Source organism: Acetobacter persici, from assembly GCF_018256955.1.
GTDB classification, from domain to species: domain Bacteria; phylum Pseudomonadota; class Alphaproteobacteria; order Acetobacterales; family Acetobacteraceae; genus Acetobacter; species Acetobacter persici.
The window spans coordinates 57,672-112,560 of the sequence record NZ_JAERKU010000001.1 but is presented as its reverse complement, the minus strand read 5'-3'; the positions used below and the strand labels follow the sequence as shown (position 1 = coordinate 112,560).

Genomic DNA, 54,889 nt, shown 5'->3' with positions numbered 1-54,889 from the left:
AAGGCGGTTTGTTTTCTGTGGCACTTTCCCTAAGGTCACCCTCGCCAGCCGTTAGCTGGCACCGTTCTCCCGTGGAGCCCGGACTTTCCTCCCTCCTGCACATAATGCAGAACAGCGACCGTCCGACCGTCTGGCGGCGCCACCCTGCGTCGGGCGGCACAGCAGGTCAAGGGGCAAGTGTGACGGAATCGTATCGGCCTGCACTGAGAATAGGATATGCTCGGCGCCATGACAGTTTCCGCAGAGCCTGAGAGTGCTCAGGCTGTTCCCGCCCGCCCCAACGTCTCCTCCCGCCTTCTGCTGGGCTGGATCCGCTGGCAGGCCGCCCGGCGCAGGGCAAAGGCACTCCGGCATCCTCTGCCTGTTCCAGACATTATGCCGGAAATTCTGCCAGAGAGTGGGTCGGAGGCTGTGGCGGCCAGTAAGGCAGAGCGTTCCCCGGACAATCTGAGGGGTGCAGCGGCGGAGCAGGCCAGTTTTCTGGTCGCGCTGCGCAAGGCGATGGATACGCCCTCCTTCCCGATACGCCTGTCGTCTCTGGGGCTCAGGAAAGTTTTCTCTCTTTCCGTGCCCGGTGCGGCTGGCCCCATGCGGGCCCGGCTTTATCTGCCTTACGGGCGGGTGCGGGGCGCTGTGCTGTATCTGCACGGGGGCGGGTTTGTGCATTGCGGGCTCAATTCGCATCACGGCATCTGTTGCCGTCTGGCGCGGGTTTCCGGGGCGGCGGTGCTTTTGCCGGATTACCGACTGGCCCCGGAGCATCCTTATCCTGCCGCCGTGGAGGATAGTCAGGCTGCTCTGCGCTGGCTTGCGGCTGTCTCAGTCCGTTTCTGGGGCGGGAAAGTGGCTGTGGCGGGCGATAGCGCGGGCGGGAATCTGTCGGCTGTGCTGGCGCAGGAGGGGGCGGCGGGGCGCGGTCCGGTTCCGGCGTTGCAGGTCCTGTACTATCCGTCGCTCTATGGCGCGCAGGTTTTTCCATCGCATGAGTTGTACGCGGAGGGCTATTTTCTCTCCCGTGCCTCCATGCAGTGGTACGGGGACCAGTATATTGCGCGGGAGGAAGACTGGACGGCGCGCCGGTTTGTGCCGGGCCTTGCCCCCGATCTGTCAGGTCTGCCGCCTGCCGTCATTATCACGGCGGAATGTGACCCGATGCGGGATGAAGGCGCGGCCTACGCAAAGGCGCTTCGGGCCGCAGGTGTGCCGGTGCGGTATCGCTGCTATCGCGGTGCGCTGCACGGATTTCTGAATTTTTACGCGCTCATGCCCAATGGCAAGGCCGCACTCCGTCTGGGCGGGCGGGCCTTGCGCAAAGCATTTGCAGCCTGAAGTGCTGCGGGAGCGTCAGGACGCAGATTAAAGACAGGCGAGGGAAAGCTGCTGTCTGCTTTGGCCAGACTCACAGAAGCGTTCTGGCCAGCCTTCAGGGTATGGGGTGAAAAGCGTTGGGCGACCCCTGATCTGACATGATGATGCGGTTCATCCGGTCAATCCGCAGGGTGAACAGCTTCGGCAGGTCACCTTTGGGGCCGGGGCAGGAGCCGGATGTTTTCTGCATCACATCAATACGGGAGGCTGTTGGCGGGTCATTCCCGTTCACAATAAACAGCAGGCAGTCCGGTTTGATGGGCGTCATGCCATTATGCGTCACCATCACGCGCAGGTGGCGCACCAGAGCCGTATCATCAAACCAGCTTTCCGGCCGGAAGGTGTAGCGGTCCGTCAGCGTGTCCAGCGTGCCGGTTTTGGCCAGCACAATGACCAGCACGGAAATAGGCACCACCAGCGCCAGACGACGCAGAACATGCTGGCGCAGCGTGCGTTTGCGGAACGGCCCGCGGAGCGGAGGAGTGGGTTTGGGAGCGTTTGCAGTCATGTCAGCATATCCTCATGCCACAAGGCACCATCGCGCGCCAGAAGGGCACGGGTTGAGGCGGGCCCCCAGCTCCCGGCGGGGTAGGGTTCCAGAGGGGAGAGGGCATGACGCCATGAGTCCAGAATGGGTTCAATCCAGCGCCATGAGGCTTCTACCTCATCCCGGCGGATGAACAGAGCCGGGTTACCTCGCACGGCGTCCAGCAGCAGGCGCTCGTAAGAATCATGATACTCGATGGTAAACTGGTTCTCATACGCCATATCAAGAGCGGCATTGCGCACCCGAAAGCCGCCTGCGCCGGGGTCTTTACTGGCCAGAACCAGTGAGAGCCCCTCATTCGGCGCGATGCGGATAACCAGCCGGCCGGGGGAAGGCGTATTAGTAAAAATGGGCCACATCTGCGGGCGGAATTGCAGCACAATTTCCGTCGTCTTGGCGGCCAGACGTTTGCCGGTGCGCAGGTAGAAGGGCGTATTCCCCCAGCGCGAAGAACGGATTTTTGTGCGGATCGCGACAAAGGTTTCCGTATTGCTGGCGCGGTCCTGTGCCAGATCCTCGGCGTAACCTGGCACGTCCTGCCCATCAATACGGCCAGCGGTATACTGCCCACGAATGACGTTGTGCCGCACCATATCCGGCGTCATGGGCCGCAGGGCGTTGAGCACCTTCAGTTTTTCGTTCCGCAGATCATCCGCCTGAAGGGAGGCCGGAGCGTCCATCGCGACCATGCACAGCACCTGCAACAGGTGGTTCTGCACCATATCCCGCAGTGCGCCGGATTCGTCATAATAGGGGCCACGCTTGCCCACGCCGACGGTCTCAGCGGCAGTAATCTGCACATGCGCAATCGCATCGGAGGACCAGAGTTTTTCAAGCGCCGGGTTGGCAAACCGCAGGGCCAGAATGTTCTGGACGCCCTCTTTCCCCAGATAATGGTCAATCCGGTAGATCGACTCTTCGGGGAAGAACCGGCCCACGCCGTCATTGATTTCCGTAGCGGTTTCCAGATTAACCCCGATGGGTTTTTCCAGCACGACGCGGGTGATGGGGGTAATCAGGCTATGCCCGGCAAGCGCTGCACAGAGCGGCGCATACAGGGCCGGGCTGGTTGCCAGATAAAAGACTCGCGTGCGCTGCGGGTCGGACAGGATGCCTTCCAGTCCGCTCCAGTCGCTGCCCTCCTGAGTGGCGTCCAGCGCGACATACTGTATCAGCCCCAGAAAGCTGTTCAGTGTTTCCGCGTCCCGTGCGGCGGCGGGAGCAAATTCCTTTAAGGCAGTCCGCACCTGTTCACGGTACTGGTCAGGGGAGTGGGCGGAGCGCGCAATGCAGATGATGCGGGCATCATCCTGAAATTCCTGCGCATGAAACCGCTGTAAAAACGCAGGCAGCAGCTTGCGCATTGTCAGATCGCCGGTGGCGCCGAAGATAATAAAATCGAAAGGATCAATCCGGTTGATGTGCGCCATAGCCATAGTACTTTCGCAGGAGTGTGGGTGCCCTCGAAAAGCCCCAAACAAAGACTTTCTTCCCCGTGAGTGTGCAGCCAAGAACGGGGTAGTCGGGAAAGCGTTGTGGCAGAGGGTTTGTCCATAAGGCTTCTGACTGTCAAGGTAATTGACCGCGCGGGCGGCTCGCGATAAGCCCGCGCCTTTGGTGTTCGGGCGTGGCGGGCGGAAGGCCTGCCGCACTCAGGCCCTGAACACGGACTGGAAACGGGGGAACTGGAGCATGGATACCGAAGGATTTTCCGGTGGTGACGATGCAGCCGTGGGTGGCATTGCCGCTGACCGGCTGAGAAGCATCATCGAACGGGTCGAGCGTCTGGAAGAAGAGCGCAAGGCCCTTGCCGGCGATATCAAGGATATCTTCACGGAAGCCAAGTCCGCCGGGTTTGATGTTAAAGTCATCCGGCAGATCATCCGTCTGCGCAAGCAGGAGCCGAGTGAAGTGGAAGAGCAGGAAACCCTGCTGGATATCTATCGTCGCGCGCTGGGAATGTAATCCTGGAAATTTAATCAACCCCATGCCGGGCAGTAAGCTCCTTTTTTTTGCGGAGCAGGCTGGCGCGGTGTGGGTTCCTGCCGTGTGGGGTCTGTAAAAATGATGTCTGTGGTTTTTCCAGACTGGATGCCGCTCTGGGCGCAGCTTTTGGTGATAGCGCTTGTTATCGTCTTCGGGCTCGCGTTTCTGATGATGCCGTTTGCCGTCTTTGGCGTAAAAGGCCGTCTGATGGAGCTGGAGCTGCAAACGCGGGAAATGCAGGCCGAACTGCGGGCTATGGCCATGCGTCTGGCCGCAGGGCAGGGGGCAGCGCAAGGGACGTGGCAGGGGAATGGGGCCCGGCCCGCGCAGGAGACAGCGCAGAACCGCCCGCCCATGTCGGCAGGGGTGCCAGAAGGGGTGCAGGTGGAGGAAATCTACCCGCCCGAGCCTGTCAGGCCCTCTCCCATTCTTTCAGCACCGGTGCTGACGCCGCTGCGGACCCCAAAAGTTTCTGATGCGTATGAGCCGCGCCGCGATGCGCCGCCTGCGCCCAATCTGGAGCCGGAACCGCGTGAGGTGTCCGGACGGCGCGTCATGCCCTGGCATGAATCGCAGAAAGACGCCTCCGGCAGGCAGGAGCCTCTGGCCGACGCCATGCGCCGCTACCGCGCACCAGATGCCGACCAGCCACCGTACCGTCCGGATTTTCTGCGTCCGGCGGAACAGGCTGCTGAGCCACGGGTCAACCGCTCTTATGATGAAACAAACGGGCGTTCTGAGCCTGTGCTCAACTTTCCCTCCCGCAGACCTGCGGACTTCTGAGGCGCGGAGGAGAGCACGCTCCTCCCCTGAGACGCGCGTCTTTTAGACGACGACCAGATCATCCCGGTGGATAATCTCGTCGCGCCCCTGCCATCCCAGAATTTCCGCGAGTTCTGATGAACGATGCCCGGCAATGAGGCGGGCATCATCGGCATCGTAAGCGGACAGGCCCCGTGCCAGAACACGGCCGCCATTATCCGTTACAACCACCAGATCCCCCTGCGTGAAGTCCCCTTTGACGCCCAGCACACCGGCTGGCAGCAGGGAGCCACCATGACGCAGGGCATCTGCCGCGCCGTTATCAATCATAATTTCACCCGCGGGGGTCAGGCTTCCGGCAATCCATTGTTTGCGGGCTGTCTGCGCGCAGGTCTGCGGCAGGAACCATGAGCAGCGCGCGCCGTCCAGCAGGGCGCGCAGCGGGTGATTCTGTTTGCCAAGGGCAATGGCCATAGCGCAGCCGGAGCGGGTGGCAATTCCGGCGGCCAGAAGTTTGGTGCGCATCCCGCCGGACGAATAGCCCGGAGGCGGTTCACCCCCCATGGCCTCAATCTCCGGCGTCATGGCTTCAATCACCGGCAGGTGTCTGGCATCCGGATTTGTGCGGGGGTCGGCTGTATATAAGCCGTCAATATCGGACAGCAGAACAAGCTGATCAGCCCCCGTCATCTGGGCGACGCGGGCCGCCAGACGGTCATTGTCCCCAAACCGGATTTCCGTTGTGGCAATGGTGTCGTTCTCATTGATCACCGGCACGCAGCCCAGCCCCAGCAGCGTATCCAGCGTGGCGCGGGCGTTCAGATACCGCTTGCGGTCTTCTGTATCATCCGGGGTCAGCAGAAGCTGCGCGGCTGTCAGACTCTGTGTGGAGAGCGCCTGGCTCCATGCCTGCGCCAGACTGATCTGCCCGACAGCCGCCGCGGCCTGCTTTTCCGGCAGGCGGAGCGCGCCATGGGTCAGCCCCAGCGTGTGGCGGGCCAGCGCAATCGCACCGGAGGAGACGACGGTCACATCCGTGCCATGACGCCGGAGTAGCGCGATATCTTCCGCAACACTGGCCAGCCATGCCTGCCGTGGGGCGGCTCTTTCCGGATCGACCACCAGCGCGCTGCCTATCTTGATGACAAGCCTGCGGGCTGAAGAAAGGGAGGGGCTGGCGGGGCGTCCGGTCATGGAAATCGTCCAGTAGTCTGTCACGGGCTCCCGGGGGAGCGTACAGGGTTATGCGGGGTCTTCTTCATCCTTACGGATGGCCGTAACCTGCGTCTGAATGGCGCGAAGCAGTTCCGGAACACCCTGCCGTGTTGCGGCGGAGATCAGCATGACCGGCGCGCCACTGGCTTTTTCCAGTGCGCGTTTGCGGGCAGAAGCCTCTCGCGGGGTCATGGCATCATTTTTGTTCAGGGCGATAATTTCCGGCTTGTCCGCCAGACCGCCACCATAGGCCGCCAGTTCGTGACGGATGGTGCGCCAGGTCTCCACAACGTCGCCCGCGGCCCCGTCAATCAGGTGCAGCAGAACGGCGCAGCGTTCCACATGGCCCAGAAAGCGGTCTCCCAGCCCTGTGCCCTCATGCGCGCCTTCAATCAGGCCCGGAATATCCGCCACCACAAATTCTTCTGTCATGGACAGGCGCACAACGCCCAGCTGGGGGTGCAGGGTGGTGAAGGGATAATCCGCAATTTTTGGCCGCGCTGCGGATACAACAGACAGGAAGGTGGATTTCCCGGCATTGGGCAGGCCGACCAGCCCGACATCGGCAATCAGCTTCAGGCGCAGCCAGACCCAGCGTTCTTCACCCGGCCAGCCTTTGTCAGACCGGCGCGGCGCGCGGTTGGTGCTGCTTTTGAAGTTTGCGTTCCCAAAGCCGCCATCACCACCCCGGCAGAGGGTGATGCTTTTGCCAGCTTCATCCAGATCAGCCAGCAGGGTTTCTTTATCGTCGTCAAAAATCTGCGTGCCGATGGGCACTTTGATCACCACGTTCTGTGCCGCAGCCCCCGTACGGTCAGAGCCAGCCCCGTTACCACCTTTGCGGGCGCGGAAATGCTGGGTGTACCGGAAGTCGATCAGCGTATTCAGGTTGGGAACGGCTTCAAACACAATATCGCCGCCACGACCGCCATTGCCGCCATCCGGGCCGCCGAATTCAATATATTTTTCCCGGCGGAACGCGGTGACACCATCTCCGCCATCGCCTGAGCGGACGTAGATTTTGGCCTGATCAAGAAACTTCATGGGATACTTTCAACGCCTGAACATGAAAAGGGGCCGATCCGTGAGGACCGGCCCCTTGCCATTCCGGCCACGGGAAAAACGCGTGGTGGAGCGTGCTGAAAACTTATTCAGCAGCTGCCGGCAGCGCATCCACGGAAACGTGGACGCGGCCTTCGGCGCGACGCTCAAAGCGAACGCTGCCGTCAACCAGAGCGAAGATGGTGTGGTCACGACCAACACCAACGTTAGCGCCCGGCTTCATCTTCGTGCCGCGCTGGCGGATGATGATGTTGCCAGCGATAACCTGTTCGCCACCGAATTTTTTAACGCCAAGACGGCGTCCGGCGCTGTCGCGCCCGTTGCGGGATGAACCGCCTGCTTTTTTTTGTGCCATGACCTAAGTCCTCCTTGGTCTAACCAGCCGAACCCTTAAGGGGCTCAGGCGGCGTTAATCTCTTGAATGCGCAGAACGGTAACCGGCTGGCGGTGGCCATTCTTGCGGCGGCTGTTCTGCCGGCGGCGCTTCTTGAAGATGATGACCTTCTTGAGGCGGTCCTGAGCGATGACGGTTGCCGTCACCTTTGCGCCAGCAACTGTGGGGGCGCCAATGGTCACGGAGCCTTCGCCACCTACGGCAAGAACTTCATCAAAGGTGATGGTGGCACCAGCTTCGGTTTCCAGCTTTTCAACCTTGAGCACCATGTTGGGCTCAACCCGATACTGCTTGCCGCCGGTGCGGATAACTGCGAACATAAAACCTGTCTCTCTTTCCGATCTCTTGACCATCCGCGGCACAGGCGCAGGCGAAGGGTCTGGTCGCTTTTTGTTCCTTGGCCGCACTGGCGGCATGGCTCCATCTTTGTGGAGTGGTGCGGCTTTTTACGGGGAGAGTCCCGTGCTCGTCAACAAGAACTTACACGTGTCTCGGATCTCTGCTTGCACGCCTGAAAATCCCTGCTTATAAGCCGGGCCAACGGAGAGGTGCCGGAGCGGTCGAACGGGGCGGTCTCGAAAACCGTTGAGCTAGCAATAGTTCCGAGGGTTCGAATCCCTCCCTCTCCGCCATCACACGATAAATTCCCAAATAAAAACAATGCATTAGATGATGTATGGGAAATTTTACCCCTCTTATTCCCCCTCTTAAAACGATCGCTAGGCTTTCAGGAGGCAGGGTGAGAGGGGAAGGGTTAGATGTATAATCTGTATATTGATATAGAAAAAACGAATAAATGCGGTCGCCTATCCAATTGCCTTCTTAGGTAGGGACACTCTTATTCATAAACACATAAAAAAGGGGCCTTCCTTGTGAGAAGACCCCATACATATTTGGCTGTGGTTTCTGTTCAGTCTCCCACGACCTTTCGGCCCGTCAGCCTGAACCAGTGCAGGATGCCTGCATCCAGAACCGCCATAGTCTTATGCTCTATTTCTGTGGGGCTGTTCTTCTGGCTTGCCCATGCTTCTGTTCCGGCCTCAAGCGCTGCGGTCAGGCCCCTCTGGAAGATTTCGTCCGTGCTGCCTTTTGCATGGTGGTAATCCGCCACTATCACACCCAGACGCTCAGGCGATAACTCAGAGGCTCCGGGGCCGCGCTGCTCGTCGGCATAGAGTTCTGTCAGTTTGTTGCAAGCGGCTTCTGTGGCAGCGCGCAGGTTCTTCTTAACAACATGCGGCTGCATTGCTGCTTGCTCTTCCATCCTCGCGAACAGGAGCGCCAGTTTCCCGGTCACACCTTCAATGGCAACACCAAAGGGCAAGCCAGCATCATGTGCGAGTATGGCGGCCATGCGGCCCATCCCCGGCACGTTCACCCAGCCTTGCCCGTCTTTCTCCATACGGTCGCCCTCATCAAGGGAGGCATAGGCACGATCTGCCGCGACTTCCGCGCTGGCTTCCAGAACGCGACCATCCTTTACTGGCCAGTCATAGATGGCAGAGAGGCGCTGACAGAACTGGCGGGCGTGAAGATCATTCATTTCACAGGCCAGTGGACAATTCGTGCCGTCCTTGAAAACCACGGAGGGGAGGAAGGCGGCTTTACTGTCCTTGTCCAGAACCGGGCGCATCCACAGACAGCGGACGGCCTGCGGGTCCAGCGTCGCGGGGTCAGCGATGATGCCAGGAACGGCAGAGGCGGTTGTGTAGGAAATGTTCATGCTGTGGCGTCCAGACTGTTCTGAGTGAGGAGAGCTTGGGGTGTAATGGTGACGATGCCCTCCGGCGCCGGGTGGCATATGGAGCAGGTCCAGCCCTCTGACGTGTCACCGGCCTTTCGCCACCAGTGCGTGAAGCCGCAAAGGGAGCAGGGACCATCTGCATGAAGGCGATGGTCTGCCTTCACGGGGCTGGCTGTGATGATGAAGCGGGGCGGAGGGTCTTCCCGGTCTTGAGGGAAAGGAGCCATGAAGCGACGGCGTTGGTCATTCCATTCCCAGCCCTGTTCTTTCAGCCAGCGCGAGTCCGGCCCTCCGAAGAGGTAGAGCTTTCCCGTGTCCGGATCCCGTCGGATTCCTGATTGCTCGAGTTCACCGGAAGGGCTGTCTTTGGGGGCATCAGGTACGCTCATGGTAGCGTCGGCACTGATTGAGGGGGCCTGTTCTGTCAGGTGCTGCACGATTTCCGCACGCGCAGCTTTCAGGCAATCCAGAAGCTCAGGGGTGATTGCTGCTTTGTCGCCCCGTATGACCGGCCTGCCATCTGCAAGCACAATCTCACAGCCAAGCCATTCCACCTCTTTAATCAGTGCTGCGGCGTCTGTGTGCGGCGCGGGAGAGGTTCCATGTGGGGCTGAAGAACTGTCATGGGGTGTTGGCAATCCGTCAGCCCAGTCCATCAAGCCGGATAGTGCTTTGCTCACCATGCCGAAGCCCTCCGGATGTTGTAAAAAACGGTCGTGCCGGTCGCGACGGTCGCGACACGTGCGAAAAAGACTGGTTTCCCGCCATTTTCCTGCATGTTGTTCTGGCACGACCTACCAAAAACGCAGTCGTGCCAGTCGCGACAGGACGGAGCTTCCCGGGTTTGGGTGGAGCGCATCATGCTGCCTCTCCCTCCATGATAGAGCCGGACACCACATACACACGCAGGCGTCCTTCTCCCGGAATCCTCTGAGTGCGCGTCATGTTCTTGCCATTGCCGGGCAAAAGATAATTGGCATCACGCAACACCTTGGCCGCGCGGCTGGGGTCGATGCCCTTGCAGACTTCCTTCCGCCACATCTCAGGGAGGACCAGATATTCCCACTGGCTGCCATCAGGCGTGTCTGTCAGTCTCCGGAAGCCAACACGGGAGACGGTGCGGCTGTGGAAGTTTTCAACCTCACCATCTGGACCGCCTAAAAGAGCAAAGCGGCTTTCCCCATGCTGCTCTATGAAGGCCCGGACCTGCTCTATTGCCTCACGGTCTTCTGCTGCATCGGTCCCGCCGCGCTCTTCCAGCCATGACTGGAAACAGGCTTTTGCTGCCCGCGTGGCCTCGCCCCGGCCCCATGGCAAAACGTCATAGGCCACAGCCAGCTCCCCCGCGGCGGAAACCAGCCCGAAGCGCCGCACGACAGAGCGCACCTGCCCATCCGCTGGGCCAGCAGGCAGACAGTCAGCCTCGAACCTGTCCACAAGCCCCTTGATGCTGTCAGTCAGGCCGGGCTCATCGTCATCCCGCTCTTTGACCAGTGCGGCCAGATAGGCACGGCTGGCTGTCCCGTAGCAGGTGCGGGCTGCCCGGCGGATATGGTCGGCCAGTTCGCCAGCGGAAGGCAGACCGTGCAGAGTTTCGAACAGCCCCATGTCGGCCCCTGCGTCGGCCTGTATGCTGACCAGCCGCACTTCCTGCCCCGCCATGGCCCGGCGCCCGATTTCTCCCATTTTGGTCGCAAGCGTTACTTCGCCTGTGGAAAGGAAGAGGGAGCGCCACGTCTTGCGTGCGCGGGCCTCCCCATTACGACCCGCCCTTTGCTTGCCGGTGTTGTTTGCCAGCATATAGGTGATGCCACCGACTTCACGGCTGTCTGCCTGTCCCATTTCATCCAGTATGAGCAGGGTGTCGGAAGTCTCGCACGCAATACCCTCCGTGCCATTGCTGGTGCCTCGCCATGAGCGAACCATGCCGTCCCGGTCCCCTTTACCCCAGACGGAACCGGCAGCATAAAGCGCGGTCGATTTTCCCGACTGGCTTTTGCCGATGATGTGAAACCCGCCGGATTGCTCCCCCAGAATATCCAGAAGCGGGCCACAGAATGCGATGGAGAGTGCAAATAACAGACGACTGTTCCCGCTGGCGTAAACTGCGATTTGCTTTTGCCATTCCTCCAGCGTCCCGGCCGTGGCGTATTCCGAGCCTGATGCGGCGCGGGTTGTCTGGAATGCAACAGCCCTCCGTCCAGCGCCGAGCGTAATGCCATTGGGCAGGACAAAAACGGGCCCTTGTTCCGTTTTGTGCCAGCCCGAACTGGTCACGCACCGTAAGCGCGCTTTTGTATAAACAGAGGCAATGAACTGCCGGAGGTGGCGGGTTGCTGAAATGTTGCAGTTGAGGCCAGCATCTTCCAGCTCTCCCGCAATGTCTTTCCCTTCACCGTGAACCATTTTTTTGGGGATGGCCCATTGATGATAGAGCTTGTCACGATCAAGCCAGTTAATCAGCAACCCCCATCCCATGCCGCCTTCATCTCGGGTCTCGGCAATCACCTCGAACGGGGCTGAGACCCAGACTGGCGAAGGAGGAAGTTCGCCAGAGGGTTCAGGCGTGAAATAGAGCCCGCGGGAAGTCATGCTGTAACCGGGGGGCATCTTCACGTTTGATTCTGCCTGTGGAGCCTGATCTACCAGCGGACGCAGGATTTCCAGAGAGGGCGTCTCACCGCCCTGCGTCATGTCCATTGGCAGATCGTCAGCCAGATCCCATCCTTCCGGCAGACCATCGGGCACTTTCACCATATGGACAGACTGGGCTCCCGCATTGCGGAGGGCATCAATCGCGGCCTGGGCGTATTTCTCCCCCGGCGCATCGTTGTCAGGCCAGATCGTGACGCGGCGGCCAGCAAGAGGCGACCAGTCGGCAGAACTGACGGACGTGCTGCCTCCGCTGGTGAGCACTGCCAGATCAGGAAACAGGTCACGGGCCGCATCAGCGGTTTTCTCACCTTCCACCAGAAGAACGGGAGCGTCAGGGATGGCGGCCAGTCGGCCAAGTCCATATAGGGGAAGAGGCTTGGCGGGCTGCTTCCAGTGCCAGCCGGTGACGTCACGCCGTTTCCCATTCCCGTCAGTCCAGATGCGGTGCCCGTAGGTGAGGGGCAGCACGACTTTGTTGCCGATCTCATCTTCCTTGCGGAAGCGCGCATAAAGTGGCCGCCCCTCTGCGTCACGGTAAACCCATAAGGCGGTTGCGCTGCGGGGCATTTCTGGTTCGGTGGCCGCTGGGGTCATTGGCTCCCAGACCTCACCCGACATGTTGCTCTGAGAGCTCAGGGCAAGAGCAGCTTTTTTCTCAGCATCTGTCAGGGGGCTGAAAAGCCCGGCCTCATTCACGCAGGCCATAGCCGGAATGTTCGGGGGTGTGCTCATTCAGCACCCCCTTTCAGGCCCAGCATCTTCGCCAGCTCACAGGCCGCCTCGTATTGGGTAACACCAGCCAGATAGGCGGCAAGGGAAATGACATCCCCTCCGCGCGCCTCAGCCTCTGCGAAATCAGCCCAACGGCCAGTGTTCAGATTGACGCTGAAAGAGCCGGGCTTGCGGTCGCCCCGCTTCGGGTTGCGGGCCACCCATTCGTGCCCTTGCTTTTTGCCGTCAGGCAGCCACCGCCCCAGAAGGGCGGGGAGTGCCCCGAGGGCGGCGCGGTTCACTGCCGGGAAGTCTATTGCACCGGCGCGGTCGGAGTCCGGGTGTAAGCGACTTGGATATGCCATGCGTGCTTGTCCTGCATCAGGAACCAGCCGCCTTTCTGTTGCGCGATGCTTTGTGAATCCTGTATAAGAAGACTGCGCTTCTTCATTATGCAGAACAAAAGCAGCCACCCCCAGAAAGGCGGGTGGCTGTTTTATTTTGTAATGACCTCAGCGTCCGGCAGGGATTCAATCCACGCCATGCCCGCTCGAAAATCTATGACAGTTTTCCGCCCTATTTTCTTGGCCTTCAAGGTGCCTTCACCAAGTTTGCGATAGGTGTCAGTGCGGGACATGCCGGTGCGCTGAGACCACGCCTCAACAGAAACGTAATGCGGAACGTCTTGCGGAGTGGGTGCTGTGCTCATCAGTCCCTTCTCCTTTACGCTGCGGAGGGGGAGCGGCGGCGGCCAGCGGGGAGCCGGGCAGCAATGAGCGGGAGATCCGAGCGGCGCACGTAATAGTGTCGCCCCTTCCGTTCAGCAGGAATCCGACCTGTGGAGGCATACCCATATCCTGTTGAGGGAGCGTACATCCCTGCATTGGCATCTTTCCGCAGCCGGGCGCGATTAAGCTCAGCAAGAGCGTCTGTAAGTGTGAGTAAGTCTTGGTTTTTTGAAGTCATGTTGCGTCCATTCAGCCAGTTAAAAGGGCTGAACGGAGAGGTGGCTAGAACTAAGAAATGCCGCATGAAGCGAATTTCCGATTTGTCCTATTCCAGAGGTACATGTAAGGAAAAGTCACAAGCCGGTTCCAAAAGGCTTTGTGTCCTTGCTTACACGCACGGTTAACCCCCGTTCCGTTCAGCAATGGCGCTACCACTTCTGAAAAGCCGCTTCGGGTGTTACCAGCACCCTGAGCGGTTTTTCTTTTGGTGGCCCCGATTCATGAGAGGGGAATCAGAGCGCCGTATTCAAAATGTTCTCTCTCCCTCTCTAATGGCAGTCTCTAATCGCTCTGCCAAGTTCTGCGTTAGCTCTAAATCCACTTAAATCGCGCTGTGTGGCGTTCGGCTGCGTAGTCGCTGTATACGCACCGCATTAACCGCTCGGTTAACTCCACGGTGAACTGAGGCCATTTTAGAGGCATATATGTCCCAAGCTATTCCCTTGTGCGGATTCACACCTAGGCACCGAACAAAAGAGAGAGCGGCAGGAAACTGCGGACGAGCAGCAACAGGTTGCCAATTTTGGTGTAAAAATCCGCCAAAATGGTGATAGTCTTTTGATATCAAAAGCAATATCACTTTCGGGCTCTGGATGGCCTGAGAGGAACGAGCTTCCCAGGGTATTTCTGACATTATCACAAAATGTTACAGAGCGGGATATTAGCAGCGCCATTTGGCGCGTTGCTGACATCCGCGTACTGCTTTCTGCACGGCCTCTAGTCATAATAAAGCCTCGTCAATCAGCGCGCAGCGCCGGTCAATTTCAGTGGCAAGCCAGTTCAGAGCGTTCCCTGTCCCGCCCGCTGGTAGCTTCTGGGCGGAGGGCGCAAGTTCCAGATCACGCCCGATGGCGGCAAGACACTCGCTAATGGCGCCCAGTTCCCAGCTTGCGTTCTGAACCCTGTCCAGCCGGTCAGGTGTGGCCAGAGGGGTTTTGCGGCGCCTTACCGCGGAAGTCCGCTTAACCATGCCGCCCTCCGCTCATTGCCAGCACGTCACGCGCCAGACTGGCTTCCATGCTGTTCGGGTCTTCTGTGTTCAGCAGGACCAGCCGGGCCTTGCAGCTCAGATCCTGAATGCCTCGCGCCTTGGTTTTGCTGACTTTGCGCCAAGCCCGCATATACCTCCGGCTGTGTGGCAGCCCGGCGTCGAAGGTCGGTTTCTTCCAGCAGCAGCGGTCGGAACTTAGGGCGGCGATTGTCGCGGCCTGAATAGGGGTGGTCATGCCGACTGCTCCTTTTGCATCCAGCCGGGCACATCATCTGAGTCCGAAAGCGTGGCCAGAAGATCCAGCTTGTCCTGCAGGCGGTGGGCCAGCCACAGCAGAGCTTCTGGTTCGGTGATATCGCGGCCGTCGCCAACGCCGCTTTCGGCCACGGCCACAACCAGCCCTGATAGCTTTCTGGCATCATTCAGAATGACGCTTGGCGTTCTCAGGTTCATGACGGTTTCATGTTCAAAACCGGTAAGGGGCATGATGTCTTTCATGACTGCACCTCCCGAAGTTCATCACGAACCCGGCCAATGGATTTGACCAGCCATGACAGGCCATCGCCCCAGCCTGCACAGTCATTGTGCGTGGGGGCCGGGTCATGCCCTTCATCCATGTGCTCGTAAATTTCGCCCATCAGCATCATCAGGGCGTTCTGGATGCCGTCCAAGGTTACGGCTTGGTTTGCGCAGAAGCCTGCGGGGATCTTGCTCATTGTGCATCTCCCTTGAAGGCTGTGGCGTTGCTCTCTGCCTCGGCGGCAATCATCCCAAGGTATGAGGACAGGAAAAGAACCCCTCCGGCTACGATGTCCGCATTTCCGCTCCGGCCTGTGCCCCCTTCATCAGCGGCAAAGTGAGCAAGCGCATCGGCCACGGCGGTTGCGCGGCGGATGTATTTTGCATTCCATTCCAGAGAGTAGGCGGCTTCGAGGGTTGTCGGGGCGCTCATCGCACGGCCTCCAGCGCCAATGCTGCGTCACCGGATGCAACCGGGTCAGGTGTTGCCAGCCATAATATCGCCAGCGCGATGAAGATAGGCGCAAGGAGCGCAGGGAGGCTTGTACAGGCGATACGGAATGCCCATGTGTAGATGGGCGTGCTATAGGCACGGTTAGCCATGGCCGAATTCGTCCTTCGGTTTGTGGTTAGGCCGGGTGTGGGAAGGTAGTAGCTCCCCATCCGGCTGCTTAATCTCTTGCGAGATGCCCTCACTGATGACATTATGGGTTTATGAATGCAAGAGAAAAAGTCATTAAAAATGACATTATTCCTGCCCAGATTAGAGCAGGCCGTGCACTGGTAGGTTTAACGCAAGATGATTTGGCATCTGCCAGCGGCCTCCCAAAACGCACTATTGCGCGCATCGAGCTGGCGGAAGTTAATCCTCGCCAGTCCACCATAGACGCTATCCGCACGGCTCTTGAGAACGCTGGCGTTGAGTTTATTGCTGAGAACGGCGGCGGGGCTGGGGTCAGGCTGAGGAAAGGTCAGTAGGGGATCATTCTTACTGACTCCCCAAGACCGTCCCGGTACTGGCATCCTCCTCATTATGGAGGATTCGCATGAGCGACAAAGATAAAAAACCAACACCAAAGCCAGCCAGTCAGCCAAGTCGACTGGAAAATGTCATGAGCAAAAAGCCTTCCGCGATGGCTTTCGACAGCGGGCCAGCGGGTTTACGTACTCCTGCCACACCCAATCAGCCAAGCCCCAAACGCAAATAAAGCCGCTGCGGCTGGGGTTGCGCACCCAACAATCCACGCCAGCCGCATGGTTTTTTGGTCTTTGGCTATGACTGCGTCATTTTCTGTGTCCACATCCTCTGCGAGATCAGAAAAAGCTCGGTAGAACCCCAATTCCGTTTTCTCGTCTCCCTCCTGCATGATGCCATCAAATCACGCGGGCGGCTGCAAAAGGATCTGGGTTTTGGTGGAATACAGAACCTTTGCGCACAGCACGGATGTTGCGAAAAAACCAAAGGCGGCCACAGACGGCGCGCCCTTGCATTTCCCCTGCATGGCGGCGGCAATGGAGGCCGTAGTCAGCGTAATCGCCCACTCTAGAAGTGAGGTCGCTCGAGCTTTCGTCCTGTTTAATGCTTCCTCTTTCGCTTTGTGCGCTGCCTCAGCCTGTCTGGCGCGTTCTTTGGCATAAAACAGATCAAAGTCTTGCCCCTCCGACATGCACTATCTCCCTCATTTTGCGGTGATGGTAGTACACCTGACTGGGCGGCACCATAAGTAGTTTCCCGAGGCGCCTAGTACGGTTATGCTCATCCTTAAGTATAGGCGGGAGTTGGTTAAAGAAGGAAACATTATGATCAATCCGCGTTACGCTTGGCCAAACATGAACTGCCTGGGTGAGCCGTTAACCCCAACCCAAACTGGACCTCACGCTCTGGTTGACAAGAATGGCAAACGGGCATGGGCATGGTGGATATATCATTCGTCTAGAGCCAGCATCTGGATACTTGCCGGATATCAAGGACTGCAAACAGGCCCATCCGGCCTTGTGCGCGAAGGATTTAGTTATCTTGGCCCGGCTATAATGCCATGTTCAAGACGAGCCGCACGGTAAAAACACAGAGGGAAAACAACGTAGGCATCTGAATTATTGTCTGCTAGTGTAACTTCGGGCTTATCAAATCGAAAGAAGTATAGATATGGAAGCTGCCGCTACAGTTTACTCACGAATACTGTCTCCAGACGCAGCTTCGCCGACTGATTCTTATATAGCTGATTTACAGAAAGCCATGTTAGATGCGACTCCAGATTGCATCAAAGTTCTTTCTGTTGAGGGCAATTTGCTAACAATGAATCGGGCAGGTTGCCTGGCACTTAATGTTCCGCAGGATTCCGGATTTGGGATGCCATGGCTGTCTCTGCTTCCGGCTGAGGTCCATGCCGATGGAAGATATGCGCTCTCCAAGGCTGCGCTAGGTGAGACCGTTCGTTTTCTAGGCAATAGTGTCTCTGCCGGTGGACCAGTGTATTGGGATAATTTGCTAACTCCTCTGATTGATAGTCAGGGGAGAGTATTATCAATACTTTGTGTGTCACGAGATGTGACAGAAAAGGTGCAACTCGAAAAAGGGCTTGGAGAAGCTCTTAATCGTGAAAAACTTATAGCCCTAGAAATGCATCATCGTATCAAAAATATTTTTGCAGTCATTTCCGGACTCATACTCATTTCGGAAAAAGAAGCAAACTCTGAACCAAGTGCAAATCAAGTCGTACAAATATTACGTGCAAAAATAAAAGCTTTAAGTCGTGCTTCTGATGTGGTTTTCACAAAAAAGAACAACTCGACAGAGACTGAAGGCTTAACCGATCTCGTAGATGTTTCCAGAGCCGTTTTGTGGCCATATGGCGAGAGGTGTCTTGTTCACGGAGAGCAAATATTGGTTGCTCAGGACAGAGTGTCTGTCTTTGCTCTGCTCCTACATGAACTCGCTACAAATTCAGTAAAATATGGAGCTTTAAGCAAAGATAGTGGCAACGTGACCATTTCTTGGGCGCTTAATAACCATACTGTTCTGTTTAGTTGGCTTGAGAAAGGAGGTCCAAAAATTTCAACAGAGCCAGAGTGTCGTGGATTTGGAACAGAGATGGTCAATAGAACGGTGCAATCTCTGAAAGGAAGAATTGATAGGATGTGGGATGAAGAGGGGCTGACCGTTAATATACGTTTCCCGCATCTCAAAGAGTAATAGCATCTCTCTTTATTGAACGTTATTGGTCTTTCATGAGGAAAGCAGTTGCGATTATGTCAACTACTTTCGCAATTGCCATACACATTAAAAACCCTATGGCTGTCATGCCCATAACATTCATCATCACGCGGTCCTTCCCATAATCCCAAGGCTGAAGCGCTTTGCTGAAGGAGTGGTTCCCATGGCATAGCAGACAGTTCCTGATGGCGGGGGTAGTCTGGGCAGCCAACTCCGCAGATTGATCTCGCTCCACGGTGGCGGGAGTTTAGGTGCGTCACAAAGAGCGATTAGCGGGCATTCCGACGTCGTAGTCATCGCCCATTACTAGCTCAAATGCTCTAATGCTGCTCTCTCATCCGCTTTCTTATGTTCGCCACGGTTGTCGGAGAAACCCCCGTCATTTTGGCGATATCCCGGAGGGAGAGGACTTCACCCTCCGACGTGTTCAGTATCCGCACCACCTCCGCCCGGCGCTTTGTAGCGGTGTCCAAATTGGACGGAAGGGTGGTGCGGTTTTCAGGGGCACCTAGGCTCTCGGTAGAGGTGGCGGGAGATCCCCGGTCAGGGGGAATATCCCCAGAGACAGGATCTGGCCTTTGGGAGTTTTCCGCCACATGCAGCCGTTCCAGATCCCGCAGGATGGCGTCACTGTCATTGTAAGTGCCCTGACTGGCTTCCTGAAAGCGGAGACGGATAATCACGTCCGAGATATTGCGGGCCTCAATCTCTTTGTCGATCAGATCGCCCAAGGCCCAGCGCCGGAAGTCGGCGCCTTGGCTGAGGTAATTATGCTGGCCGTTGCTGTCCGCTATGTTCCGGTCATCATACAGCTTCTCCCAGTACTCGTATTCCGCGATGGCATCGGGAATGGTGTCAGGCCATGGCTTGACCGAGGCGAGGGCCGCACGAACGCGCACGCTCGGGCTGAAGTGTTCTCCATCCCATGTGTCACACTTGCCGGGGCCGCCTGCCTTGCGGAAAGGCTCGATCACCGCATCATAGGCCTGCTCTTCGGCGGTGGACGCGAACACAGCCTCTTCTGAGCCATACCGGGCCAGCACTTCATCCATCTTGGCGCGGTTGGCCATGCGCCATGCCGCACGTTTCTTCTCCTCAGCGCGGGCATATGCGCGCTGGTGTGCCGGATTGCTCATGTCATAGAAGGTGAAGCCACCTGCGGAGGGCTGGGGCTCGTCGTCCAGATACCCCTCCGTGAGCAGCAGGTCAGGCACATCTGCCAGCGTGTAGCCGTGCGGCTTTACCAGCGCCTCAGCCCGGTTGCGTGCCGCGGCCTGCTCTCCAGCGTCGCCCCGCTCAGCCAGCGCCCATATTTTCGCCAGACGGTCGAGATTGAGTTTGTTCTTATGCTGTCCGGCCATCTGTCCTGCTCTGCTGTTCATTATGAACAGTACCGACGGCAGGTATTAGGTACAAGGCGATTGTCCAATTTGGACAGCGCACTTTATCGCAGGGAAGTGCGGGCAATATCCCTATTGCGGTTTCGTCTTCTGGCTTATGGCCTATCGTATCAGGCGACCATTGCCCGGCGCACGGCATCAGGCTCACGCCAGAGAACCCGCAAGAGCGTCCTAACGGCAGGATCCAGACCAACCCGGCCCTGTTCCCAGTTCCGCCATGTCGCGACCGGCACGCCAGCCAAGGCGGCAATCTCTTTCTGGGTCAGCTTCAAATGGCGGCGCACTGTTGCCGGTGTCGGGTAAGGCAGCCCGGGCAATTCGTTATCCGTGCCGTCTTCCTTGGCGTGCCGGTCGATATCTTCATCCGTGGTGGCGTTCACTCGCTTCCAGTCGATGCTGGAAGGCCGCGCTTTGATTTCAGCCAGGGTCATTCTTGCCATTTTAACCACTCCTTCCGGTGCATCTTACGGGCTGAGATAATGCGCAGGCTGTCACCTCTGGGCGTATAAACAATCATGAAGGGCACGCCTTCAATCAGGCCAGCAGCCCTTATACGCGGCTCTCCATAGTCTTTGCGGTCATCTGGTCGCTCAATGACTGGGCCAGCAAAGATCATTAGGACATCCGCAAAATTGAAGCCGCGCTCCTCAAAGCAGGCATCGCTTTTCGCATCATCCCACTCGAACGATTTTGGCCCGTCTGTCATGGTCACTATATACGCTAACAGCGCATAAAAAGCAATGGGAAACGCCCTCTAGTGCGTCAAGACGTGATAATATCCATTATCGCATGTTATCATGTTGTCGTCCTCATATAAAAAACGCTTACAGAATTTAATAGAAAATAAAAAATAACTATGTAATGGTATGTATAAGAAAATTTCAATAAATTGTTTATAGGAAAAACATCATCAATAAGATTGAGAATGTATCTAAAGTAGCATTTTTTCTTGCTAGCGTCATACTAATGGCGCTAGCAACTTTGTTAATAATTTCAGGTGCGGTCGGATTAATATCTGCATTCATAATCTCCTTTAAGGATGGTAGAGGGGAAATCGTGCGAGCGGTAAGTTATGTGGTGATTGCCGTCGCCGTATTTGACGTTGCAAAGTATTTTATTGAAGAAGAAGTCTTGCGATCTAAAGGGAAGCAATCCCTGTCAGAAGCTCGTGGCAGCCTGACCAAATTCATGACAACAATAATTATCGCTGTCTTCATAGAAGGGTTGGTGGGAGTTTTTGAGCAAAGTGGTAAGGAACCGGAAGACATTCTGTTCCCGGCTGCTTTGCTGGTTGTAGCAACGTTTATGGTATTGGCGTTGGGTATGTATCAAAAACTCAGTGTAAATGCTGAGGGAGAAAAAAAAGAGAAAGACTTGGGCGGATAAGCCCAAGTAGCTTACCTCTCTCCATTTTACTTAGACCTCTCACTATCCATCATCAAACATAAAATATGGGTAAAACTGCACGCCTACCGGCTTTCCGGTATTCCCATCACTCGAGCGCGGAGGGCTTCAAACCGTTCGATCTGGGCAAGGCTTGGCTTGCGGGGAATGCGTCTCTTGTGGGGTGAGCGGGGATTCCTGCTCACCTCCGTAACGGAGGCATCTGCACCTTTATGAGACAGGCTCAGACATTTGGGCACGTCCCGGCCATGTTTGCCAGTCATAGCGGGCGCACCTCAATAATCGTCGCACTCTCCGGCCCGTAACGGCGCGACAGCCAAGCATCCACGATCTGGGCATCATCCTTCCACGCGATACCGTTCAGAGCATCAGCAGCAGTTTTCATCTGGTTGTCTATGTCCGGCCGGCTGGTTGGCAGGATCCGGCCTGCCAGTGCATCCGCCGTTTTCTTCCTGCTCCATGAGGGCGGAGGGGCAATGCTGATCGTCAGGGAAAGATGCAGCGGCCCGGTCAGGCACGGCTTGCCGATCTGCTCCATAGCGTGGCGCTGAATATGCTTCTCGGCCTGCACCGTCTTTGCATCCGTGAAAGTCCGGCCATTACCAAACGCGGGCGACCCTTGGCCCTGAGCAGGCCGGGGATGGTGATGCGGTAAACAAGGGAGGTATGGGCAGGAGTTTCCATGTCTGAAAGTATAGTACGGGCGGGGCCATCGGTACAACGCAAAGCGGCCAATCCCTTACTCAGGAACCTGATAAAACCTGAAATTCAATGCGGGGAAATGTTGAAGAATGTTGAAACGGAATGACTGAAAAAAACTGAAATCACCACATTATTTCATACGTGCAAAAACGGTCGTTTTCTGCGGTTTTAATCGCGGAGAAACGTAGAGATATGGTATAATTTCCTTAATGATTTCGGAAATACCAGAGGAATAATTCAGTCATGGGCGGTTCTGGCTCAGGCCGGACCTATGAAGGGCGGCCCCGCGTAGGTGCAGCGAAGCAGATCAAGGCCAGCGCTCTGGCGAAGATGGGGGCGCTGACAGAGGGATGGTCGGCTAGTCTTAAATGGCCGGGAAGTGGCTGCGATGACATGGAATGCACTTTCTCAGACGACACGCTGCGGCTTTCATGGAATGTGGAAGCCGAACAAGAGAGCCCGCGCGTTATCATGTCTATTCGTGTTTCATGGTCAGCCTGCAACTATGGAGGCAGGCGGCCTTGGCTGATCTGCCCATATTGTGCAAGGCGGATTTCGGCCCTGCACCTGTCCAGCAATTCCAGACAGCTTGCGTGCCGGCATTGCTTCAACATGACCTATGAAAGCAGAAACGTGGACGCCATAGGCCGGTCATGGATGAGGCAGGAGAAGCTCTTGCAGCGGATTGGTGGGAGTTGCGGAGGTGGTATTTTCTCACGTGATCCGTCCCGACCAAAAGGGATGCACCATGCAACGTATCATCGCATCCATAAGGCCGCCTTCGATGAAATGTGGCGGCGCGAAGATGCTCTTGAGGGTCTCTGCATGGCCCGTTTTGGGTGTCGATGGGGCTGGCTTTTCTGACCAGTACGCGCACGCGCGCGAGGGACAGCTCCTATGCAATTCTGCACAGGCCCGGAGAGAGGATATGCCTGCTTGAATTAAACGGCGGGAAACTGCGGCTCATATGAAAAAATAATCAAAGCCGTCGTTTGATTTAATCGTGCTGGGGGCCGCAGAAAACAGCCATCGTTTGAAAAACAATCAAACGCATAGAAAGCAAACCATTGGGGCGCAAGAGACCTTGAGAACAAGGGGCCTGAAGGCGGCGAGTGACACAATACGCGCGCACGCGCGAGACAGTCGTCCAGCAGTCTGGAAATTCTCCGACTGACCTAAGTTGCACAATACGCGCGCGCACGCGCGAGGGTGGAGCCTTTTCACTGCTCTTACAGTGGCGAAGCAGTGTGATCGGGTTTGCTGATAACAGCGGCTCTGAGCAAAGCGGTCCTCTTGAAAAAACATGAAATCGAAAGCGTTAGTCCTTGAGTGAATGTTGAGGTTGCTCAGGCTGCCATCCGCGCTGGATACAGTGAGAAAACGGCAGGGCAAGCAGCCTTCAACCTATTTAAAAAAGTTGAAATCCAAAACGCGATTTCAGTGTCGTTCAGTCAGACGGCTGGGGGTGTATTTTCTGAGTGGCACGACTGGCACGACCGGCGTTTTAATAGGTCGTGCCATGTGTGTGCTCTGAAAAATGGCAGCTTTCAGCCGAATTTAGAGGGTGGCACGACCGGCACGACCGGCACGACCGAAAAAAGATAGGGCCGGGTGGAGTTTTTCCTCATCCCCGGCAGTGTGCTGCCCAAGTCTCCATGAGAGGACGGCGCTGCTCCAGCAGATCACTCCTCCGGTAAGCAGCCTCAACCTTGTTCTCTATGGCATGGGCAAGAGCCATTTCCGCCACGTCACGCGGGCAGGCATTGGTGTCAGATGTCCAGTCCCGGAAGGTGGAACGCAGGCCATGAACCGTTACGTCCTTGGTTTTGGCGGCAAGGTGGAGGGCTTTGCTCAGGGCTACATCCGACAAGGGCTTGCCTCTCTTATGCCCGGGAAAGACAAAACCCCCGGCTGCGGAGTCTTGGAGGGGCAGCATTTCCTGAAGGACGGCCAGAGCATCAGCCGACAATGGCACGCGATGCTCCCGGCCAGCTTTCATCTTGTGGTCAGGGATGGTCCAGATTTGGGCTGCCATATCAATTTCAGACCAGACGGCGTTTCTTACTTCTCCAGACCGGCCAGCCGTCAGGCAGCAGAACCGCACGGCCTTGGCGGCAATACCTTCTGATGACCGGAGAGCTGACATGACAGGCGCTATATCCTTCCACCCCACAGCTTTGTGGTGCTGAACCTTCATCAGTTTGGACGGAGGGGGCAGGGTCGCTGAAAGGTGCCCTCGCCAACGGGCCGGGTTCTCGCCGTCACGCCAGCCCTGAGCGCGGGCATAGTCAAGAATGCGCTCAATACGACCACGGATGCGTCCTGCTGTTTCGGTTTTCTCTGTCCATATTGGACGGAGGGCGGCCAGCACATCCTGAGTGTCGATGTCGCGAACGGCTTTCCTGCCAAACACGGGAAAAACATGATGATTGAGAGTGCCTGTCCATGCTGCTGGGCCTTTCGGGCCTTTCCAGCCGGGAGCCTGCTCTTGGATGTAATGGGCGGCCACCTCTTCGAAAGTGACGCCGACCTCCAGTTTCCGGGCAGCCTTCTCCTTCTCCCTTTCGATTATTGGATCCAGCCCGCTTTTTATCTGGCGGCGGGACTCGGAAGCCTGTGAACGAGCGTCAGACAGAGAAAGATCCGCAGCACTCCCAAGGCTCATCTGCCGCCGTTTACCTGTCACAGGAGATTTAAAGCGTAACTCCCACAAACGAGAGCCCCCCGATACCGCAAGCCAAAGCCCCCCTCCGTCGCATAGGTCTCCGCTCTTATGGCGAGACACCTGCAAGGCGGTTAACTGGTTGGGTGGGAGTCGGCTCATGGTGTTTACCCCTCTTGTTACCCCCCTTAAAACATGGGCTTTGGAGGTACGTCCAGAAACAACCGTGGACGGAAGAGTGGGTAAAAGCCTAGAATATAGAAGGATTTTGGAACGCTGTGGAACGTGCTGGGACGATAATTAGGCGGACTCCCTCTCCGCCATGCCCCAACTAATACTAATAAAGCCTAGTTGCAGGTCTGGATCACGGACTTGATGCCGTCACGTGCTTCCGGGTTTTCACCGGAGAAGCCGGGGCAACTGCTGTGATAGAAATTTTTGCATCCGGACAGCGCAAAAGCGAGCAGAATGATTAGGGTTGCTTTCTTTCCTGCGGTCATCAGTATCTGCCCTGGCTTGCTGGTCTGTTCAATGGGATCGTCGTTCTTCGCAAGTCTTTCCCACGCTTTGGAAGGTCGGGTCAATCATTGTTGCCCGCAGCGGGGCTGCGCATCTGCCATTCAAAAGAACAGCAGGAAATCTCAGGATTATTTATAAAATAATGGAATATATCGCGATCTGGCTCAGGCTGTCGCAGGGATAAAATTATCTGCCGGTTACTGTGCGGGGAGATGGCTGGAGGAATTTCTCTAAATAGTAAGAGAGTTTTCGTTTCCTATAAACGATATGCGGCACAATGGCGGATGTGTGGCTTACAACCGGTGTGGCACTTTCCCGCATGGTCAGGCCTGAAAACTGGTCTCCAATCATCCACGCGCCGATGGAGGCTGTTACGCCGTTAATCCGGTGGTCCGCAAAGTCCTGATAGATTTTAGGATAGGCGTTGTAGGTGCCTGCCTCGGCATAGAGGGTTTTTGTGCCCCGCATCATCCGGACATTTTCACCGCCACGAGCATGAATGGGTTTTTCCACGTATGCCGCCGAACTGTGACGGGTGACGTCCTCTGGGCTGTACCCCGCCGCCAGCAGGTTGGGGTGGCCGGGGTGGCGTTCCCACAGGGCCGGAAGCAGCGCTTTGTTGGAGAGCAGGGCCGTCCATGGCGGGTTGAGAAACGTGCAGTGGCAGGTGTGCAGGTGCCGAGCGCCCGGATCACGAAACATGAGTTCCCACGGATACATCCGCAACATGGTGCGGATAATGCGGCCCTGATAAAGGAGTTCTCCGCCGGTGCTGACTTCCAGATCTTTCAGGTCACAGACCACAGCGGTCAGCCCGGCCTGCTGTGCCCACTGGCTGTAATAAAGGGCGTGCGTCGCGTCCTCAAGATTATCCGGGTAGGGCACGATATGGATGGTGGGGCTGATACGCCCCGCCTGCCGCAAGGTGGTGAGGTAAGCCACCAGACGTTCTGCCTCAAGCGGCGCGTGGTCATGCGGCTTGCCACAGTGCTGGTGCCAGAGCGTCTGCATGCGCGTGCTTTCTGGTACGGTGGCCGGGGTGTCCGCATTATATTCAATCAGTCTGGGCTGGCCGCCACACCATGCCAGATCAAACCGGCCGATCAGAAACGGGTCCTGTCTGCGCCATGATTTGCGCACAACGTCCTGCATGCTGCGCGGAATATGGAACGTGTCCAGCCCGTCCGGCTGCCGGAGAATATCCTCCACCAGACTGAGGCACATCTGATGCAGGGTTTGAGCCGTATGGCGAATCAGGGTGAGGGCAGAGTGATCAAGCTCATAACGCACGCTCTCCCGCCACGCTTCGGAGCCATCCTCATTGCGGTAATAGCCATACCCGATCTGGTCAGCCTGCGTTTTCCAGTCCTGTCTGGCAGTGGCAGGCACACGGCGAATGTGCGGCATGGACCAGCCTTACTCGCCGCCTCCGCCCGCGTGGCCTGCGGCCCCTTCACCAAAGCCTGCATGGCCTGCGGACTCGGCTTCGGCCTCACCACTCTCATGGCCGGATGCGCGTCTGTTCATCCAGTTGGACGAGGTATAAGCCGTTGTGCCTGAAGAATGGCCGTGAGAAGAACAGGTGTCCGGGCGTTTATCGGAAGACGACTCGCAGGGGTCAGGCTGTGCCGGGTCTGAAGACGCAGAGTGCGTGTGGCGGCTGAGAAGACCGAAGAGACCCAGAATGACCAGAAGTGCTCCGGCAGCAATGCCGAGCAGAGAACCCTTTTTCATTTTTGCTTTCACAACATTTCGAGTGCGGATGAATTTATAGCATGATCCGTGCTCAGAGCGTGTGATAAAAATACGTGCAAATAAGCCATAAAAAATCCGGGGCTGCGCATGGCAGCCCCGGACGGTTTACAGCCGTAAAACAGTCTGTATCAGGCGGCGGAAAAGCGTGAGGCAACCTCTGCAACGCGCTTGCCATACAGGATGGCAGTATCCAGATCGCCCTGCGGGATTTCATCCGTGCTGGCGTCAGCCGGGCTCTGCACCAGCAGGCCGACAGAGCCGCCGAGGTTGTTGATATCCGTGCGTTTGGCAGCCTTGGTGTTTGCGGGCGGCAGGCCAAGGCTGACCCAGATGCCACCATGCTGGGAGGCCAGCGTGTTCAGCCATTCCAGCGTGACGGCTTTATCACCGTTCAGGCTGGCGCTGTTGGTAAAGCCTCCGAAAATCTTGTTTTCCCATCCACGGGTAAACCAGACTTTTGAGGTTGCATCGGCAAATTTCTTAAACTGCCAGCTTGCATTGCCCATGTAGGTGGGTGCGCCGAAAATAATGGCTTTGGCGGTGTTCAGCTTGTCCCATGCGTCTTCGGGGAGGTTGCCGTTTTCATCAATGGCAATCAGCGTTGCATTCGCACCCTGCGCCACATGTTCAGCAACTTTTCGGGTGTGACCATAGCCGGAATGGTAGACAACAAAAACGTCAGACATGCTTCTTGACCCTTTATCAGGAGGGGCCGCGCTGGCGGCCTGTTTGTCACTGGTCAAACCACCATGCCATCAGAGTCAGGGTGCGATAAGAACTGTTCTGGAGATGTCATCTCCAACTGAGGGAGTGAGATGGCATCTGGTCAGGCGGAAAACGCGGGAATGTTCTGTTGCCGCCATGCGCGGGGTGAGAGGCCGCTCCATTTCCGGAAAGCCCGGCTGAAGGCGCTGGTTTCCGTATAGGCCAGCGTACGGGCAATGGCGCTGATGTCATACGCTGGCATGGCCAGATAGCGCAGCGCTTCCGCATACCGGGTTTCTTCCAGCAGAACGGAATAGGACAGATTACGCTGTGCGAGTCTGCGTTGCAGGGTCCAGTGCGGCAGATTCATCCGTGTGGCGATGTCCGGGAGTTCACTATGGCCTCCTTCAAGAGCGGCGCGGATATGCCGCACAACCTGTTCTTTAAGGGGCAGGTCCGGGGCCGCCAGATCGGGCCTGCTGCGGGCAAGGGAGATCAGGGAGGAGCGGATCACGTCCAGCATGCCGCTGTTTGCGTCCGGCATCGCGCGGTCCATGCCCGTTTTACGGAAGACCAGCGCATTGGTCGGGCACTGGAAGCGGATATCTGCCTGAAAAGCCTGCCGGTGCTCTGCCGCCTGTTCGGGCTGAGGATGTTCAAACTGCACCTCTTCCGGCACCCAGTCCGGGCCCAGCGCATGGCGCAGAATGTTGCAGAACATGCCCATGGTCAGTTCCGCATCATGGCGGCGGGTCAGAATGGACGGGTCCCGGATGGCATATTCCAGCCGGAGCAGGTCTCCGTGCTGCACAAAACGGGTTTCCGTCCGGGCCTGATGATACATGAAGTGCGCGGCGAGATTTTGCAGCGCATCAGAGACAGTAGGGGAGAGCAGGGCAACATAGCCGATCAGCCCCAGATGGCGTGGATCAAACTGCTGGCCGAACCACAGGCCGATATTGCCATCCTGTGTCTCGGCCGCTGCTTCATGAAACAGACGACAATACGCCCCGAGGTCCAAGGCATCGGTCGGCAGGGAAAACTGGCGGGTAGACAGGCCCGCGCGCCCGGCAATGCGGTCTATATCCCCGCCACGGTCCTGCATGAAGCGTTCCACGCCACATGCGGCCGCAGCGAGAACGCTGGCGTTTTCTCCTGTGCCGGAAGGGTGGGGCATCATATCCTCAACAAAACTGAGTGCGGTGTTTATCATTCTGAACGTTGTAAAGTGTCAAAAGTTTGTTGGAATCGGTCAAGTCAGTACGCGCGCAGCTCAGCTATCATTTCAGTATCGAACGAAAATAAAACCAGTTGGGCAGGACGCCGGATCTTGTAAAAAAGGCCGGGCAGAGTGCCGAACGGGATCGGGAGGCACGCCAATATGGGGTTTCAGTATAGTCTTGGCGGTGAACACTATGTGTTTGACGATCTGAAGACACTCATGGCGATCGCCTCTCCCGCGCGGTCAGGCGATGAGCTGGCCGGGCTCGCCGCAACATCAGACAGGCAGCGTATCGCGGCCCGGCACGCGCTGGCGGATGTGCCGCTTGATCTTTTTGTCCGCGCAGACCTGATCCCTTATGAGGCTGATGATGTCACCCGCCTGATTATGGATACGCACGACAAGGCGGCCTTTGCCCCGTTTGCGTCCATGACGGTAGGAGACCTGCGCAACTGGCTGTTGTCTGATGACGCGACGCCCGCGGCATTGCGCGCCGCGGCACCCGGCTTTACGCCAGAAATGGCGGCAGCGGTCAGCAAGATTATGCGCAATCAGGATCTGATGAGTGCGGCGCGCAAAATGCGTGTGGTTACGCGCTTCCGTAATACAATCGGGCTGGAAGGCTGTCTGGCGTCGCGCCTGCAACCGAACCACCCTACGGATGATCTCAAGGGGATTGCCGCCTCCACGCTGGATGGTCTGCTCTATGGCATGGGAGATGCCGTCATTGGTATCAACCCCGCGACCGACAGCGTCGCGAACGGTCTGGCCCTGCTGGACATGCTGGATCATGCCCGCCGCCGCTATGATATTCCCACGCAGACCTGCGTGCTGACACATGTGACCAACACGCTTGAGATCATGAACAAGGGCGGTGCCGTGGATCTGGTGTTTCAGTCCATTGCAGGGACGCAGAAAGCTAATGAAGGCTTTGGCGTCACGCTGGCGATTTTAAAAGAGGCGCATGAGGCTGCTCTCTCGCTCAAACGCGGCACGGTGGGCGACAACGTGATGTATTTTGAGACCGGGCAGGGGGCGGCCCTTTCTGCAGAGGCGCATCACGGGCTGGACCAGCAGACGGTGGAAACACGCGCTTACGCCGTGGCCCGTGCGTTCCGCCCCCTGCTGGTGAATACAGTCGTTGGCTTTATTGGCCCGGAATATCTGTATGATGGCAAACAGATTATCCGCGCCGGGCTGGAAGACCATTTCTGCGCCAAGCTGCTGGGTGTGCCGATGGGGTGTGATGCCTGTTACACCAACCATGCCGAGGCGGATCAGGATGATATGGACAATCTGATGGTGCTGCTGGGGGCTGCGGGGATTACCTTCCTGATTGGCGTGCCCGGTGCGGATGATATCATGCTGAATTACCAGAGCCTGTCTTTTCACGATATTCTGACCCTGCGCAGTATGCTCAATCTGCGGCCTGCGCCCGAATTTGCGGCATGGCTGGACCAGATGGGCCTGTTTGAGCCACAGTCCGGCCGCATGCTGGAACTTGCCCCGCACCAGACGCGCCTTGTGCAGCTTGTGGGCTGACATCATGACAAAAAAACCTGTTTTTCCTTCTGAGAACACAGAGAGCAGACCGGATGTCTGGCAGGATCTGCGCGCTCTCACGCGGGCGCGGATTGGTCTGGGCCGAAGCGGGAATGCGCAACGCACTTCTGATGTTTTGACGTTTCAGGCCGCCCATGCGCAGGCGCGGGATGCTGTGCATACACCGCTGGATGTGCAGGCCATGCTGGCGCAGATGAACGGCATGCCCTGCCTGTGTGTCCGCAGCCGTGCGGATGACCGTCCGACATATCTGCGCAGGCCCGATCTGGGCCGAAGACTGGCGCCGGAAAGTCTGTCCTTTTTGCAAAAAAGCGAATGGGACGTTGTATTTGTTGCCGCAGATGGTCTCTCCTCCGTTGCCACACAGAAGGGTGCTATTCCGTTGTTCCGGGCGATGCTGCCACGGCTGAAAGACTGGCGGATTGCGCCGCTGGTCATTGCCACGCAGGGGCGTGTGGCTCTGGGGGATGAAATTGCCTCGGCCCTTGGCGCCCGCATGGTTGTGATGATGATCGGTGAGCGCCCCGGCCTGAGTGTGGCGGACAGCATGGGCGTTTATCTGACATATGCGCCCTATGTGGGGTGCCCGGATTCCGCCCGGAACTGCCTCTCCAACATTCACCCGCACGGGCTGCCGACCTCGGGAGCCGCCGACAAACTGGCATGGCTGATGAAGGAAGCCATGCGGATGCAGTTGACAGGTGTTGGCCTGAAAGATGCCGCACCGGACAGAACCTCTTCTGACACACTTCCTGAAAGCTCCCTTCCTGCCATAGTAAAGGACCAGCACGTATGAGCCAGAACCCCACCCATCTGCATAAAACACTGGGGGCGTTCCACCTGTGGGGCATTGCCGTCGGGCTGGTGATTTCTGGCGAATATTTTGGCTGGAGTTACGGGTGGGCCACTGCGGGCACGCTCGGTTTTCTGGTCGCTACTGTTTTTGTGGCGGTGATTTATACGGCTTTTATCTTCAGTTTTACGGAGCTGACCTGCGCCATTCCGCAGGCTGGAGGCCCGTTTACCTATAGCTCACGCGCTCTGGGCCGCTGGGGCGGGCTGATTGTAGGGCTGGCGACACTGGTGGAATTCATTTTTGCACCTCCCGCCATTGCTCTGGCTATCGGGGCTTATCTGAACGTGCAGTTTCCCGGACTTTCACCCAAGGTGGCGGCCTGTGGCGCGTATCTGGTGTTCATGACGCTGAACATTGTTGGCGTGCATATTGCGGCAACCTTTGAACTTTTTATTACCATAGCAGCCATTATTGAACTGCTTGTGTTTATGGGCGTCGTGGCTCCGGCGTTCTCATGGCAGAATTTTACCCAGAACGGTTGGGGTGTTGCGCCCCATTTTGGCTGGGAAGCTATGGGAGGCATTTTTGCTGCAATCCCGTTTGCAATCTGGTTCTTTCTGGCCATTGAAGGCGTGGCTATGGCGGCTGAGGAAGCAAAAGACCCCAGACGCGCTATTCCGGTGGCCTATATTGCCGGGGTGCTGACCCTCGTTTCTCTGGCTTTTGGCGTCATGCTGTTTGCCGGGGGTGTGGGGGACTGGCGGACTCTGGCTAACCTGAATGACCCTCTGCCGCAGGCCATGAAGCAGGTGGTGGGCAGCCATAGCGGCTGGCTGCACATGCTGGTCTGGCTGGGGCTGTTCGGGCTGGTGGCGTCCCTGCATGGCATTATCATGGGGTATGCAAGGCAGATTTTTGCGCTGGCCCGTGCGGGCTTCCTGCCGAAGGTGCTGGGGCGGCTGCACCCCCGGTTTCAGACACCGTATATGGCAACCATTGCCGGAGGGGTCATCGGCATCGCGGCCATTTTCTCGGATGATGTCATTTCCATCAACGGGCAGTCGCTCACCGCGACGCTGGTCACGATGTCGGTCTTTGGGGCGCTGACCATGTATGTGCTGAGTATGATCAGCCTGTTCCGCCTGCGCCGTACGGAGCCTGACCTGCACCGCTCGTATCGTGCGCCGTTTTACCCTGTTTTGCCCGCTGTTGCGCTGGTTGGGGCGCTGATCGCACTGGTGGCCGTCATTGCCTGCAATGGCACAATTTTCTGCCTTTATCTGGGCTTTATGGTCGTGCTGTCTGTTCTGTTCATGGCTCTGTCCAGAAAACAGCCGGTTTAAGAATGTGATCAGATCATGTTTTGTGAGCCGGGTATTTTCAGGAGCGAACGCAGGCAGATGGTAACGCACATCACACTCAGACGGGTTTCTCTGGTGTCTTTGCTGCTGATGGGCTGTGCAGTGCTGTCTCCGCTCTCCCATGCAGACTCAACCGGGCATCCGGCACGGGTGCGGGCCTCCGTGCCCAAAAAGCGGGTGCAGCCGGGCAGCGTGCAAAAGCCGGTCTCCCAGCCGCTGGCCGCGCAAAAACCCGCCGTGCCGCCGCCCGCGGCCTTGCCAGAAATTGCACCCGCTGCGGCCGTGCAGGAGGATATGCCCAAACTGCATGTGGGGAATCTGTTCCGCCCAAAGCCCGGCCATAAGCTGACATACTGGGATGGGCTGGAAGGGCATCTGAGTCTCGAGGCCGGGATTGCAGGCAACCCGTGGACGCGCTCTGGCAGAAACTTTGGCCAGTTCTATACGGACCGCGCCAATACCGTCTCGCTCAATCAGATTATGGGGTCTCTCTCCCATCCCGTCACCAGTGTGGGGGGCGGGTATGGCATAGGCTTTGTGCTGGAAGCCATGTACGGCTCGGATGCCCGTTTTGACCCGACCATTGGCATGGGGTCCGGCTCACTGAACAGCCTGTATCAGTGGGCGCCCACGCAGGCGCATCTGGATGTGCATCTGCCCTGGCTGTTCCGGCACGGGATTGATGTGCAGATGGGGCAGATGTACGGGCTGATGGGGGTGGAAGGCACTCCGGCGCAGGCGCGTCCGTTTTACACGTTCAATTATGCCTCGGACTATATTGTGCCGTTTGAAACCGTCGGCATTGTCGCCACCATGCATCTGGCAAAACATGCGGACTGGATTGTGGGGATTGATGCCGGAAATTCCACAACATTCGGGCGGTCGGGCAACAATAATAAACCCAAAGGCTATTTTGGTTTTACGTTTAACCATCTTCTGGACGGCAGACTGGATGTGCATGCCATCGGGCATTTTGGCCCGCAGGGGAACAACAGCCGCGCTGTGACCTCACCAGATGGCTGGACAAGTGCCGGGGCCGGACCGCAAGCCAACCGGAAGATGCAGTATAACGGCAACCTGATGGCGGCCTATCATGTGAACAAGGCCGTGACCGTCACGGTCGATGGGGTCTATCTGCACGATGATCTGTCTCATGATGATGCCTATGGCGTGTCCACCTATCTGGCGTGGGCCATTCATCCCTGGCTGACGCTCAATGCCCGGGGTGAAATTTTCCGGGACAATACGGGCGCGATCATCGCGCAATATGCCAGCTTTACGTCCTACACACGCTCCCTCAGCAACCAGCCTTATCCTTATTATGTGGCACCCCCCACGACTTATGGGGCGCTGACGGTCGGGGTTTCCTACCAGCCGCAATTTATCAATAAGCGCCTAGGTCTTGGCTCTCTGACCATCCGGCCGGAAATCCGTCTGGATAAATCGCTGAATGGCACGCATCCGTTTAATCAGGCAGGCACGGTCTCTCATCCGGTCGTCAATAATGGCACTAACAACATGCTGTGGTTCAGTTGTGATGCCACATGGGCTTTTTAAAAACTGGATGATACGCCAGACCTCACGCAGACTTTTGGTCTGCTCTGTGTGCATTGTCTCTTGCAAGCCGGGCGTATTCACCCCATCATAATAAACGCGGTTGTCTTGTGTGCAGCCGTGACGTTCTCAGGGCAGGGTGAAATTCCCTACCGGCGGTAAGTAACGGTTTTCCGTTATAAGCCCGCGAGCGCCTGCTTCGGCAGGGTCAGCAGATCCGGTGTAATTCCGGAGCCGACGGTTACAGTCCGGATGAGAGAGAACGGTGCAGACCTTTGGGTCTCCGCGTCTGGTGCGGAGGCGCAAGGGGTGACCTCTGCTATCTGCCCTGAGTCCGTCTGGTACGATGTTTTGGGCAGATAGGTGCAGGGTGTGACGCAAAACCCTTCAGACATGATGCCGGACTGTGTGGCACGGGCCTTTGAGGCTGCGATTGCAGACGCATGGCGGTTTGTGGGCCAGACGGCGCCCAACCCGGCGGTGGGCTGCACGCTGCTGGATGAGGCCGGGGGCGTGTTGATGGTGGCGGCCCACCACCGGGCGGGGCAACTCCATGCGGAACGTCTGGCGCTGGAACAGGCAAAGCAGGCCGGGGTGTTTGACCGGGTGCATACAGCGGTTGTCACGCTTGAACCCTGTAACCACACAGGCCGCACGCGCCCCTGCACGGAAGCGCTGCTGGAGTCTCCGGTTAAAACGGTCTGGATTGGCTGCCCGGACCCTAACCCCCATGTGGCCGGGGGCGGCGCTGCTGCGCTCACAAAAGCAGGCGTTACTGTGCGCTGGCTGGCGGAAAGCCCTAACGGGGCAGACCTTGCCGCCCGATGCCGTGCGCTGCCGGCTCCATTTGCCATGCGCATGACGCAGGGGCGGCCGTGGATCACGGTGAAACAGGCGCTGGATCAGCAGGGCAGCATGGTGCCACCCGCCGGACAGACAACCTTCACCACGCCAGAGTCTCTCCGGTTTGCCCATGCCCTGCGGCGTGCGACCGATCTGGTCATTACCGGCACCGGAACAGTGGTGGCTGATAACCCCTCTTTCACGGTGCGGCATGTGCCCGACCATGCGGAGCGCCGCAGAACACTGGTTGTGTGCGGCCAGCAGGCCCATGTGCCCGCATCGTGGCTGGAGCAGGCCCGCATGCGCTTTGATGTGCTGTTCTGCCCTGATCTTCAGGGTCTGCCTGCTCTGCTGGCGGAAACCCCGGCTCTGTGGGCCATGGTGGAAGCTGGTCCCACGCTGCTGGCCGCTCTGCGGGCACAGACTATGTGGGATGACTGGCTGACCATTCGTCAGGACGCGCAGGGCGCGGACCATTTTTCCGTTTCAACCCGTCATGCAACAACGCCGCTTGCTCTGTTTCCGGAGTGGGCACGGTGCGCTGAGGAGTAACCATGTTTTCCGGAATTATTGAATCACTCGGCCCTGTGCTCAAAGTCGAACCCGGCGCAAAATCCGTCATGCTGGACGTGGAAACCGGTATGCGGGACGTGGCTGAGGGGGAGAGCATTGCCGTGAACGGCGTGTGTCTGACGGCAACAGCACCGTCTGAAACCGGGCGGGTGCAGTTTTTTGTCAGCAGCGAGACGCTGGACCGCACCACGCTGGGCGCACTCCGGGCCGGAAGTTTTGTGAATCTGGAACGGGCTGTAACCCCCGCCACCCGGCTGTCCGGCCATATTGTGCAGGGGCATGTGGATGGAACAGCCCGTTTTATTGAAAGCACACCCTCTGGCGATGCGCATCGGGTGGTGTTTGAAGTCCCCGCCAGCCTGCGGCGCTATATGGTGGAAAAAGGTTCCATCACGCTGGATGGCATCAGCCTGACCCTGAATGAACTTAGTGATGTGAAAGATGATGCGTTCCGCATCGCTCTCATGATCATCCCGCACACATGGACCCACACCAACCTCGGCAAAATTGCGCCGGGTGATGCTGTGAATGTGGAAGTGGATGTCATTGCCAAATATGTGGAGGTTCTATGTCAGAACCGGTGAAAAAAATGCCGTTAGTGGCGGCTCAGCCGTCTGACGCCCTGCGCCGCGCGGTGGAGGCTCTGCGCGCGGGCCGCATGGTGATTATGGTGGATGATGAGGACCGTGAGAACGAGGGTGACCTTGTGATGGCGGCGGAATTCATGACGCCAGAAGCTATGAATTTCATGATCACCCACGCGCGTGGGCTGGTGTGCCTGCCGCTGACCCCCGCACAGGTGGAAAAGCTGCAACTGCCCATGATGGTGCGGGATAATACCGCGCGGCATGGCACGGCCTTCACCGTGTCCATCGAAGCGCGGGAGGGGGTGACAACCGGCATTTCCGCAGCCGACCGTGCGCATACCATTCAGGTGGCGGCATCTGAGACGGCTCAGCCGATGGATCTGGCAACTCCCGGCCATATTTTCCCGCTGCGGGCCGCCCCCGGAGGGGTGCTGGAGCGGATTGGCCATACGGAAGGTTCTCTTGATCTGCTGCGTCTGGCTGGCCTGCGGCCTGCGGCGGTTATCTGTGAAATTCTGAATGAAGACGGCACCATGGCCCGCCGTCCGGCGCTGGAAGTTTATGGGCAGCAGCATGACATGCCCATTATCTCCATTGCGGAACTGGTCACATGGATCAGCGCCCACGGCCTGACGCCCCTTGCGACAGTTACGGAAAACGCAGGCGTTGTGGCGGAAGCTCCGGAAGCTGACGGCGTGGCAGAAGAAGCCATGGCCGACCTCGCAACGGCTTCTCTCCCCAGCGCTTATGGCGGGGAAGATCTGGCGATCCATGCGTTTCGGGATTCCCGTGGCGTGGAGCATGTCGCTCTTGTGAAAGGGAACCCGGCGGCACAGGGGGCTGTGCCTCTGGTGCGCATGCACTCTGAATGTGTGACGGGTGACGCGCTAGGCTCTTTGCGGTGTGACTGCGGGACGCAGTTACATGCGGCCATCAGGGCCATCGGCAAAGCGGAGAGTGGCGTGCTGGTGTATGTCCGCGGGCATGAGGGCCGGGGCATTGGCCTTGTTAACAAGATCCGGGCGTATGAATTGCAGGATGCCGGGCTGGACACAGTAGACGCCAACCACCGGCTTGGATTTGCCACGGATGCGCGGGACTGGGCGGCAGCAGCCGGAATCCTGCGTGATCTGGGCGTGGGTGAGCTTGATCTGCTCACAAACAATCCAGACAAGGTGCGCGCGCTGGAAGCCCGTGGGTTTCAGGTCCGCAAGAGAATCGCTCTGGAAACCCCGGTCAATCCGCACAACCGCGCTTACCTGCATGCCAAGCGGCAACGCATGGGGCACAGCCTGAGTCACTTTTCTGTGAGCGATGCGCCTGCTGACGCCACGGTCTGATTTTACACAGTTTTCTGTAAGGATAAGTTTATGAGCACAAGGAACCCCGTCTCCCTCCCGGACCTCACCCTCACGCCCATGCCGCGTCTGGCGCTGATTGTCAGCCGCTTTAATGAGGACGTGACCGGCGGCCTGCGGGATGGCGCTCTGGCATGGCTGGGGGAGCACGGCATTACGGTGGCCGAGGGCGATGTTTTTGCAGCGCCGGGTGCGTTTGAAATGCCCCTGCTGGCCCAGACCCTGGCAAAGAGCGGCAAGTTTGAGGGCGTGATCTGCCTCGGCTGCGTGATCAAAGGGGATACGGCTCATTTTGAGTTTATCAGCCTCGGCACCACGGTCGGGCTGATGCAGGCCTCTCTGGCAACAGAAACGCCCATCGCCTTTGGTGTGCTCACAACCTACACGGACGAGCAGGCTAACGTGCGTTCTCGCGATGATGTGCACAATAAAGGGCGGGAAGCCGCTGCAGCCTGTGTGGAGTCTCTTGCGTTGCTACGTCAGATCAGGGTCTGATGCAGAAGGGCGCCATCATGGAGTCAGCAGCCTTGTAACGCGGGGGAAGAATGAAGCGGGTTACCGTCATCGCAGGTCTTCTGGGGCTGGGGCTGACTGTCTGGATGCTGATGCAGTTCGGCGCGCGCTCCATTCTCTCTCTTATCATGACAGGCGGCTGGGGCATTCTGGCCGCCACTCTGTTTCATACGGTTCAGGTTGCGCTCTCGGCTCAGGCATGGCGTACCATTGCGGGCAATACTCTTGCGCCCGCTCTGTCCTGGCGGGACTATTTTCTGCTGCGCTGCGTGCGGGAAGGGATCAACAACCTGCTTCCCGTAGCGCAGGTAGGGGGCGAGGTCTGGTCCAGCCGCCTGCTGGCGCGGCGCGGCTTGGGGACCAGAAACGCCGCCGCCGCGACAATCTGTGATCTTACGCTTGAACTGCTCAGTCAGGTCCTGTTCACCTTCATGGGGCTGGGCCTGTTGCTGTTTCTGGTCAAACGCTCCCCCATTACGGATGAATTGCTGGAAAGCGCTCTGATTGCGCTGGCAATCGGCCTCGCACTGTTTATCAGCCAGTGGCTGGGAGCCGTTGCGTTTGTCGAGGTGCTGCTGGTCAAAATCGCCGGACATCTGGGCTGGAGCGGCGTGGATGGCATCCGTGGGCTGCATCAGGCCGTGCTGGGGCTGTACAAGGTCAAGCGGAATGCCGTTATGGCTCTGTGGCTCCAGTTTCTGGCGTGGGCGCTGGGGGCTGTGGAAGTCTGCCTTATTCTGCATTTTATGGGGTATGACTGCTCGCTCTCGGTCGGGTTTGTCATTGAGGGCGTAGGCGAGGCCGCCAAATCCGTCGGGTTTGCCGTGCCGGGGGCTTTAGGGGTTTCAGAAGGTGGCTATCTGCTGATCGGCAGTCTGTTTGGCATCAGCCCGGCGCTGGCCATTGCCCTTTCTCTTATTAAACGTGTGCGGGAAATTGCATGGGGGCTGCCGTCTCTGCTGGTCTGGCAATGGCTGGAACACCGGTGGGATGCGCAGCATCAGGCAGGGTGCAAAAATCCGCTTTCCCGCCCCGGTCTGTAAGCCCGTCAGGCGTGATCTTACATATCCTCCCTTGCGTCAGGCCGGTGGGTTGGTCCAAACGAATGCAGCTTTGGGCCTTGTGCCGTGAACTTTTCAGGATCTGATTGTCAGTCATGCTCTCTGCCCCCATAGGTCGTTTCATTACATTCTGTGCGCGTCATGCCTATGCGGTGGTGGCCTTGTTCCTGCTCCTGTCCTGCGGGGCGGTGTATGCGGGCATGACATGCCTTGGTGTCACAACGGACACCAGCAAGATGTTGTCCGACCGTCTGGAGTGGAAGCAGCGCTCGGATGAAATGGGCCGCCTGTTCCCGCAGAAGGAAAACCTGCTGGTGGCGGTGATTGAAGCCGATCTGCCGGAGGAAGGGCGTGAGACCGCGCGTGTGCTGGCGGAAAAGCTGGCAGCGGACCACACACATTTTGACTTTGCGGAACGGCCGGACGCCAATCCGTATCTTGTCCGCAATGGTCTGATGTTTCTGGAGCCTCAGCCGCTCTCTCAGGTGCTGAATGATACCATTACAGCGCAGCCGTTCCTCTCAGCACTGGCGCAGGACCCCTCAGCCCGCGGGCTGTTTGGCGCGATGTCTCTTATTTCTGAAGGCATTAAGCAGGGGCAGGCGGACGGGCTGAAAAGCTTTCAGACGCCACTGGCGGGGTTTGCCGCCAATCTGGAAAAGGCCGCCGCAGGCCAGCCGCAGCCTTTGTCCTGGCAGCAGCTTCTGGGCGGCCAGTTGTCTGATCTGGCGGGGCGGTATCAGTTCGTGATTACCAAGCCGAAGCTGGATTACGGCTCTTTCCAGCCGGGTGGTGCCGCGTCTGATGCGATGGTTCAGGCTATCAAAACCCTCGAATTTGTTAAAAGCGGGCAGGTCAAGGTCCACATGACCGGGCAGGTCAAGCTGGATGATGAGGAATTTGCGACGGTGGCCGAAGGAATGGTCACGGGTCTGCTCGGCTCTCTGGCGCTGGTAACACTGTGGCTGACGCTGGCCGTGCGCTCCTGGCGCGTGGTGCTGCCCATTGTGGTGACACTGGTTGTGGGCCTGCTGCTGACAACGGGATTCGCGGCCGTTGCGGTCGGCACGCTTAATCTGATTTCTGTCGCCTTCGCCATTCTGTTTGTGGGGATCGCGGTAGATTTTGCCATTCAGTTCTCGGTGCGTTTCCGCGCCCAGCATGCGGATTCCGGGGATGCTGGCATTCTGGAAGCCCTGCGGGAGACAGGGGAGGAAACGGGGCACCAGATTCTGGTGGCGGCTCTGGCAACATCCGCAGGCTTTCTGGCGTTTACGCCCACCGCCTTTCTGGGGGTGGCGCAGCTTGGGCTGATTGCCGGGATCGGTATGCTGGTGGCGTTTGTGTCCACCACCACTCTGCTCCCCGCTTTGCTGAAAATCTTTCACCCGAAACTCGACTGCCCCGATATGGGCTACGGCTTTATGAAGCCGGTTGATGTCAAAATCCGCCATCATCGTCATGTGCTGCTTGGCGTGTTCGGGCTTGTGGCTGTGGCAGGTATTGCGCTGGTGCCCAAACTTCAGTTTGACGGTGATCCGCTACACACCAAAAATCCGAATTCTGAAGGGATGCGCGCCCTGCATCTGCTGATGAGCAACCCGCAGTCCTCCCCATACAGTGCGGAACTGCTGGTGAAGTCTCTGGATGATGCGCAGAAGCAGGCGGAACGCCTTTCCAGCGTGCCGCAGGTGCATGATGTTCTGTGGCTCGGCTCTTTTGTGCCGACAAAGCAGGATGAAAAACTGGCGCTGATTCAGGATGCCGCGTCCATCCTGCTGCCCACTCTGATTGTCCCCAACCCCAAACCCGCGCCAAGTGCGGATGAACTGCGCGCGTCTGCCGCCGCGACGGCCACGGCACTTGGCGGCGTGCTGGACAAGCTTTCCGCACAGGACCCGCTGCGGCGGATTCAGGCCGCACTTGTTAAGCTGTCCACCGCGCCGGATGCGCAGGTTCTGGCTGCCAATAATGCTCTGGTGCGTTTCCTGCCGCTCCAGCTTGATCAGCTCCGCACCATGTTGCAGGCAACGCCGGTCACGCTGAAGGACGTTCCGCCCTCCATTGCAAATGACTATCTGCTGCCCGACGGCCGCGCTCTGGTTGAGGTGCATCCGACAGGCGTGATGTCCAGCAGCGGGGCCCTGCGGAAATTTGTCACGGCGCTGCAAAAGGTAGAGCCGGAAATTGCCGGAACGGCGGTAGATATTGTGGAAAGTGCCCGCTCTATCGTGCGCGCGTTTGAACAGGCAGCCGCAGCGGCCATTATCATGATTGCGCTTATCCTCTTCCTTGCCCTGCGGCGGGTGAAGGATATGCTGTTGGTTCTGGCCCCGCTCATGCTCTCCGCACTGATGACGGTCATTCTGGTCGTGGTGCTGCCGGAAACCCTGAACTTCGCCAACATTATCGCGCTGCCGCTGCTGCTGGGGGTTGGCGTATCCTTCAACATCTATTTTGTTATGAACTGGCGGGATGGGGTGAAATCCCCTCTGGCCTCCCCCACGGCACGGGCGGTCCTGTTTTCCGCCCTGACAACCGGCACAGCCTTTGGTTCTCTGGCGCTCTCACATCATCCCGGCACGGCCAGCATGGGGCGGCTGTTGCTGCTCTCACTGGGCTGCACGTTGCTGGTCACGCTGGTATTTGTTCCGGCACTTTTACCCAAACGCCCCATTGATGAAGCCTGAAACCGTTAAGGGCCTCTCATAAGAGTACTGCTTTAAAAGCACTGAAAAAGCCGTCTTCCGTCAGGGAGGCGGCTTTTTGGTGTACGGCCTGCGCAATAGAAGAGGAGGGTCGCCATCGGCAGACGGCCCGGCTACCCCTTCTGACCAGAGCAAAACCCCGGAGAGTCGCGGCTGGCAAGCCGATTGACCGGACTCCGTGCTCCGCAGTGCCAGGAAAAAAATTTAGTGCGGAAGCCGGAGAAGACCGGGGGTTACAGACCGATATGACACGCCGTTCACAACAAAATATGGCGTTTTTAGGGAAATGTTAACGAAAAAAGAACGTTACTGGAGGCCATAACCTCATTCCACATGCTCTCATCCGTCTGAGGTTAGGGGAAAGGGATTTCGTCATGAGTCTTACTTATTCGCCTCCAGCAGGAGCCACCGTTTTAAGCGGGGGTAACTGGATTGCTGTTAAGGACACTGACGGCAAGACATACTATGAATCCGCCACGGGCGTTGACAGCGCTGCGCAGGCCATTGCCGGGGCGACAAAATATACTGGCCCGGTTATCATCTCGGCGGGCACGCTGACGGTGGCCTCCGGGGCAGTCGCATCGGGCGCTTATGTCTCCGGCGGCACGAATAACGTCTATGTTGTGTCTGGCGGAACCCTTGAATCGTCCGTAAACGTCAACGGCTGGACGTATGTCCGCAGCGGTGGTGTCTCGTCTGACAATACGCTTGTGTCCGATGCCGGGTACGTTGCCGCAGGCGGCTCTTCTGTGTCGGACACATTTGTTGCGGGCACAGCCGCAGAGGGCGGCGGGGATGTCTATACAGTCTTTAAGGGTGGCTACATCGGGGGGAGCGCCGTTGTCGGTTCCGGCACAACGCTGAATGTCAATTCCGGGGCGACGGTACAGCCCATCACGGTTGAGAATGGCGGCACGCTGCATCTCGATAGCCCGACTTCAACCGTTGGAAACGGCGTGCCAGCAACCGGCCCCGGCGATACGACCATTTCTCCCGCCTATCCGGTTGCGCCCTCGGACGCCACGGTTCTGAAAGGCGGAAACTGGATTGCCGTGAAGGACCCTGACGGCAAGACGTATTATGAGTCCGCCACGGGCATTGACGGCACCGCGCAGGCTATTGCCGGGACGACAAAATATACCGGTCCGGTCATTATCTCGGCTGGCACGCTGACGGTCGCATCTGGTGCGACGGCATCTGGCGCCTTTGTCTCCGGTGGGTCGAACAATATCTATGTTGTCTCTGGCGGCACTCTTGAATCGTCCGTAAACATCAACGGCTGGACATATATCCGCAGTGGCGGCGTCTCTTCAGATAATACACTTGTCTCCGATGCCGGAAATGTGGCGGCCGGAGGGTCCTCCGTGTCAGATACGTTTCTGGCGGGGACTGCGGCAGACGGCGGGAACGATACGTATATCATCTATAGCGGCGGGTCTGTTGATGGGCATACAACGGTCGGCTCAGGGACGAATTTTTACGTCGTAAGCGGTGCGACAGTTTCAACACCTGTTGCATATTACACGGCTTATCCTCAATCGAGCTATCTGTCCGCCACGGTGCTGAGCGGAGGAAGCTGGATTGCTGTAAAGGGTGAAGACGGCAAGACATATTATCAGTCCGCAAGTGGTGCTGACGCCACGGCAACGCCGATTTCCGGCGCAACGCACTATAGCGGACCTGTTATTATTTCAGCAGGAACACTGACAGTCGCCTCCGGCGCTGTGGCGTCTGGTGCCTATATCTCAGGCGGTACGAATAACGTCTACATCACGTCCGGCGGCACGCTTGAATCGTCCGTAAACGTCAATGGCTGGACGTATGTGCGGAGTGGGGGCGTCTCTTCTGACAATACGCTTGTCTCTGATGCCGGGAATATTGCATCAGGTGGCTCTTCCGTCTCTGATACGTTCCTGTACGGCAGCAACGGTGATGGCGCCGGGGATGTCTATACGGTTAATAAAGGTGGCTCTGTTACAAGCAGTTATGTCGGGTCCGGCACAACGCTTCAGGTTCTTTCCGGCGGTTCATCAAGTTTTCCCACTGTTGCCGCAGGCGGAAATTATTATGTGACGCAGGCATCATCGGTCGTCTGCTTCCTGCCCGGCAGCATGATCCGTACTGAAAATGGGGATGTCTCTGTCGAAGAGATTCAGATTGGCGATCAGGTTGTCGTGTTTAACTGGGAAAACAACACACAGACCGTTCAGCCTGTTGTCTGGGTTGGAAAAGCCCATACAACAGTTTGCCCGGATATGCCGGATGATGAAGCAGGCTGGCCGGTCCGTGTTCTGAAAAATGCCATTGCTGATGGTGTGCCTTACAAAGACATGCTCATTACGGCGGAACACTGCCTCTTCCTGCACAACAAGTTTGTGCCGGCCCGGATGTTAGTCAACGGCGAGAGCATTTTTTACGATAAAACCATCCGGTCTTATGACTACTATCATGTTGAAACAGACAGACACGCCGTTATTTCTGCCGATGGCGTGCTCACAGAAAGTTATCTGGATACAGGAAACCGGGCATCCTTTCAGCAGGAAGGCAAGCTTGTTGCTCTGCGTGGACCATCCGGCACATGGGTGGACGCGGCTGCGGCACCCCTGTGTGTTGAGCGGTCTTTTGTAGAACCCCTTTACCGTGCTCTGGAAAGCCGGAAAGGACATGTAGCCGGGCGTTCTGAAGCGGTGAGTGAGGCCCGCACCACGGATCATCCTGATCTGCATCTGATGACGGATACAGGATCTGTCCTTTATCCTGTCCGGCAGAACGGGCAGAATTATAACTTCATACTGCCGCCTGATACGCGCTTTGTGCGTATTCTCTCCCGCGCCAGTCGCCCTGCCGATGTCATTGGTCCTTTTGTGGATGATCGGCGATATATGGGCGTTGCCGTGGCCGATGTGCATCTGCTGTGCGATGGACAGTCATACGAGATTACAACCCATCTTCAGGGCAAAAAGCTTAAAGGCTGGTATGAGGCAGAGGGGGAGGCCTGTGCCTGGACAAACGGCAATGCCGTCCTGCCACTGGGGGATCACCCCGCGCGTGGCAAAATCAGCATGCTGTCTCTGACACTACGCGCTGCTGGTCCCTATTTGCTCAGTGATCAGACATCGGACTATGAGCAGGCGCGTTCTGCCTGATAACCGCTGATATCTTCCTCTTATTCACACAGAATAAGAGGGAGATCCGCAGGTGTAAGACGATCCTGTTTGTTGGGAGGACACTGCCATGCGGCATGTTTCCCAACATCAGGCTTTTTAGAGCGTAGAAAAAGATCGATATCCCTCAAACCGTATTTCAAAAAGGAAACGGCGTTCAGAGAGCGGCATCGTGCCGATAAAATTCAGGCTGCGTGATAAGCTGCACAGCTTCCTTCTGCCCGCTTTTCTGTGCCCGGATGCAGGCATCCGCTGTGGCGGAGGCGACGTAGCCAGCCCAGCTATCAGGCCCGTTCAGCTTGCCAGCGGCTACTCCATCCACAAACGCCTGAAGTTCACGGTCATACGCTGTGGCAAACCGCTCCTTGCAGTCCATGGGGATGGCCACAGATGTCTGCCCGTTTTTGCGTAACGCCGCACGCGCTGGTTCCGGGAGACGAACTTCTCCATTTTCGCCAATCAGTGCGCATTGCACGTCATATCCAAACTGGCAGTTTACAAAAACTTCCACCGTGATCAGAACGCCGCTGCTGGTTTCCAGAAGGACAAGCTGAGGGTCCCGCAATGCTGCGTCGGCTCTGGATGTCGGGCGTGGGTAAAAGACCTGTACTGTTCTGAAGCTTTCCCCCAGCAGCCAGTGGAATGTATTGATATCGTGAATCAGGGTTTCGCTGATCAGCATTTCACGCGTGTAGTGCGGCCCGGAAAATGGGTTGCGATGCGCAGCATGCGCCATCAGAACCGGGCCGACGACATCATCCGTGAGCAGGGATTTCAGGTTCTGATAACCCTCGTCGTAAGGCCGCATAAACCCCACCTGCACCAGCCGTTTTGCGGCAGCACTTTCGGCCTGTAGGATGCGCTCACATCCATCTGCCGTTGTGGCGAGAGGTTTTTCACAAAACACATATTTCCCGGCCTCAATAGCCTTCAGCACAAGGTCTTCATGCGTCTGGCTTGCTGAGGAAATGACGATGGCCTCCACCTCCGGACTTTCAATCAGCTCCTCGGGTGTGGCCGTAACCAGTGCTCCCGGTGCAAACTGCTCCGCGACGGTTTGCGCTTTTGATTGCGTGCGGTTGTACAGTGCGGAAACAGTCGCGCCAGAAAGGATGTTTGCGCAACGCCGCACATGGTCGGCCCCCAGGTCTCCGGTGCCGATAAAACCAAGACGAACAGTCATGAGTTATCCTTTCTGCATGCCAAGGGGCATGGTCTGCTGGGGGCGTGCGTCTGTGGAAGGGCGTGGCTGGCCGATATCCCGTAGGGGGAGGTTGGCTTTTACGTTTTGCTCAATATCTTCCAGAGAGCAGCCTTTGGTTTCAGGCACCAGAAAATAGCCAATCAGGAAAAACACCGCGTTAAAGCCAGCCAGTGTCCAGAAAATTCCAAAATCGCCAATCACACTCATGACGGATAAAAAGACGTTGCTGATCAGCCAGTTGGTAATCCAGTTGGCAAAGGTTGAGCAGGCAATGGCCAGACCACGGCCCTGAAGAGGCTGGATTTCCGTGCACATGGTCCAGGGGATAGGGCCTTCACCCGTGGCAAAACCAAGAGTAAAAATTACCAGAAGCGTCACGACGGCAATGCTGGCAAAGCTGCCGCTGGCATGCATGTAAAGCAGAAGGCCAAAGAGCGTGAGGCTGATGGTGGCGATAGGGGTGCTTGTCAGCAACAGCGGGCGGCGGCCCCAGCGGTCAATCAGCAGAATGGCAACGCCGGTGGCCGCCATGTTGGCCAGCCCAAGCAGCGTTGTGCACCAGACAGCCGCTTGTGCGGAAAAATGCAGATGCTCCAGAATATGCGGGGCGTAATAAAGCAGGATATTGATGCCAGCCAGTTGCTGAAACATCTGGAGCAGAATGCCGAGAATAAATGTTTTTCTGAATCCGGGAGAGGATTTTAACAAAGCCAGCCCACTACCGCTGGTTTTTTTAAGATTCTGTTCAATCCGGTTCAGTTCTTCCGTGGCGCGTTGTCTGGAACCACGTACTTTCTGTAAAACGCCATGTGCTTCATGCCTGCGGCCCTGCATGGCCAGCCAGCGCGGGGAGTAGGGAACCTGTGTTGTTGCCAGAATAAAAAAGACGGTCGGGACTGCCAGAATACCCAGCATCCAGCGCCAGTGGCCGCCGTAGGAGAGCAGGCTGTCAGAAAGAAGGGCGAGTAACATGCCGCCGGTAATGACAAGTTGGTAAATGGAAATCATCTTGCCGCGTCGGCTTTTTTCCGTAATTTCTGCAATATAGAGGGGCGCGGAAAAAGACGCGAAGCCTACGCCAATACCCAGAAAAACACGGCCTGCAATCATGACCGCAATGGACGGGGCAAGGGAGCAGAGAGCGGTGCCCAGTAAAAAGAGCAGGCCCGCATAAAACATGGCGCCACGGCGGCCCCGGTATTTTGAAACCGGGATCGCCAGAAGGGAGCCGCCTGCGGCCCCCAGCATCAGGGAGGAAACAATCCATTCCTGTGCGCGGTCATCTGCATGCAGGTCAACGCCCATAAACTTCAGGGCACCGGCAATCACGCCGGTATCCAGCCCGAACATCAGCCCGGCAAGGCCTGCGGCTCCGGCAAAAAGAAAAGCGTTCTGCCTGCCCTGACGCAGATTTTCCGGGTCAGGCTGGCAGGAGGCCTCTGGTGCAGCGGTTTCCACGGGTAACGCCCTTTCTTGTTGTTCTTTCAACAACGAACGGTTCGTTACGGTGTGAGTTCCGATAAAAACGGTGTGGGAATGTGGTTTGGTAAGAAAGCCATAAAAAAACCCTCGCGATAGAGCGAGGGTTTTTAAAGTTCAGATCAGACTGAGTCTCAGAGTTTGATCCATTCAGGATGATGCGGCACGCTGATATCCCGCCCTTTCAGCATCATGTCCCAATAGACCCGCGGGAAAACCGTGGTTTTCAGGAACCATGCAAACCGGCTGGGCTTGCGCTGGTCATACGGGAAGCTGGGGGCGGGTTTTCCGCCATACAGGAATTCCGCCAGCACAATCTTGCCGTAGCCGACCGTCAGCGGGCAGGCGCCATATCCGTCATAAACGCCGCTAAACGGTTTGCCATCCAGAGAGGCCAGCAGATTAGCCGTCACAACCGGTGTCTGTGCACGGGCGGCGGCCATTGTTTTGGCGTTGGAGGTGCCAATGACGTCCCCCAGTCCAAAAACGGAGTCATACTGTGTGTGGCGCAGGGTGGAGGGGTCTACGTCCAGCCAGCCGCCAGAATTGGCCAGCGGGCTTTTTTTGACAAAGTCAGGCGCGCTCTGCGGCGGCGTGACGTGCAGCATGTCAAAATCTTTGACCACATTTTCTGTTTTGCCGTCCGGGCCTGTCACGGCAAAGGTGGCTTTGCGTTCCGGGCCATTCACGGCAATCAGCGTGTGTTTATACTGGAGGTTGATGCCGTAATAATCGACGGCCTGCTGGAGGGCCGGGCGATAATAAGCCACCCCAAACAGGGCATCCCCGGAGAGGCAGAACTCAACATTCGTGCGGTTCAGCGTGCCTTCCTTGCGCCAGTAATCAGAGGCCAGATAGGCAATTTTCTGCGGCGCACCCGCGCATTTAATCGGCATGGGCGGCTGTGTGAACAGGGCCGTGCCACCGGAGAGAGACTGGATGCACGTCCAGGTATATTCCACGGTATCTTTGGAATAGTTGCTGCATACGCCGTTGCGGCCCAGCGTTTCGGACAGGCCTTCAATCTTGTCCCAGTCAAGCTGGAGACCGGGGCAGACTACCAGACGGTTGTACGCCACCGTCCGTCCATCGGTTAGCGTGACCTGCTTTTCCTCCGGCTGGAAGGAGTCGACGGCGGCCCGCAGCCATGTACAGCCTTCGGGGATCAGCCCGCCTTCCTGCTTCAGCGTGCTTTTCAGCGTCATGACGCCGGCCCCCACCAGTGTCCAGCCGGGCTGGTACGCGTGGGTGGTGGCCGGGTCAATCACGGCAACGTCCAGTGTCGGGCGTTCGTGCAGCAGGCGGGCAGCGACTGCAATACCGGCCGCGCCACCCCCGACGATGACGACTGTATAGCGGAGGTCCGGGGTTTTTCCGGCTTCAGACTGGGCCATTCATGCTCTCCCTGAGACTGTTTCACATCAGATTGCTGTGAGCAGTATCACAAACATCAATAATTTAATAAAGTCATTAATTATTGGGGAGGCATGTTTGTAGCGCAGGTTAGTCTTTAATCCAGGCTTCCACCGGACCCTGTAACTTCATGGTCAGCGGGTTGCCATTGCGGTCAACGGTTTTGCCCACGGCCACACGCACCCAGCCTTCGCTGATGCAGTATTCTTCCACGTTGGTTTTCTCGACACCCTTGAAGCGAATACCCACGCCGCGTTCCAGCAGGGCTTCATTAAAATACGGGCTTGTCGGGTTCACGGACAGACGGTCGGGGACGGTGGTATCGGTCATGATGAGCAATTCCTTGCAGATAAAGGGTCTTAAACGCTGTTTTCTTAGCGAGTTTTGGCCGCAATGACTATTCCGCTTTCAGGCGGTTCATGCTGGCCCAGTCGCAGTCGCAGTCGCAGTCGCAGTCGCAATCGCAGTTACCCTAGCCGTGCCTGCCGCCCGCACACCGTCATGGTGTTCCGGTGGGCGTATGCGGCGGTGTTGCGTCAGCCGGGCTGCGGGTAAAGCGCAGTTTGGCCCCAATAGCGGCCCCTTTACGCTGCACCCAGCGGCCAAACCGGTGCATGAACAGATACACAACCGGGGTGGAATACAGCGTGAGCAACTGGCTGGTGGCCAGCCCTCCAATGACGGCAATGCCCAGCGGACGCCGCAGTTCCGAGCCATAGCCATGGCCAAATACCAGAGGCACCGCACCAAAGGCGGCGGCAAGCGTCGTCATGAGGATCGGCCGGAAACGGGTGAGGCAGGCTGTGCGAATGGCTTCTTCCGGCGGCAGATTCTGCTCACGTTCCACATGCAGGGCAAAATCGATCATCAGAATGGCGTTTTTCTTCACGATGCCGATCAGCAGAATGACGCTGATCATGGCGATGAGAGAAAACGGTTCCTGACAGATCCACAGTGTCAGCACTGCACCCACAGCGGCGGAAGGCAGCGTGGAGAGAATGGTAAGCGGCTGGATGTAGCTCTCATACAGAATACCGAGCGTGACATACATGGTCGCAATCGCGGCGATGAACACCAGCAACTCGTTAATCAGGTCCTTCTGCATGTCGCCTGCCTGACCGGAGAAATCACCACGCAGGCCCAGCGGGGTGTGCAGGCTGACCATGGTGCGCTGAATCTCGCTGGATGCATCGCCCAGAGATTTACCCGGTGCGAGATCAAACGAGATGGAGCCGGAAATAAACCCGTTTTCGTGGCTGACCTGAAGCGGGGTCGGAGCGGTTTCCAGCGTTGCCACCGTTGGCAGAGGCACCATCGTTTCAGACGATGAGGACACAGCCGAACCGTTGGACGCTCCGGCTCCGCCGCCTGCCAGACGGTTGGCAATGGCGTTGCGGAAGGATTGCTGGCTGAGGGATGCCGCTCGGGATTCCGTAGTATCCGACGGTTTGACAACGCGGACCGTGTTGGAGGCCGTGGCCCCTGCGGCCGTGCCGCCAGCGGTGGAGACCCAGAGCGTTTTCAGCATATCCGGATTTTCGCGGAACTGCTTTTCCACTTCCATCACCACGTAATAGGTGGTGAGCGGGGTGGAAATGGCGGATGCGGTGCGCTGCCCGTACGCATCATACAGGGCGTTGCCAATAAGCTGCGGCGTTACGAGGTAACGGGCCGCCGTATCGCGCTGGATGCGCACATGCATGGCCGTGCCGTTGCCAGACAGATGGCTGGTTACGCCAACAAGCACCTTGCTTTTACGCAGCGCGTCCATAATGCGCGGCACCCAGGTGTAAATATCCTCCGCATTGTCACTCTGGAAGATATATTGATATGTGCCCTCATGCTGGCGTCCGCCGCCGCCATTGATATCCCCGGCGTTGGAAATGCTGGCGGTCATGCCCGGAATATCTTTCACGCGCTCACGCACGCGGGCGGCAATCTGCTCCGGGGTGGAACTGCGTGAAGATTTGTCCGTGAGCTGGGCAAATACCTGAGATTCGTTGGCGGCGTCTTCCCCGGCAAAGCCCAGAACGTCGCTTACGTCATGGTCAGCCATCATGGCGTCCACGACTTTTTTTGTCTTGGCGGACATGGCGGTGAAGGAACTGGTCTGGTCAGAACTCAGATAGCTTTCCAGCAGAGAAATATCTTCCGCTGGCAGCACCGTTTTGGACATGACAATCAGGATGCCGATGGTCGCAAAAAAGCTGGCGGGCAGAGAGCAGAAAATCAGCCATGGGTGGCGCAGCGCCCAGTTCAGGGAGCGCGCATAGCCCCGGATCAGGCGGTCCAGCACGTTGTCCGTGCCGTCTGCCAGCAGATGCGCCGCGCGGGTCAGCAGGCCTTTTTGGGGCGGGGGCGCGCTGGGGTCTGGCTCATGATGGATTTCCAGCATGTAGGCGCACATCATGGGCGTGAGCGAGATAGACAGAAAGAACGAGACAGAGACGGCTGTGGTCAGCGTCATCGCAAATTCAAAGAAAATTTTGCCCGGAACGCCGCCCAGCAGCAGGAGCGGCAGAAAGACCGCAATCAGAGAAATGGTGATGGAGAGGATGGTAAAGGCAATCTCGCGCGATCCAAGCAGTGTTGCTTCCATCCGGCCCATGCCTGCTTCCATGTGGCGGGCAATATTTTCCACCACCACAATGGCATCATCCACCACAAAGCCGGTGGCGATTGTGAGCGCCATGAGGGACAGCGTATCCAGCGAAAAGCCCAGCAGATGCATGACTGCAAGGGACCCGGCCAGCGAGATCGGCACGGTAATGGCCGGAATGAGCGTGGACCGCCAGCTCCGTAAAAACGCCAGCACCACCAGCACCACCAGCACCACGGAAATGACCAGCGTATATTGCGTATCTTCCAGCGCGCCACGGATGGAGACAGACCGGTCAGACACCAGTTTGAACTGCACATCCGCAGGCAGGGCGTTGGCCAGAATATCGGCGCGGGCGCGGATGGCGTCCGTCACTTCAATGACGTTGGCGCCCGGCTGCGGGCGGATGATGGTGATAATGGCGGGCTGCGTATTATACCACGCCGCCTTCCGCTCATCCTGCGGGCCATCACGCACAATGGCCACATCCGTCAGCCGCACGGGGCGGTTGTTGCGGTAGCCGATAACAAGATCCCGGTATTCGTTAGCTGTGCGGGCCTGATCATTGGTTTCCAGCGTCAGCCGCTGGCCGCCGGAATCCAGAAATCCTTTGGGAGTGTTGGCGTTGGCAGAGGCCAGAGCCGAGCGTACGTCTTCAAACCCGATGCCGTATTTATACAGCATCATGGGGTTCATTTCCACGCGCACAGCCGGTTTGGACGCGCCGACCATTTCCACCCAGCCTACACCTTTCACGCCCGCCAGCAGCGGTTTGAGCCGGGTTTCCGCCAGATCCCGCAATGCGGTGGGGGACCGGGTGGGGGATGTCATGGCTGCCAGCATAATCGGGCTGTCAGACGGGTTGGCCTTATAATATTGTGGCGGCATCAGCAGCGTGTGCGGCATATCTGCCCGTGCGGCCTGCAAGGCGGCCTCCACATCACGCGCGGCGCCGTTAATGTCCCGGCTGTTATCAAAAAACATCAGGATGAAGGCGCTTGTGTCCGTTGAATCGGACCGCATGCTGCTCAGACCCGCAATCTGGCCCAGATGCCGCTCAAGCGGTGTGGTAAGCGAACTGGCCATCTGCTGCGGGGAGCCGCCCGGCTGCGTAGCCACAACATAGATAACGGGCACGGAAATATTGGGCAGGTCGGCTACCGGCATGGCCCGGTAGGCAAAGACGCCAGCCAGAACAAAGGCCATAGCCATCAGAACAGTGCCGACGGGACGCATGATAAAAAGCCGGCAGATAGACAAAAGCGGTGTTCCTTACCCGGGATCAGGCTGGGCTGGCGGGCGAGGCCAGCATGGCGTTAAATGAAGCACCAAAAGATTGCTATCCGGTTGTCTCCGGCCGCGCCTCACGGCAGGACATTCGCCTTGTCAGCCCGGACGCTGGGTGCGGGGGCTGCGGCATCACTGATAATCTTTCCGCTTCCGTCTCGTTCCGTTGCCAGTGCGCCAGTGACTTTGTCAACACTGATCCCTCCGCTGCGCTGAACATGAAACATGCCAACGTCCGTAACACCATGAAAAACCGCATCTTTTGTGCTGGCGGAGGTAATTTCCAGCGCTTTGAGATGCCCGGCACCTGCGGTAAAGCTGGCGCTCCCCCCCAGATACAGGGCCAGAGCCGGGGCCGCGATGGTGGTGATGGTAACAGGAGCGCTCTGCTCGGACCGGATGCGGGCGGATTCAGCCAGCGTGGAAATGGTAATCGGGCCAGATGAGTCAGAGAAGAGCCCCAGTTCCCCGGTTTTGCCCAGTGTCAGAGTGCCGCTGCCCGCATGGATAAACGTGGGGCCGGTGCGGTCTGCCAGTGTGATGTTCGTTGTGCCTGCATCATCTATGGTCAGGCTGATCTCGGGCCAGAGTGAGACGGTTAGTGTGCCGCTCCGGGTGCAGCTATGTTGGGTCAGTGTCGTGGTGCCGTTCTCTGCGGTCGTGAGGGTGATCTCCCTCGGAAGAGTGCCCTCAATATGGGCCGCCTCCGCCTGCCTGCCATTGCTGAGCAGATGCAGGTTTTGCAGGCAGGGCGTGTGGATGAGAAGCAGAGGGTGTTCCGTGTGTGTCGCGGCATGCGCGTAATGGCCTGCTCCGGCAAACAGCACGGTGAACGCAGCCACAAGGGCGCGTTGAAGGGGGAGAAGCTGGCGGGACATAACAGTATTTGTGCCAGCCGCAGGCAAAGGCGTCCAGTTACAGAAAGAGAATTAAGGAGAGAGGGTATTGCCTCGCCTTTGACTGGTCTGTGTCTTGAGATATGACAAAGGACCAGCGTTCAAAGATTAAATTTTCGGGATACCTATCATGAATACAGAACAATTTGAGAATATCGGCGATAATTGTGAGTTCGGATTTGTTCAGAGAGTTCATGGCAATGAAAGCGGAGGACTGCTGCGGTGGGTTCGCTCCTCGCCAGAGGCTCTGATACAGGCTCTGAGGAACCGGTTTGAGGGCCTCTATGCCTTTGAAAACCTGTCCCCTTCATGGGATAATATGGTGTCTGATTCCCGATATGGACTTTTCTTCCATACCGAGATGTTTTCCAAAGACCTCAAATGGGTAGAATCGGAAGAAAAGCGGCGGGAAATCTATAAAAGCGAGAAAGAAAAAATCGACTATCTGGTTGAAAAGTTCTTTCGTCGCCTAGCTGATCCCTCCGTTATCGTTGTCTTCAAACAGAACGAGGCCATTGCGCCGGAACAGGCTGAAGACCTCGCGCAGGCTGTTGCCCTCTACGGGCCAGCACGCCTTTTGATCATGCGCGAGACGCAGGATAAGACCCTGATGGGGCATGTCCGGCAGGAAGGGTCTTATCTGGCGGGATATCTGGACTACCTCGCGCCGTACTCCCAGTCTGACCAGTTTTCCCCCCTGTGGGAGTCTGTGCTGGGTGAGGCGCTGGCCGCGCCTCGGGTCACGCCTTAATTCCGGACACCGTTTCCGCCTGTGCCGCCCATCAGGGCATCGTGCAGGCGGTCAAATGTTTCTGCCAGCGTGTCATGCGCACGCTTGCCCTTGCTTCCGACGATGGTGACGGTCGTGGTCATGCCTGCCGCAATCTGGGTGCCGGGGGGAATACTGTCGATATGCACCCGCACCGGAATACGCTGGGCAAGCCGCACCCAGGTATAAACCGGGTCCACGGAGGGCAGGCCCTGCGTGGAGGGTGTGGCGTTGGGCGTTGCAATACCACGTGTGATGCTGATGACATGCCCCCACATCGGCTCCCGGAAGCCCATCAGATCCATCCGCACCCGGTCCCCCACATGGATGGAGCGGATTTTGGTTTCTTCAAAATAGCCATCCACCCAGTAGGATGACGCATCAATCACCCGGACATTCGGCTGCCCCGCTGTTGCAAAGTCACCCACCCGCATGATCAGGTTGGTGACATACCCTGTTACGGTGCTGCGGACGTATGTACGGTCCAGATTGATTTTAGCCTGAGAAAGCGCCGCCATAGCCTCCCCGTACTGGGCTTTGGCCATGTCCGCCGTGGCCTGATAGACCTGCTTTTCCTCGCGGGAGGCCGCGACTTCCGTCAGCTTGTTGCGGCGCGT

57 protein-coding genes, 1 tRNA gene, 1 other RNA gene and 1 riboswitch (2 of these 60 only partly in view) are annotated in these 54,889 nt (G+C 57.7%); of the genes, 22 read left to right on the top strand and 37 right to left on the bottom strand.

Going from position 1 to position 54,889, the window contains the following annotated elements; all coding sequences use genetic code 11:
• Nucleotides 1-134, bottom strand: an RNA gene (gene rnpB / locus JK199_RS00525) — RNase P RNA component class A (it extends 280 nt beyond the left edge of the window).
• Between the two features lie 94 nt (nucleotides 135-228).
• On the opposite strand from rnpB, the gene JK199_RS00520 reads away from it, so the two are divergent.
• Nucleotides 229-1,329, top strand: coding sequence for an alpha/beta hydrolase (locus tag JK199_RS00520; protein ID WP_244984785.1), 1,101 nt, complete (start codon nucleotides 229-231; stop codon nucleotides 1,327-1,329).
• Between the two features lie 94 nt (nucleotides 1,330-1,423).
• Here the strand turns inward: JK199_RS00520 and JK199_RS00515 are convergent, their stop codons facing one another.
• Together JK199_RS00515 and zwf are read right to left on the bottom strand one after the other, a co-directional pair.
• Nucleotides 1,424-1,876, bottom strand: coding sequence for a hypothetical protein (locus tag JK199_RS00515; RefSeq protein ID WP_077931323.1), 453 nt, complete (start codon nucleotides 1,874-1,876; stop codon nucleotides 1,424-1,426).
• On the bottom strand, nucleotides 1,873-3,345 hold the full coding sequence (zwf, locus tag JK199_RS00510; RefSeq protein WP_212372995.1) for a glucose-6-phosphate dehydrogenase: 1,473 nt from the start codon (nucleotides 3,343-3,345) through the stop codon (nucleotides 1,873-1,875). The genes JK199_RS00515 and zwf overlap by 4 nt, the downstream gene beginning before the upstream one ends.
• A 262-nt stretch (nucleotides 3,346-3,607) precedes the next feature.
• Between zwf and JK199_RS00505 the strand changes: the two genes are divergently transcribed.
• Both JK199_RS00505 and JK199_RS00500 read left to right on the top strand, forming a co-directional pair.
• Nucleotides 3,608-3,880 carry a DUF2312 domain-containing protein gene (locus JK199_RS00505; protein WP_025825221.1) on the top strand — a complete coding sequence of 91 codons (273 nt, stop codon included), beginning with the start codon at nucleotides 3,608-3,610 and terminating at the stop codon, nucleotides 3,878-3,880.
• Nucleotides 3,881-3,979: 99 nt separating this feature from the next.
• Nucleotides 3,980-4,684, top strand: coding sequence for a hypothetical protein (locus JK199_RS00500; RefSeq protein WP_212372993.1), 705 nt, complete (start codon nucleotides 3,980-3,982; stop codon nucleotides 4,682-4,684).
• Between the two features lie 42 nt (nucleotides 4,685-4,726).
• Here JK199_RS00500 and proB read toward each other — a convergent pair whose 3' ends face one another.
• From proB to rplU, 4 genes are all read right to left on the bottom strand, one after another.
• Nucleotides 4,727-5,857, bottom strand: coding sequence for a glutamate 5-kinase (proB, locus tag JK199_RS00495; RefSeq protein ID WP_212372991.1), 1,131 nt, complete (start codon nucleotides 5,855-5,857; stop codon nucleotides 4,727-4,729).
• Nucleotides 5,858-5,905: 48 nt separating this feature from the next.
• Nucleotides 5,906-6,922 (bottom strand): GTPase ObgE, encoded by a 1,017-nt coding sequence (gene obgE, locus JK199_RS00490; protein ID WP_086655673.1) that lies wholly within the window; start codon nucleotides 6,920-6,922, stop codon nucleotides 5,906-5,908.
• A 103-nt stretch (nucleotides 6,923-7,025) separates the two neighbouring features.
• The gene (rpmA, locus tag JK199_RS00485) at nucleotides 7,026-7,295 is read right to left on the bottom strand and encodes a 50S ribosomal protein L27 (RefSeq protein ID WP_043553668.1); all 270 of its coding nucleotides are present in this window, start codon (nucleotides 7,293-7,295) and stop codon (nucleotides 7,026-7,028) included.
• Between the two features lie 44 nt (nucleotides 7,296-7,339).
• Nucleotides 7,340-7,654, bottom strand: coding sequence for a 50S ribosomal protein L21 (gene rplU, locus JK199_RS00480; RefSeq protein WP_025825227.1), 315 nt, complete (start codon nucleotides 7,652-7,654; stop codon nucleotides 7,340-7,342).
• Nucleotides 7,655-7,876: 222 nt separating this feature from the next.
• On the opposite strand from rplU, the gene JK199_RS00475 reads away from it, so the two are divergent.
• Nucleotides 7,877-7,966 (top strand) — tRNA-Ser (locus JK199_RS00475).
• Between the two features lie 278 nt (nucleotides 7,967-8,244).
• Here the strand turns inward: JK199_RS00475 and JK199_RS00470 are convergent.
• The 12 genes from JK199_RS00470 to JK199_RS00415 all read right to left on the bottom strand — a co-directional run bounded on the left by JK199_RS00470 (nucleotide 8,245) and on the right by JK199_RS00415 (nucleotide 15,564).
• The gene (locus JK199_RS00470; protein ID WP_212372989.1) at nucleotides 8,245-9,057 is read right to left on the bottom strand and encodes a hypothetical protein; all 813 of its coding nucleotides are present in this window, start codon (nucleotides 9,055-9,057) and stop codon (nucleotides 8,245-8,247) included.
• Nucleotides 9,054-9,761: a hypothetical protein gene (locus JK199_RS00465; protein WP_212372987.1), complete on the bottom strand. Its 708-nt coding sequence runs from the start codon at nucleotides 9,759-9,761 to the stop codon at nucleotides 9,054-9,056. Before JK199_RS00465 ends, JK199_RS00470 begins: the two co-directional genes overlap by 4 nt.
• Before the next feature lie 175 nt (nucleotides 9,762-9,936).
• Complete coding sequence (locus JK199_RS00460; RefSeq protein ID WP_212372985.1) at nucleotides 9,937-12,465, bottom strand: DUF927 domain-containing protein; 2,529 nt, start codon at nucleotides 12,463-12,465, stop codon at nucleotides 9,937-9,939.
• On the bottom strand, nucleotides 12,462-12,809 hold the full coding sequence (locus JK199_RS00455) for a hypothetical protein (RefSeq protein WP_212372983.1): 348 nt from the start codon (nucleotides 12,807-12,809) through the stop codon (nucleotides 12,462-12,464). The genes JK199_RS00460 and JK199_RS00455 overlap by 4 nt, the downstream gene beginning before the upstream one ends.
• Nucleotides 12,810-12,940: 131 nt before the next feature.
• A complete protein-coding gene (locus JK199_RS00450; RefSeq protein WP_212373612.1) occupies nucleotides 12,941-13,153 on the bottom strand; it encodes a MerR family transcriptional regulator in 213 nt (70 codons plus the stop codon).
• A 14-nt stretch (nucleotides 13,154-13,167) separates the two neighbouring features.
• Nucleotides 13,168-13,410 carry a MerR family transcriptional regulator gene (locus JK199_RS00445; protein WP_212372981.1) on the bottom strand — a complete coding sequence of 81 codons (243 nt, stop codon included), beginning with the start codon at nucleotides 13,408-13,410 and terminating at the stop codon, nucleotides 13,168-13,170.
• A gap of 762 nt (nucleotides 13,411-14,172) precedes the next feature.
• Nucleotides 14,173-14,421, bottom strand: a complete 249-nt coding sequence (locus tag JK199_RS00440; RefSeq protein ID WP_212372973.1) for a hypothetical protein — start codon at nucleotides 14,419-14,421, stop codon at nucleotides 14,173-14,175.
• Nucleotides 14,414-14,677 carry a hypothetical protein gene (locus JK199_RS00435; RefSeq protein WP_212372971.1) on the bottom strand — a complete coding sequence of 88 codons (264 nt, stop codon included), beginning with the start codon at nucleotides 14,675-14,677 and terminating at the stop codon, nucleotides 14,414-14,416. Before JK199_RS00435 ends, JK199_RS00440 begins: the two co-directional genes overlap by 8 nt.
• The gene (locus JK199_RS00430) at nucleotides 14,674-14,940 is read right to left on the bottom strand and encodes a hypothetical protein (protein ID WP_212372969.1); all 267 of its coding nucleotides are present in this window, start codon (nucleotides 14,938-14,940) and stop codon (nucleotides 14,674-14,676) included. Before JK199_RS00430 ends, JK199_RS00435 begins: the two co-directional genes overlap by 4 nt.
• Nucleotides 14,937-15,158, bottom strand: coding sequence for a hypothetical protein (locus JK199_RS00425; RefSeq protein WP_212372967.1), 222 nt, complete (start codon nucleotides 15,156-15,158; stop codon nucleotides 14,937-14,939). The genes JK199_RS00430 and JK199_RS00425 overlap by 4 nt, the downstream gene beginning before the upstream one ends.
• Complete coding sequence (locus JK199_RS00420) at nucleotides 15,155-15,394, bottom strand: hypothetical protein (protein ID WP_212372965.1); 240 nt, start codon at nucleotides 15,392-15,394, stop codon at nucleotides 15,155-15,157. The genes JK199_RS00425 and JK199_RS00420 overlap by 4 nt, the downstream gene beginning before the upstream one ends.
• Nucleotides 15,391-15,564: a hypothetical protein gene (locus JK199_RS00415; protein WP_212372963.1), complete on the bottom strand. Its 174-nt coding sequence runs from the start codon at nucleotides 15,562-15,564 to the stop codon at nucleotides 15,391-15,393. The genes JK199_RS00420 and JK199_RS00415 overlap by 4 nt, the downstream gene beginning before the upstream one ends.
• 111 nt (nucleotides 15,565-15,675) lie before the next feature.
• Between JK199_RS00415 and JK199_RS00410 the strand changes: the two genes are divergently transcribed.
• Nucleotides 15,676-15,939, top strand: coding sequence for a helix-turn-helix domain-containing protein (locus tag JK199_RS00410; protein WP_212372961.1), 264 nt, complete (start codon nucleotides 15,676-15,678; stop codon nucleotides 15,937-15,939).
• A 68-nt stretch (nucleotides 15,940-16,007) separates the two neighbouring features.
• Nucleotides 16,008-16,169 (top strand): hypothetical protein, encoded by a 162-nt coding sequence (locus tag JK199_RS00405; RefSeq protein WP_212372959.1) that lies wholly within the window; start codon nucleotides 16,008-16,010, stop codon nucleotides 16,167-16,169.
• 171 nt (nucleotides 16,170-16,340) lie between these two features.
• On the opposite strand, the gene JK199_RS00400 is transcribed toward JK199_RS00405, so the two are convergent.
• Nucleotides 16,341-16,628 (bottom strand): hypothetical protein, encoded by a 288-nt coding sequence (locus JK199_RS00400; RefSeq protein WP_212372957.1) that lies wholly within the window; start codon nucleotides 16,626-16,628, stop codon nucleotides 16,341-16,343.
• A 479-nt stretch (nucleotides 16,629-17,107) separates the two neighbouring features.
• Between JK199_RS00400 and JK199_RS00395 the strand changes: the two genes are divergently transcribed.
• A complete protein-coding gene (locus JK199_RS00395; RefSeq protein ID WP_212372955.1) occupies nucleotides 17,108-18,154 on the top strand; it encodes a sensor histidine kinase in 1,047 nt (348 codons plus the stop codon).
• A 341-nt stretch (nucleotides 18,155-18,495) separates the two neighbouring features.
• On the opposite strand, the gene JK199_RS00390 is transcribed toward JK199_RS00395, so the two are convergent.
• From JK199_RS00390 to JK199_RS00380, 3 genes are all read right to left on the bottom strand, one after another.
• The gene (locus JK199_RS00390) at nucleotides 18,496-19,536 is read right to left on the bottom strand and encodes an Lrp/AsnC family transcriptional regulator (RefSeq protein WP_212372946.1); all 1,041 of its coding nucleotides are present in this window, start codon (nucleotides 19,534-19,536) and stop codon (nucleotides 18,496-18,498) included.
• Between the two features lie 149 nt (nucleotides 19,537-19,685).
• Entirely contained in the window at nucleotides 19,686-20,015 is a 330-nt protein-coding gene (locus JK199_RS00385) for a helix-turn-helix domain-containing protein (protein ID WP_025825287.1), read from the bottom strand.
• The gene (locus JK199_RS00380; RefSeq protein WP_212372944.1) at nucleotides 20,003-20,281 is read right to left on the bottom strand and encodes a BrnT family toxin; all 279 of its coding nucleotides are present in this window, start codon (nucleotides 20,279-20,281) and stop codon (nucleotides 20,003-20,005) included. The genes JK199_RS00385 and JK199_RS00380 overlap by 13 nt, the downstream gene beginning before the upstream one ends.
• Before the next feature lie 260 nt (nucleotides 20,282-20,541).
• Between JK199_RS00380 and JK199_RS00375 the strand changes: the two genes are divergently transcribed.
• Nucleotides 20,542-20,961, top strand: coding sequence for a hypothetical protein (locus JK199_RS00375; protein WP_237594546.1), 420 nt, complete (start codon nucleotides 20,542-20,544; stop codon nucleotides 20,959-20,961).
• A 277-nt stretch (nucleotides 20,962-21,238) separates the two neighbouring features.
• Here JK199_RS00375 and JK199_RS00370 read toward each other — a convergent pair whose 3' ends face one another.
• On the bottom strand, nucleotides 21,239-21,550 hold the full coding sequence (locus tag JK199_RS00370) for a RusA family crossover junction endodeoxyribonuclease (RefSeq protein ID WP_342356264.1): 312 nt from the start codon (nucleotides 21,548-21,550) through the stop codon (nucleotides 21,239-21,241).
• 374 nt (nucleotides 21,551-21,924) lie between these two features.
• Here JK199_RS00370 and JK199_RS00365 point away from each other — a divergent pair, with 374 nt between their 5' ends.
• Entirely contained in the window at nucleotides 21,925-22,545 is a 621-nt protein-coding gene (locus tag JK199_RS00365; RefSeq protein ID WP_212372942.1) for a hypothetical protein, read from the top strand.
• Between the two features lie 465 nt (nucleotides 22,546-23,010).
• Nucleotides 23,011-23,286, top strand: coding sequence for a terminase small subunit (locus tag JK199_RS00360; RefSeq protein WP_212372939.1), 276 nt, complete (start codon nucleotides 23,011-23,013; stop codon nucleotides 23,284-23,286).
• 19 nt (nucleotides 23,287-23,305) lie between these two features.
• On the opposite strand, the gene JK199_RS00355 is transcribed toward JK199_RS00360, so the two are convergent.
• The 6 genes from JK199_RS00355 to qhpR all read right to left on the bottom strand — a co-directional run bounded on the left by JK199_RS00355 (nucleotide 23,306) and on the right by qhpR (nucleotide 28,502).
• Nucleotides 23,306-24,505, bottom strand: coding sequence for a tyrosine-type recombinase/integrase (locus JK199_RS00355; protein ID WP_212372937.1), 1,200 nt, complete (start codon nucleotides 24,503-24,505; stop codon nucleotides 23,306-23,308).
• Between the two features lie 185 nt (nucleotides 24,506-24,690).
• Complete coding sequence (locus tag JK199_RS00350) at nucleotides 24,691-24,927, bottom strand: hypothetical protein (RefSeq protein ID WP_212372935.1); 237 nt, start codon at nucleotides 24,925-24,927, stop codon at nucleotides 24,691-24,693.
• 121 nt (nucleotides 24,928-25,048) lie between these two features.
• Nucleotides 25,049-26,269 (bottom strand): glutathionylspermidine synthase family protein, encoded by a 1,221-nt coding sequence (locus JK199_RS00345; protein WP_212372933.1) that lies wholly within the window; start codon nucleotides 26,267-26,269, stop codon nucleotides 25,049-25,051.
• A 9-nt stretch (nucleotides 26,270-26,278) separates the two neighbouring features.
• Nucleotides 26,279-26,596, bottom strand: coding sequence for a hypothetical protein (locus JK199_RS00340; protein ID WP_212356367.1), 318 nt, complete (start codon nucleotides 26,594-26,596; stop codon nucleotides 26,279-26,281).
• A 149-nt stretch (nucleotides 26,597-26,745) separates the two neighbouring features.
• Nucleotides 26,746-27,303: a flavodoxin family protein gene (locus tag JK199_RS00335; RefSeq protein ID WP_212356371.1), complete on the bottom strand. Its 558-nt coding sequence runs from the start codon at nucleotides 27,301-27,303 to the stop codon at nucleotides 26,746-26,748.
• A gap of 140 nt (nucleotides 27,304-27,443) precedes the next feature.
• Nucleotides 27,444-28,502 (bottom strand): AraC-like transcriptional regulator QhpR, encoded by a 1,059-nt coding sequence (qhpR, locus tag JK199_RS00330; RefSeq protein ID WP_212372931.1) that lies wholly within the window; start codon nucleotides 28,500-28,502, stop codon nucleotides 27,444-27,446.
• A gap of 201 nt (nucleotides 28,503-28,703) precedes the next feature.
• Here qhpR and JK199_RS00325 point away from each other — a divergent pair, with 201 nt between their 5' ends.
• The 11 genes from JK199_RS00325 to JK199_RS00275 all read left to right on the top strand — a co-directional run bounded on the left by JK199_RS00325 (nucleotide 28,704) and on the right by JK199_RS00275 (nucleotide 44,607).
• On the top strand, nucleotides 28,704-30,086 hold the full coding sequence (locus tag JK199_RS00325) for an ethanolamine ammonia-lyase subunit EutB (protein WP_212373551.1): 1,383 nt from the start codon (nucleotides 28,704-28,706) through the stop codon (nucleotides 30,084-30,086).
• A gap of 4 nt (nucleotides 30,087-30,090) precedes the next feature.
• A complete protein-coding gene (eutC, locus tag JK199_RS00320) occupies nucleotides 30,091-30,903 on the top strand; it encodes an ethanolamine ammonia-lyase subunit EutC (protein ID WP_212372923.1) in 813 nt (270 codons plus the stop codon).
• Complete coding sequence (eat, locus tag JK199_RS00315) at nucleotides 30,900-32,246, top strand: ethanolamine permease (RefSeq protein WP_077931331.1); 1,347 nt, start codon at nucleotides 30,900-30,902, stop codon at nucleotides 32,244-32,246. The genes eutC and eat overlap by 4 nt, the downstream gene beginning before the upstream one ends.
• A 57-nt stretch (nucleotides 32,247-32,303) precedes the next feature.
• The gene (locus JK199_RS00310; RefSeq protein ID WP_408742314.1) at nucleotides 32,304-33,821 is read left to right on the top strand and encodes an outer membrane beta-barrel protein; all 1,518 of its coding nucleotides are present in this window, start codon (nucleotides 32,304-32,306) and stop codon (nucleotides 33,819-33,821) included.
• Between the two features lie 118 nt (nucleotides 33,822-33,939).
• Nucleotides 33,940-34,086, top strand: a riboswitch (FMN riboswitch).
• A 95-nt stretch (nucleotides 34,087-34,181) separates the two neighbouring features.
• Complete coding sequence (ribD, locus tag JK199_RS00305) at nucleotides 34,182-35,213, top strand: bifunctional diaminohydroxyphosphoribosylaminopyrimidine deaminase/5-amino-6-(5-phosphoribosylamino)uracil reductase RibD (RefSeq protein WP_408742313.1); 1,032 nt, start codon at nucleotides 34,182-34,184, stop codon at nucleotides 35,211-35,213.
• Nucleotides 35,214-35,215: 2 nt separating this feature from the next.
• Nucleotides 35,216-35,818 (top strand): riboflavin synthase, encoded by a 603-nt coding sequence (locus JK199_RS00300; protein WP_077931333.1) that lies wholly within the window; start codon nucleotides 35,216-35,218, stop codon nucleotides 35,816-35,818.
• Nucleotides 35,803-37,161, top strand: coding sequence for a 3,4-dihydroxy-2-butanone-4-phosphate synthase (gene ribB, locus JK199_RS00295; protein WP_280528558.1), 1,359 nt, complete (start codon nucleotides 35,803-35,805; stop codon nucleotides 37,159-37,161). Before JK199_RS00300 ends, ribB begins: the two co-directional genes overlap by 16 nt.
• Nucleotides 37,162-37,191: 30 nt before the next feature.
• Nucleotides 37,192-37,674 carry a 6,7-dimethyl-8-ribityllumazine synthase gene (gene ribH, locus JK199_RS00290; RefSeq protein ID WP_212360859.1) on the top strand — a complete coding sequence of 161 codons (483 nt, stop codon included), beginning with the start codon at nucleotides 37,192-37,194 and terminating at the stop codon, nucleotides 37,672-37,674.
• Nucleotides 37,675-37,724: 50 nt separating this feature from the next.
• Nucleotides 37,725-38,735 (top strand): flippase-like domain-containing protein, encoded by a 1,011-nt coding sequence (locus JK199_RS00285; protein WP_077931335.1) that lies wholly within the window; start codon nucleotides 37,725-37,727, stop codon nucleotides 38,733-38,735.
• Nucleotides 38,736-38,848: 113 nt separating this feature from the next.
• Nucleotides 38,849-41,443, top strand: a complete 2,595-nt coding sequence (locus JK199_RS00280; RefSeq protein WP_212372921.1) for an MMPL family transporter — start codon at nucleotides 38,849-38,851, stop codon at nucleotides 41,441-41,443.
• A gap of 392 nt (nucleotides 41,444-41,835) precedes the next feature.
• Entirely contained in the window at nucleotides 41,836-44,607 is a 2,772-nt protein-coding gene (locus JK199_RS00275) for a Hint domain-containing protein (protein WP_212372919.1), read from the top strand.
• Between the two features lie 175 nt (nucleotides 44,608-44,782).
• On the opposite strand, the gene JK199_RS00270 is transcribed toward JK199_RS00275, so the two are convergent.
• From JK199_RS00270 to JK199_RS00245, 6 genes are all read right to left on the bottom strand, one after another.
• A complete protein-coding gene (locus JK199_RS00270; RefSeq protein ID WP_212372917.1) occupies nucleotides 44,783-45,808 on the bottom strand; it encodes a Gfo/Idh/MocA family protein in 1,026 nt (341 codons plus the stop codon).
• 3 nt (nucleotides 45,809-45,811) lie between these two features.
• The gene (locus JK199_RS00265; protein WP_212372915.1) at nucleotides 45,812-47,287 is read right to left on the bottom strand and encodes a sugar porter family MFS transporter; all 1,476 of its coding nucleotides are present in this window, start codon (nucleotides 47,285-47,287) and stop codon (nucleotides 45,812-45,814) included.
• Between the two features lie 155 nt (nucleotides 47,288-47,442).
• A complete protein-coding gene (locus JK199_RS00260) occupies nucleotides 47,443-48,702 on the bottom strand; it encodes an NAD(P)/FAD-dependent oxidoreductase (RefSeq protein ID WP_086655656.1) in 1,260 nt (419 codons plus the stop codon).
• A gap of 109 nt (nucleotides 48,703-48,811) precedes the next feature.
• Nucleotides 48,812-49,051, bottom strand: a complete 240-nt coding sequence (locus JK199_RS00255) for a DUF3297 family protein (protein WP_025825314.1) — start codon at nucleotides 49,049-49,051, stop codon at nucleotides 48,812-48,814.
• A gap of 169 nt (nucleotides 49,052-49,220) precedes the next feature.
• Entirely contained in the window at nucleotides 49,221-52,580 is a 3,360-nt protein-coding gene (locus JK199_RS00250; RefSeq protein ID WP_244984783.1) for an efflux RND transporter permease subunit, read from the bottom strand.
• A gap of 104 nt (nucleotides 52,581-52,684) precedes the next feature.
• Nucleotides 52,685-53,485 carry a hypothetical protein gene (locus JK199_RS00245; RefSeq protein WP_212372911.1) on the bottom strand — a complete coding sequence of 267 codons (801 nt, stop codon included), beginning with the start codon at nucleotides 53,483-53,485 and terminating at the stop codon, nucleotides 52,685-52,687.
• A gap of 148 nt (nucleotides 53,486-53,633) precedes the next feature.
• Between JK199_RS00245 and JK199_RS00240 the strand changes: the two genes are divergently transcribed.
• A complete protein-coding gene (locus JK199_RS00240) occupies nucleotides 53,634-54,254 on the top strand; it encodes a hypothetical protein (RefSeq protein ID WP_212356411.1) in 621 nt (206 codons plus the stop codon).
• Here the strand turns inward: JK199_RS00240 and JK199_RS00235 are convergent.
• Nucleotides 54,251-54,889, bottom strand: the 3' portion of a protein-coding gene (locus tag JK199_RS00235; RefSeq protein ID WP_025825322.1) for an efflux RND transporter periplasmic adaptor subunit. The gene runs 324 nt beyond the window's last position; 639 of the gene's 963 nt are visible here — the last part of the coding sequence; its start codon lies beyond the right edge, outside the window; its stop codon occupies nucleotides 54,251-54,253. The two genes, JK199_RS00240 and JK199_RS00235, sit on opposite strands and share 4 nt — an antisense overlap.

What these genes read in the sequence shown, in the direction of transcription:
- rpmA (WP_043553668.1), bottom strand. Translation starts at nt 7,295, where the DNA reads ATGGCACAAAAAAAAGCAGGCGGTTCATCCCGCAACGGGCGCGACAGC.
- JK199_RS00425 (WP_212372967.1), bottom strand. Translation starts at nt 15,158, where the DNA reads ATGAGCAAGATCCCCGCAGGCTTCTGCGCAAACCAAGCCGTAACCTTG.
- JK199_RS00430 (WP_212372969.1), bottom strand. Translation starts at nt 14,940, where the DNA reads ATGAAAGACATCATGCCCCTTACCGGTTTTGAACATGAAACCGTCATG.
- JK199_RS00405 (WP_212372959.1), top strand. Translation starts at nt 16,008, where the DNA reads ATGAGCGACAAAGATAAAAAACCAACACCAAAGCCAGCCAGTCAGCCA.
- JK199_RS00415 (WP_212372963.1), bottom strand. Translation starts at nt 15,564, where the DNA reads ATGGCTAACCGTGCCTATAGCACGCCCATCTACACATGGGCATTCCGT.
- JK199_RS00465 (WP_212372987.1), bottom strand. Translation starts at nt 9,761, where the DNA reads ATGGTGAGCAAAGCACTATCCGGCTTGATGGACTGGGCTGACGGATTG.
- JK199_RS00460 (WP_212372985.1), bottom strand. Translation starts at nt 12,465, where the DNA reads ATGAGCACACCCCCGAACATTCCGGCTATGGCCTGCGTGAATGAGGCC.
- JK199_RS00260 (WP_086655656.1), bottom strand. Translation starts at nt 48,702, where the DNA reads ATGGCCCAGTCTGAAGCCGGAAAAACCCCGGACCTCCGCTATACAGTC.
- zwf (WP_212372995.1), bottom strand. Translation starts at nt 3,345, where the DNA reads ATGGCGCACATCAACCGGATTGATCCTTTCGATTTTATTATCTTCGGC.
- JK199_RS00410 (WP_212372961.1), top strand. Translation starts at nt 15,676, where the DNA reads ATGAATGCAAGAGAAAAAGTCATTAAAAATGACATTATTCCTGCCCAG.
- JK199_RS00245 (WP_212372911.1), bottom strand. Translation starts at nt 53,485, where the DNA reads ATGTCCCGCCAGCTTCTCCCCCTTCAACGCGCCCTTGTGGCTGCGTTC.
- JK199_RS00380 (WP_212372944.1), bottom strand. Translation starts at nt 20,281, where the DNA reads ATGACAGACGGGCCAAAATCGTTCGAGTGGGATGATGCGAAAAGCGAT.
- JK199_RS00435 (WP_212372971.1), bottom strand. Translation starts at nt 14,677, where the DNA reads ATGACCACCCCTATTCAGGCCGCGACAATCGCCGCCCTAAGTTCCGAC.
- JK199_RS00500 (WP_212372993.1), top strand. Translation starts at nt 3,980, where the DNA reads ATGATGTCTGTGGTTTTTCCAGACTGGATGCCGCTCTGGGCGCAGCTT.
- JK199_RS00240 (WP_212356411.1), top strand. Translation starts at nt 53,634, where the DNA reads ATGAATACAGAACAATTTGAGAATATCGGCGATAATTGTGAGTTCGGA.
- JK199_RS00385 (WP_025825287.1), bottom strand. Translation starts at nt 20,015, where the DNA reads ATGGCAAGAATGACCCTGGCTGAAATCAAAGCGCGGCCTTCCAGCATC.
- eat (WP_077931331.1), top strand. Translation starts at nt 30,900, where the DNA reads ATGAGCCAGAACCCCACCCATCTGCATAAAACACTGGGGGCGTTCCAC.
- JK199_RS00440 (WP_212372973.1), bottom strand. Translation starts at nt 14,421, where the DNA reads ATGGTTAAGCGGACTTCCGCGGTAAGGCGCCGCAAAACCCCTCTGGCC.
- eutC (WP_212372923.1), top strand. Translation starts at nt 30,091, where the DNA reads ATGACAAAAAAACCTGTTTTTCCTTCTGAGAACACAGAGAGCAGACCG.
- JK199_RS00445 (WP_212372981.1), bottom strand. Translation starts at nt 13,410, where the DNA reads ATGACTTCAAAAAACCAAGACTTACTCACACTTACAGACGCTCTTGCT.
- JK199_RS00520 (WP_244984785.1), top strand. Translation starts at nt 229, where the DNA reads ATGACAGTTTCCGCAGAGCCTGAGAGTGCTCAGGCTGTTCCCGCCCGC.
- JK199_RS00310 (WP_408742314.1), top strand. Translation starts at nt 32,304, where the DNA reads ATGGTAACGCACATCACACTCAGACGGGTTTCTCTGGTGTCTTTGCTG.
- JK199_RS00335 (WP_212356371.1), bottom strand. Translation starts at nt 27,303, where the DNA reads ATGTCTGACGTTTTTGTTGTCTACCATTCCGGCTATGGTCACACCCGA.
- JK199_RS00275 (WP_212372919.1), top strand. Translation starts at nt 41,836, where the DNA reads ATGAGTCTTACTTATTCGCCTCCAGCAGGAGCCACCGTTTTAAGCGGG.
- JK199_RS00255 (WP_025825314.1), bottom strand. Translation starts at nt 49,051, where the DNA reads ATGACCGATACCACCGTCCCCGACCGTCTGTCCGTGAACCCGACAAGC.
- JK199_RS00455 (WP_212372983.1), bottom strand. Translation starts at nt 12,809, where the DNA reads ATGGCATATCCAAGTCGCTTACACCCGGACTCCGACCGCGCCGGTGCA.
- JK199_RS00400 (WP_212372957.1), bottom strand. Translation starts at nt 16,628, where the DNA reads ATGTCGGAGGGGCAAGACTTTGATCTGTTTTATGCCAAAGAACGCGCC.
- JK199_RS00280 (WP_212372921.1), top strand. Translation starts at nt 38,849, where the DNA reads ATGCTCTCTGCCCCCATAGGTCGTTTCATTACATTCTGTGCGCGTCAT.
- JK199_RS00375 (WP_237594546.1), top strand. Translation starts at nt 20,542, where the DNA reads ATGGCGCTAGCAACTTTGTTAATAATTTCAGGTGCGGTCGGATTAATA.
- rplU (WP_025825227.1), bottom strand. Translation starts at nt 7,654, where the DNA reads ATGTTCGCAGTTATCCGCACCGGCGGCAAGCAGTATCGGGTTGAGCCC.
- JK199_RS00270 (WP_212372917.1), bottom strand. Translation starts at nt 45,808, where the DNA reads ATGACTGTTCGTCTTGGTTTTATCGGCACCGGAGACCTGGGGGCCGAC.
- JK199_RS00395 (WP_212372955.1), top strand. Translation starts at nt 17,108, where the DNA reads ATGGAAGCTGCCGCTACAGTTTACTCACGAATACTGTCTCCAGACGCA.
- JK199_RS00340 (WP_212356367.1), bottom strand. Translation starts at nt 26,596, where the DNA reads ATGAAAAAGGGTTCTCTGCTCGGCATTGCTGCCGGAGCACTTCTGGTC.
- ribH (WP_212360859.1), top strand. Translation starts at nt 37,192, where the DNA reads ATGAGCACAAGGAACCCCGTCTCCCTCCCGGACCTCACCCTCACGCCC.
- JK199_RS00505 (WP_025825221.1), top strand. Translation starts at nt 3,608, where the DNA reads ATGGATACCGAAGGATTTTCCGGTGGTGACGATGCAGCCGTGGGTGGC.
- JK199_RS00325 (WP_212373551.1), top strand. Translation starts at nt 28,704, where the DNA reads ATGGGGTTTCAGTATAGTCTTGGCGGTGAACACTATGTGTTTGACGAT.
- ribB (WP_280528558.1), top strand. Translation starts at nt 35,803, where the DNA reads ATGTCAGAACCGGTGAAAAAAATGCCGTTAGTGGCGGCTCAGCCGTCT.
- qhpR (WP_212372931.1), bottom strand. Translation starts at nt 28,502, where the DNA reads ATGATGCCCCACCCTTCCGGCACAGGAGAAAACGCCAGCGTTCTCGCT.
- JK199_RS00300 (WP_077931333.1), top strand. Translation starts at nt 35,216, where the DNA reads ATGTTTTCCGGAATTATTGAATCACTCGGCCCTGTGCTCAAAGTCGAA.
- JK199_RS00365 (WP_212372942.1), top strand. Translation starts at nt 21,925, where the DNA reads ATGGGCGGTTCTGGCTCAGGCCGGACCTATGAAGGGCGGCCCCGCGTA.
- proB (WP_212372991.1), bottom strand. Translation starts at nt 5,857, where the DNA reads ATGACCGGACGCCCCGCCAGCCCCTCCCTTTCTTCAGCCCGCAGGCTT.
- JK199_RS00390 (WP_212372946.1), bottom strand. Translation starts at nt 19,536, where the DNA reads ATGGCCGGACAGCATAAGAACAAACTCAATCTCGACCGTCTGGCGAAA.
- JK199_RS00470 (WP_212372989.1), bottom strand. Translation starts at nt 9,057, where the DNA reads ATGAACATTTCCTACACAACCGCCTCTGCCGTTCCTGGCATCATCGCT.
- obgE (WP_086655673.1), bottom strand. Translation starts at nt 6,922, where the DNA reads ATGAAGTTTCTTGATCAGGCCAAAATCTACGTCCGCTCAGGCGATGGC.
- JK199_RS00450 (WP_212373612.1), bottom strand. Translation starts at nt 13,153, where the DNA reads ATGAGCACAGCACCCACTCCGCAAGACGTTCCGCATTACGTTTCTGTT.
- JK199_RS00515 (WP_077931323.1), bottom strand. Translation starts at nt 1,876, where the DNA reads ATGACTGCAAACGCTCCCAAACCCACTCCTCCGCTCCGCGGGCCGTTC.
- JK199_RS00285 (WP_077931335.1), top strand. Translation starts at nt 37,725, where the DNA reads ATGAAGCGGGTTACCGTCATCGCAGGTCTTCTGGGGCTGGGGCTGACT.
- JK199_RS00420 (WP_212372965.1), bottom strand. Translation starts at nt 15,394, where the DNA reads ATGAGCGCCCCGACAACCCTCGAAGCCGCCTACTCTCTGGAATGGAAT.
- JK199_RS00345 (WP_212372933.1), bottom strand. Translation starts at nt 26,269, where the DNA reads ATGCCGCACATTCGCCGTGTGCCTGCCACTGCCAGACAGGACTGGAAA.
- JK199_RS00355 (WP_212372937.1), bottom strand. Translation starts at nt 24,505, where the DNA reads ATGAGCCGACTCCCACCCAACCAGTTAACCGCCTTGCAGGTGTCTCGC.